Origin of the sequence: Pseudomonas sp. MPB03 (assembly GCF_046605385.1) — a bacterium.
GTDB lineage: Bacteria > Pseudomonadota > Gammaproteobacteria > Pseudomonadales > Pseudomonadaceae > Aquipseudomonas > Aquipseudomonas zanjanensis.
Genome location: NZ_CP176770.1, coordinates 285,152 through 341,495, shown reverse-complemented (window position 1 = coordinate 341,495; position 56,344 = coordinate 285,152). Strand labels below are relative to the sequence as shown.

The 56,344-nt window shown below is 59.7% G+C and carries 53 protein-coding genes and 1 pseudogene (1 of these 54 only partly in view); 28 read left to right on the top strand and 26 right to left on the bottom strand.

Annotated features, from left to right (window positions below; all coding sequences use genetic code 11):
• Positions 1–105: 105 nt before the first annotated feature.
• On the bottom strand, positions 106–651 hold the full coding sequence (locus ACLH0I_RS01445) for a gamma carbonic anhydrase family protein (protein WP_411386107.1): 546 nt from the start codon (positions 649–651) through the stop codon (positions 106–108).
• 72 nt (positions 652–723) lie between these two features.
• Between ACLH0I_RS01445 and prlC the strand changes: the two genes are divergently transcribed.
• The 3 genes from prlC (at position 724) to ACLH0I_RS01430 (ending at position 5,209) form a co-directional block, all read left to right on the top strand.
• Positions 724–2,802, top strand: a complete 2,079-nt coding sequence (gene prlC, locus ACLH0I_RS01440) for an oligopeptidase A (RefSeq protein ID WP_411386106.1) — start codon at positions 724–726, stop codon at positions 2,800–2,802.
• Complete coding sequence (locus ACLH0I_RS01435) at positions 2,799–3,077, top strand: YheV family putative zinc ribbon protein (RefSeq protein WP_411386105.1); 279 nt, start codon at positions 2,799–2,801, stop codon at positions 3,075–3,077. The genes prlC and ACLH0I_RS01435 overlap by 4 nt, the downstream gene beginning before the upstream one ends.
• 116 nt (positions 3,078–3,193) lie before the next feature.
• The gene (locus tag ACLH0I_RS01430) at positions 3,194–5,209 is read left to right on the top strand and encodes a M3 family metallopeptidase (protein WP_411386104.1); all 2,016 of its coding nucleotides are present in this window, start codon (positions 3,194–3,196) and stop codon (positions 5,207–5,209) included.
• On the opposite strand, the gene ACLH0I_RS01425 is transcribed toward ACLH0I_RS01430, so the two are convergent.
• Complete coding sequence (locus ACLH0I_RS01425) at positions 5,185–5,865, bottom strand: tyrosine-protein phosphatase (RefSeq protein ID WP_411386103.1); 681 nt, start codon at positions 5,863–5,865, stop codon at positions 5,185–5,187. The two genes, ACLH0I_RS01430 and ACLH0I_RS01425, sit on opposite strands and share 25 nt — an antisense overlap.
• A gap of 183 nt (positions 5,866–6,048) precedes the next feature.
• Between ACLH0I_RS01425 and ACLH0I_RS01420 the strand changes: the two genes are divergently transcribed.
• The 3 genes from ACLH0I_RS01420 to ACLH0I_RS01410 all read left to right on the top strand — a co-directional run bounded on the left by ACLH0I_RS01420 (position 6,049) and on the right by ACLH0I_RS01410 (position 9,659).
• Complete coding sequence (locus ACLH0I_RS01420) at positions 6,049–7,107, top strand: PA0069 family radical SAM protein (protein WP_411386102.1); 1,059 nt, start codon at positions 6,049–6,051, stop codon at positions 7,105–7,107.
• A gap of 199 nt (positions 7,108–7,306) precedes the next feature.
• On the top strand, positions 7,307–8,038 hold the full coding sequence (locus ACLH0I_RS01415; protein WP_250963885.1) for a carbonic anhydrase: 732 nt from the start codon (positions 7,307–7,309) through the stop codon (positions 8,036–8,038).
• Positions 8,039–8,129: 91 nt separating this feature from the next.
• A complete protein-coding gene (locus tag ACLH0I_RS01410) occupies positions 8,130–9,659 on the top strand; it encodes a SulP family inorganic anion transporter (protein ID WP_411386101.1) in 1,530 nt (509 codons plus the stop codon).
• Between the two features lie 258 nt (positions 9,660–9,917).
• Here the strand turns inward: ACLH0I_RS01410 and ACLH0I_RS01405 are convergent, their stop codons facing one another.
• The gene (locus tag ACLH0I_RS01405; protein ID WP_186708274.1) at positions 9,918–10,568 is read right to left on the bottom strand and encodes a hypothetical protein; all 651 of its coding nucleotides are present in this window, start codon (positions 10,566–10,568) and stop codon (positions 9,918–9,920) included.
• 372 nt (positions 10,569–10,940) lie between these two features.
• Here ACLH0I_RS01405 and coxB point away from each other — a divergent pair, with 372 nt between their 5' ends.
• From coxB to ACLH0I_RS01385, 4 genes are all read left to right on the top strand, one after another.
• Positions 10,941–12,068 (top strand): cytochrome c oxidase subunit II, encoded by a 1,128-nt coding sequence (coxB, locus tag ACLH0I_RS01400; protein WP_411386100.1) that lies wholly within the window; start codon positions 10,941–10,943, stop codon positions 12,066–12,068.
• 82 nt (positions 12,069–12,150) lie between these two features.
• On the top strand, positions 12,151–13,737 hold the full coding sequence (gene ctaD, locus ACLH0I_RS01395) for a cytochrome c oxidase subunit I (protein WP_186708278.1): 1,587 nt from the start codon (positions 12,151–12,153) through the stop codon (positions 13,735–13,737).
• A gap of 121 nt (positions 13,738–13,858) precedes the next feature.
• Positions 13,859–14,410, top strand: a complete 552-nt coding sequence (locus tag ACLH0I_RS01390) for a cytochrome c oxidase assembly protein (RefSeq protein ID WP_186708280.1) — start codon at positions 13,859–13,861, stop codon at positions 14,408–14,410.
• A 24-nt stretch (positions 14,411–14,434) separates the two neighbouring features.
• Positions 14,435–15,322, top strand: coding sequence for a cytochrome c oxidase subunit 3 (locus ACLH0I_RS01385; protein ID WP_186708282.1), 888 nt, complete (start codon positions 14,435–14,437; stop codon positions 15,320–15,322).
• Positions 15,323–15,346: 24 nt separating this feature from the next.
• Here the strand turns inward: ACLH0I_RS01385 and ACLH0I_RS01380 are convergent, their stop codons facing one another.
• Positions 15,347–15,550, bottom strand: coding sequence for a twin transmembrane helix small protein (locus tag ACLH0I_RS01380; RefSeq protein ID WP_186708284.1), 204 nt, complete (start codon positions 15,548–15,550; stop codon positions 15,347–15,349).
• A gap of 70 nt (positions 15,551–15,620) precedes the next feature.
• On the opposite strand from ACLH0I_RS01380, the gene ACLH0I_RS01375 reads away from it, so the two are divergent.
• From ACLH0I_RS01375 to ACLH0I_RS01355, 5 genes are read left to right on the top strand one after another with little or no spacing between them, the layout of a single operon-like run.
• Positions 15,621–16,358 carry an SURF1 family protein gene (locus ACLH0I_RS01375; protein ID WP_250961520.1) on the top strand — a complete coding sequence of 246 codons (738 nt, stop codon included), beginning with the start codon at positions 15,621–15,623 and terminating at the stop codon, positions 16,356–16,358.
• Positions 16,324–16,917 carry a hypothetical protein gene (locus ACLH0I_RS01370; RefSeq protein WP_411386099.1) on the top strand — a complete coding sequence of 198 codons (594 nt, stop codon included), beginning with the start codon at positions 16,324–16,326 and terminating at the stop codon, positions 16,915–16,917. Before ACLH0I_RS01375 ends, ACLH0I_RS01370 begins: the two co-directional genes overlap by 35 nt.
• 10 nt (positions 16,918–16,927) lie before the next feature.
• Complete coding sequence (locus ACLH0I_RS01365; RefSeq protein WP_411386098.1) at positions 16,928–18,007, top strand: COX15/CtaA family protein; 1,080 nt, start codon at positions 16,928–16,930, stop codon at positions 18,005–18,007.
• A complete protein-coding gene (cyoE, locus tag ACLH0I_RS01360) occupies positions 17,995–18,894 on the top strand; it encodes a heme o synthase (protein WP_018600879.1) in 900 nt (299 codons plus the stop codon). The genes ACLH0I_RS01365 and cyoE overlap by 13 nt, the downstream gene beginning before the upstream one ends.
• Entirely contained in the window at positions 18,891–19,526 is a 636-nt protein-coding gene (locus ACLH0I_RS01355; RefSeq protein WP_411386097.1) for an SCO family protein, read from the top strand. The genes cyoE and ACLH0I_RS01355 overlap by 4 nt, the downstream gene beginning before the upstream one ends.
• 879 nt (positions 19,527–20,405) lie before the next feature.
• On the opposite strand, the gene ACLH0I_RS01350 is transcribed toward ACLH0I_RS01355, so the two are convergent.
• From ACLH0I_RS01350 to ACLH0I_RS01325, 6 genes are all read right to left on the bottom strand, one after another.
• Complete coding sequence (locus tag ACLH0I_RS01350) at positions 20,406–22,598, bottom strand: TonB-dependent receptor (RefSeq protein WP_411386096.1); 2,193 nt, start codon at positions 22,596–22,598, stop codon at positions 20,406–20,408.
• Between the two features lie 261 nt (positions 22,599–22,859).
• Positions 22,860–23,975 (bottom strand): hypothetical protein, encoded by a 1,116-nt coding sequence (locus ACLH0I_RS01345; protein ID WP_411386095.1) that lies wholly within the window; start codon positions 23,973–23,975, stop codon positions 22,860–22,862.
• A gap of 349 nt (positions 23,976–24,324) precedes the next feature.
• The gene (locus ACLH0I_RS01340) at positions 24,325–25,137 is read right to left on the bottom strand and encodes an alpha/beta fold hydrolase (RefSeq protein ID WP_411386094.1); all 813 of its coding nucleotides are present in this window, start codon (positions 25,135–25,137) and stop codon (positions 24,325–24,327) included.
• Positions 25,138–25,180: 43 nt separating this feature from the next.
• On the bottom strand, positions 25,181–26,041 hold the full coding sequence (locus tag ACLH0I_RS01335) for an alpha/beta fold hydrolase (RefSeq protein ID WP_411386093.1): 861 nt from the start codon (positions 26,039–26,041) through the stop codon (positions 25,181–25,183).
• A gap of 184 nt (positions 26,042–26,225) precedes the next feature.
• Positions 26,226–27,539, bottom strand: coding sequence for an ATP-binding protein (locus ACLH0I_RS01330; protein ID WP_411386092.1), 1,314 nt, complete (start codon positions 27,537–27,539; stop codon positions 26,226–26,228).
• On the bottom strand, positions 27,536–28,276 hold the full coding sequence (locus ACLH0I_RS01325) for a response regulator (protein WP_018600898.1): 741 nt from the start codon (positions 28,274–28,276) through the stop codon (positions 27,536–27,538). Before ACLH0I_RS01325 ends, ACLH0I_RS01330 begins: the two co-directional genes overlap by 4 nt.
• A gap of 255 nt (positions 28,277–28,531) precedes the next feature.
• On the opposite strand from ACLH0I_RS01325, the gene ACLH0I_RS01320 reads away from it, so the two are divergent.
• Together ACLH0I_RS01320 and ACLH0I_RS01315 are read left to right on the top strand one after the other, a co-directional pair.
• Positions 28,532–28,798 (top strand): DUF2790 domain-containing protein, encoded by a 267-nt coding sequence (locus ACLH0I_RS01320; RefSeq protein ID WP_411386091.1) that lies wholly within the window; start codon positions 28,532–28,534, stop codon positions 28,796–28,798.
• 596 nt (positions 28,799–29,394) lie between these two features.
• Positions 29,395–29,757, top strand: a complete 363-nt coding sequence (locus ACLH0I_RS01315; protein ID WP_250961532.1) for a DUF6124 family protein — start codon at positions 29,395–29,397, stop codon at positions 29,755–29,757.
• A 263-nt stretch (positions 29,758–30,020) separates the two neighbouring features.
• On the opposite strand, the gene ACLH0I_RS01310 is transcribed toward ACLH0I_RS01315, so the two are convergent.
• Both ACLH0I_RS01310 and ACLH0I_RS01305 read right to left on the bottom strand, forming a co-directional pair.
• Positions 30,021–30,383 carry a hypothetical protein gene (locus ACLH0I_RS01310; protein ID WP_250961533.1) on the bottom strand — a complete coding sequence of 121 codons (363 nt, stop codon included), beginning with the start codon at positions 30,381–30,383 and terminating at the stop codon, positions 30,021–30,023.
• A gap of 41 nt (positions 30,384–30,424) precedes the next feature.
• Positions 30,425–31,642 (bottom strand): DUF1444 family protein, encoded by a 1,218-nt coding sequence (locus ACLH0I_RS01305; protein ID WP_250961534.1) that lies wholly within the window; start codon positions 31,640–31,642, stop codon positions 30,425–30,427.
• Between the two features lie 668 nt (positions 31,643–32,310).
• Here ACLH0I_RS01305 and ACLH0I_RS01300 point away from each other — a divergent pair.
• Both ACLH0I_RS01300 and ACLH0I_RS01295 read left to right on the top strand, forming a co-directional pair.
• Entirely contained in the window at positions 32,311–33,006 is a 696-nt protein-coding gene (locus ACLH0I_RS01300; protein ID WP_411386090.1) for a DUF1963 domain-containing protein, read from the top strand.
• Positions 33,007–33,098: 92 nt separating this feature from the next.
• A complete protein-coding gene (locus tag ACLH0I_RS01295; RefSeq protein WP_411386089.1) occupies positions 33,099–33,611 on the top strand; it encodes a hypothetical protein in 513 nt (170 codons plus the stop codon).
• 518 nt (positions 33,612–34,129) lie between these two features.
• Here the strand turns inward: ACLH0I_RS01295 and ACLH0I_RS01290 are convergent.
• From ACLH0I_RS01290 to ACLH0I_RS01275, 4 genes and pseudogenes are all read right to left on the bottom strand, one after another.
• Positions 34,130–34,438: a hypothetical protein gene (locus tag ACLH0I_RS01290; protein WP_411386088.1), complete on the bottom strand. Its 309-nt coding sequence runs from the start codon at positions 34,436–34,438 to the stop codon at positions 34,130–34,132.
• Positions 34,439–34,579: 141 nt separating this feature from the next.
• Positions 34,580–35,026 (bottom strand): tetratricopeptide repeat protein, encoded by a 447-nt coding sequence (locus ACLH0I_RS01285; protein WP_411386087.1) that lies wholly within the window; start codon positions 35,024–35,026, stop codon positions 34,580–34,582.
• 276 nt (positions 35,027–35,302) lie between these two features.
• The gene (locus tag ACLH0I_RS01280; protein WP_411386086.1) at positions 35,303–35,614 is read right to left on the bottom strand and encodes a tetratricopeptide repeat protein; all 312 of its coding nucleotides are present in this window, start codon (positions 35,612–35,614) and stop codon (positions 35,303–35,305) included.
• Between the two features lie 92 nt (positions 35,615–35,706).
• Positions 35,707–35,802, bottom strand: a pseudogene (locus tag ACLH0I_RS01275) (potassium transporter peripheral membrane component); the annotation flags it as partial.
• A 520-nt stretch (positions 35,803–36,322) separates the two neighbouring features.
• Here ACLH0I_RS01275 and ACLH0I_RS01270 point away from each other — a divergent pair.
• From ACLH0I_RS01270 to ACLH0I_RS01260, 3 genes are all read left to right on the top strand, one after another.
• The gene (locus ACLH0I_RS01270; protein WP_411386085.1) at positions 36,323–37,297 is read left to right on the top strand and encodes an aKG-HExxH-type peptide beta-hydroxylase; all 975 of its coding nucleotides are present in this window, start codon (positions 36,323–36,325) and stop codon (positions 37,295–37,297) included.
• A 3-nt stretch (positions 37,298–37,300) separates the two neighbouring features.
• Positions 37,301–38,209 carry a DMT family transporter gene (locus tag ACLH0I_RS01265; RefSeq protein WP_411386084.1) on the top strand — a complete coding sequence of 303 codons (909 nt, stop codon included), beginning with the start codon at positions 37,301–37,303 and terminating at the stop codon, positions 38,207–38,209.
• 287 nt (positions 38,210–38,496) lie between these two features.
• Entirely contained in the window at positions 38,497–39,669 is a 1,173-nt protein-coding gene (locus ACLH0I_RS01260; protein WP_411386083.1) for a hypothetical protein, read from the top strand.
• Positions 39,670–39,689: 20 nt separating this feature from the next.
• Here ACLH0I_RS01260 and ACLH0I_RS01255 read toward each other — a convergent pair whose 3' ends face one another.
• The 5 genes from ACLH0I_RS01255 to def all read right to left on the bottom strand — a co-directional run bounded on the left by ACLH0I_RS01255 (position 39,690) and on the right by def (position 44,419).
• Positions 39,690–40,001, bottom strand: coding sequence for a tetratricopeptide repeat protein (locus ACLH0I_RS01255; RefSeq protein WP_411386082.1), 312 nt, complete (start codon positions 39,999–40,001; stop codon positions 39,690–39,692).
• A 175-nt stretch (positions 40,002–40,176) separates the two neighbouring features.
• Entirely contained in the window at positions 40,177–41,550 is a 1,374-nt protein-coding gene (trkA, locus tag ACLH0I_RS01250) for a Trk system potassium transporter TrkA (protein WP_411386081.1), read from the bottom strand.
• A gap of 24 nt (positions 41,551–41,574) precedes the next feature.
• Positions 41,575–42,885, bottom strand: a complete 1,311-nt coding sequence (gene rsmB / locus ACLH0I_RS01245; protein ID WP_411386080.1) for a 16S rRNA (cytosine(967)-C(5))-methyltransferase RsmB — start codon at positions 42,883–42,885, stop codon at positions 41,575–41,577.
• Complete coding sequence (gene fmt / locus ACLH0I_RS01240) at positions 42,882–43,841, bottom strand: methionyl-tRNA formyltransferase (protein ID WP_411386079.1); 960 nt, start codon at positions 43,839–43,841, stop codon at positions 42,882–42,884. Before fmt ends, rsmB begins: the two co-directional genes overlap by 4 nt.
• A 71-nt stretch (positions 43,842–43,912) precedes the next feature.
• Positions 43,913–44,419 carry a peptide deformylase gene (gene def / locus ACLH0I_RS01235; RefSeq protein ID WP_030138961.1) on the bottom strand — a complete coding sequence of 169 codons (507 nt, stop codon included), beginning with the start codon at positions 44,417–44,419 and terminating at the stop codon, positions 43,913–43,915.
• A 154-nt stretch (positions 44,420–44,573) separates the two neighbouring features.
• On the opposite strand from def, the gene ACLH0I_RS01230 reads away from it, so the two are divergent.
• The 3 genes from ACLH0I_RS01230 to ACLH0I_RS01220 all read left to right on the top strand — a co-directional run bounded on the left by ACLH0I_RS01230 (position 44,574) and on the right by ACLH0I_RS01220 (position 47,393).
• The gene (locus tag ACLH0I_RS01230; RefSeq protein WP_186710651.1) at positions 44,574–45,599 is read left to right on the top strand and encodes a LysM peptidoglycan-binding domain-containing protein; all 1,026 of its coding nucleotides are present in this window, start codon (positions 44,574–44,576) and stop codon (positions 45,597–45,599) included.
• Between the two features lie 80 nt (positions 45,600–45,679).
• On the top strand, positions 45,680–46,774 hold the full coding sequence (gene dprA, locus ACLH0I_RS01225; protein ID WP_411386078.1) for a DNA-processing protein DprA: 1,095 nt from the start codon (positions 45,680–45,682) through the stop codon (positions 46,772–46,774).
• 61 nt (positions 46,775–46,835) lie between these two features.
• Positions 46,836–47,393, top strand: coding sequence for an L-threonylcarbamoyladenylate synthase (locus ACLH0I_RS01220; RefSeq protein WP_014335849.1), 558 nt, complete (start codon positions 46,836–46,838; stop codon positions 47,391–47,393).
• Between the two features lie 289 nt (positions 47,394–47,682).
• Here ACLH0I_RS01220 and ACLH0I_RS01215 read toward each other — a convergent pair whose 3' ends face one another.
• Positions 47,683–48,660, bottom strand: coding sequence for an NADPH:quinone reductase (locus ACLH0I_RS01215; protein WP_411386077.1), 978 nt, complete (start codon positions 48,658–48,660; stop codon positions 47,683–47,685).
• A 164-nt stretch (positions 48,661–48,824) separates the two neighbouring features.
• Here ACLH0I_RS01215 and hemF point away from each other — a divergent pair, with 164 nt between their 5' ends.
• Together hemF and aroE are read left to right on the top strand one after the other, a co-directional pair.
• Positions 48,825–49,739 carry an oxygen-dependent coproporphyrinogen oxidase gene (hemF, locus tag ACLH0I_RS01210; protein ID WP_411386076.1) on the top strand — a complete coding sequence of 305 codons (915 nt, stop codon included), beginning with the start codon at positions 48,825–48,827 and terminating at the stop codon, positions 49,737–49,739.
• A 13-nt stretch (positions 49,740–49,752) separates the two neighbouring features.
• Positions 49,753–50,574, top strand: a complete 822-nt coding sequence (gene aroE, locus ACLH0I_RS01205) for a shikimate dehydrogenase (protein ID WP_411386075.1) — start codon at positions 49,753–49,755, stop codon at positions 50,572–50,574.
• 208 nt (positions 50,575–50,782) lie between these two features.
• Here aroE and ACLH0I_RS01200 read toward each other — a convergent pair whose 3' ends face one another.
• The 3 genes from ACLH0I_RS01200 to betC all read right to left on the bottom strand — a co-directional run bounded on the left by ACLH0I_RS01200 (position 50,783) and on the right by betC (position 54,980).
• Entirely contained in the window at positions 50,783–52,351 is a 1,569-nt protein-coding gene (locus ACLH0I_RS01200; protein WP_411386074.1) for a SulP family inorganic anion transporter, read from the bottom strand.
• 178 nt (positions 52,352–52,529) lie between these two features.
• The gene (gene choX / locus ACLH0I_RS01195) at positions 52,530–53,450 is read right to left on the bottom strand and encodes a choline ABC transporter substrate-binding protein (RefSeq protein WP_014335844.1); all 921 of its coding nucleotides are present in this window, start codon (positions 53,448–53,450) and stop codon (positions 52,530–52,532) included.
• A gap of 15 nt (positions 53,451–53,465) precedes the next feature.
• Entirely contained in the window at positions 53,466–54,980 is a 1,515-nt protein-coding gene (betC, locus tag ACLH0I_RS01190; protein ID WP_411386073.1) for a choline-sulfatase, read from the bottom strand.
• Positions 54,981–55,094: 114 nt separating this feature from the next.
• Here betC and ACLH0I_RS01185 point away from each other — a divergent pair, with 114 nt between their 5' ends.
• Positions 55,095–56,045: a choline sulfate utilization transcriptional regulator gene (locus tag ACLH0I_RS01185; protein ID WP_186728495.1), complete on the top strand. Its 951-nt coding sequence runs from the start codon at positions 55,095–55,097 to the stop codon at positions 56,043–56,045.
• A gap of 73 nt (positions 56,046–56,118) precedes the next feature.
• On the opposite strand, the gene ACLH0I_RS01180 is transcribed toward ACLH0I_RS01185, so the two are convergent.
• Positions 56,119–56,344, bottom strand: partial view of an NAD(P)-dependent oxidoreductase gene (locus ACLH0I_RS01180; protein WP_411386072.1) — the 3' portion only. Its footprint extends 434 nt past the window's final position; 226 of the gene's 660 nt are visible here — the last part of the coding sequence; its start codon lies beyond the right edge, outside the window — the gene reads right to left on this strand; the stop codon is at positions 56,119–56,121.

Below are 56,344 nucleotides of genomic sequence, written 5' to 3'. Positions count from 1 at the left end.
GAAGCGCTCACAAAAAATGGGTCTGCTGCGCCCGAAGCGTCGGACCGGCCCAGCGGGAGCAAGCGCCCTCGCCACAATGGGTCATTCAACACTTCGGGGGGCGCTTCACGGTTGGTCGTAGCCTTCGGCCAGATGCAAGTCCTTGAGCTTCACATAGTTCGCCGCGCTGTAGGTGAAGAACGCGCGCTCCTTGTCCGTCAGCGGCCGGACCTGCTTCACCGGGCTGCCCACGTACAAAAAGCCGCTTTCCAGGCGCTTGCCCGGCGGTACGAGGCTGCCGGCGCCGATGATCACATCGTCTTCGACCACCGCGCCGTCCATGACGATACTGCCCATGCCGATCAGGATCCGGCTGCCCACCGAGCAGCCATGGAGCATGACCTTGTGGGCGATGGTCACGTCGTCGCCGATCAACAACGGGAAGCCATCCGGATTGAAGGGCCCGGCGTGGGTGATGTGCAGCACGCAACCATCCTGGACGCTGGTGCGCGCGCCGATACGGATGCGGTGCATGTCGCCGCGAATGACCGTCAGCGGCCAGACGGAGCTGTCTTCGCCGATTTCGACGTCGCCGATCACCACCGCGGTGCTGTCGACAAAAGCCCCACGGGCAAGCTTCGGGCTGTGGTTCTGGTACGTGCGAAGGGTCACGATAGGCTCTCTCTTATCCGGTGATAGGCGCTGCTAGCTGCGGTGAACGTCGATTGTAATTAAGATGGGCCGATGTTTCTTCCAGCCAAGGTGTCGACCGTGAGCGTGAACAACCCTCTTTTGCAGCCCTATGACCTGCCGCCATTCTCGGCGATCCGTGCCGAGCACGTACAACCGGCCATCGAGCAGATCCTGGCGGACAACCGTGCGGCCATCGCCGAAATCCTCAAGACCCAAGTCCAACAGCCTACCTGGGCCGGCCTGGTGTTGGCGATGGACGAGCTCAATGATCGTCTCGGCGCAGCCTGGAGCCCGGTCAGCCATCTGAACGCCGTGCGCAACAGCCCGGAACTGCGCGAGGCCTACGAGGCCTGCCTGCCGGCGCTGAGTGCCTACTCCACCGAGCTGGGCCAGAACCGCGAGCTGTTCCAGGCCTTCGAAGCCCTGGCGAACAGCCCGGAAGCAGCCAGCTTCGACGTCGCGCAGAAAACCATCCTGGAACATTCCCTGCGGGATTTCCGCCTGTCGGGCATCGACCTGCCGCCCGAGCAACAGAAGCGCTACGCCGAAGTGCAGAGCAAACTGTCCGAGCTGGGCAGCCGCTTCTCCAATCAACTGCTGGACGCAACCCAGGCCTGGACCAAGCACGTCACTGACGAAGCCGCCCTCGCCGGCCTGACCGACTCGGCCAAGGCGCACATGGCCGCCGCTGCCCAGGCCAAGGAACTGGACGGCTGGCTGATCAACCTGGAGTTCCCTAGTTACTACGCAGTGATGACCTACGCCGAAGACCGCGCCCTGCGCGAAGAAGTCTACGCGGCCTACTGCACCCGTGCCTCGGACCAAGGCCCGAATGCCGGCCAGAACGACAACGGCCCGGTGATGGAACAGATCCTCGACCTGCGCCAGGAACTGGCCCAACTGCTGGGTTTCGCCAACTTCGCCGAATTGAGCCTGGCAACCAAGATGGCCGAATCCAGCGACCAGGTCCTTAGTTTCCTGCGTGACCTGGCCAAGCGCAGCAAGCCGTTCGCGGCCCTGGACCTGGAACAGCTCAAAGCCTATGCCGCCGAGCAGGGTTGCCCCGACCTGCAAAGCTGGGACAGCGGTTTCTACGGTGAAAAACTGCGCCAGCAGCGTTACAGCGTGGCCCAGGAAGCCCTGCGCGCCTACTTCCCGATCGACAAGGTACTGAGCGGCCTGTTCGCCATCGTGCAGCGCCTCTATGGCATCGAGATCGCCGAACTGAAAGGCTTCGACAGCTGGCACCCGGACGTGCGCCTGTTCGAAATCAAGGAGAACGGCCAGCACGTCGGCCGCTTCTTCTTCGACCTCTACGCCCGCGCCAACAAGCGTGGCGGTGCCTGGATGGACGGTGCCCGCGACCGTCGTCGCACCTTCGACGGCGTCCTGCAAAGCCCGGTCGCCAACCTGGTGTGCAACTTCACCCCGGCCGACAGCGGCAAGCCGGCGCTGCTGACCCACGATGAAGTCACCACCCTGTTCCACGAGTTCGGCCATGGCCTGCACCACCTGCTGACCCGCGTCGAACACGCCGGCGTGTCCGGCATCAACGGCGTGGCCTGGGATGCCGTGGAACTGCCGAGCCAGTTCATGGAAAACTGGTGCTGGGAGCCCGAAGGCCTGGCGCTGATTTCCGGTCACTACGAAACCGGCGAGCCGCTGCCCCAGGACCTGCTGGAAAAAATGCTCGCGGCGAAAAACTTCCAGTCCGGCCTGATGATGGTCCGTCAGTTGGAGTTCTCGCTGTTCGACTTCGAGCTGCACGCCACCCACGGCGATGGCCGCAGCGTGCTGCAAGTGCTCGAAGGCGTGCGTGACGAGGTCTCCGTCATGCGTCCGCCGGCCTACAACCGCTTCCCCAACAGCTTTGCGCACATTTTCGCCGGCGGCTACGCGGCGGGTTACTACAGCTACAAATGGGCGGAAGTGCTCTCGGCCGATGCCTTCTCCAAATTCGAAGAAGACGGCGTGCTCAACGCCGACACCGGCCGAGCCTTCCGCGAGGCGATCCTGGCCCGTGGCGGTTCCCAGGAACCGATGGTGCTGTTCGTCGACTTCCGTGGCCGCGAGCCGTCGATTGACGCACTCTTGCGCCATAGCGGCCTGACCGAGGACGCGGCAGCATGAGTGAGGGGCCTGTGATTACCAAGCGACGCTTTATCGCCGGGGCGGTCTGCCCGGCCTGCAGCGAGCCGGACAAGTTGATGATGTGGAACGAAGACGGCGTGCCGCACCGCGAATGCGTGGCCTGCGGTTATTCCGACACGCTCAACGAGCAAGGCCTGTCGGTGCCCAAGGAATTGGGCACCCGGGTCAATACGTCGGCGCTCAAGACGCCGGACGCGAAAGTCCAGGCCGTGCAGTTTTTCCCCAACCCGAAGCTGAAGAAAAAAATCGACTGACATCTTTGGCATCACCTTCCGGGCCGCCCGGCCCGGAAGCGATACATATGTACCGCAGCGCCTCATGCATTCCTCACCAGACTGGCCTGACACGTCCAGACTGACAGGAAGCCTCCATGCATCGCCCTTATGATCCTCTCTTGCAGGCCTATGTCCTGCCGCCTTTTTCAAACATCCGCGTCGAACACTTCTCCCCCGCGCTAGACCAGATCATTGCCGAAAGCCGCGCCAAAGTCGTCGAGATCATCAAGACCCAGACACCGTTTCCTACGTGGGATGACCTGGTGTTGGCGATGGATGAAATCCACGCACGCCTGAGAAGCTTCGGCTTTGTACTGGAACTCATGGCTTCGACCAGGACTGACGATGCCTGGGGGCAGGTTTCGGGCGATTGCCAACAACGGCTGCAGGATTTCCAGGGATCGCTGATGCGACATCCCGAACTGTTTCAGCTTTACCAACGCTTGGCGGACAGCCAGATCGCCCTGCATTTCTCCCCCGTGCGCAAAAGAACGCTGGCAAAAATCCTGCGGCGGTTGCGCCAGCATGGAATGGGATCGCCGTCACCGCAGAAGCTCAATGACCTGAAGCTACGAATCCAAGGCGCCCAGACCTTGTTCCTTGAGCACTTGCACGCAGCGAACAACGCGTGGAGCAAAATAATCCACGATGAAGCCCAGTTGAGTGGCCTGCCGCCATCCTTCAAGCGGCGCATGGCCGAGCAAGCCCGTGAAAAGGGCGGCACAGGCTGGCTGCTGACTCTCAACGACGAGTCGTTTCGCATCGTCACCCGATACGCCGACGATCCTGCCTTGCGCAAGCAAATGTACGTTGCCTATAGCACCCGCGCATCGGATCAAGGGCCGCAAGCCGGGCTCTACGACAACGGCGAAGTGCTGCGCCAATTGCTCAGGGATCGGTATGCACTGGCCAAACTGCTGGGCTATTCAAGCTACGCGCAGATGGCTGTCGAGCCCGAGCAAGCGCAGTCGCCAGAAGACGTCATGACGTTCCTGCAAGGGCAGCTCGACCAACAGCAAGCCGTGTTTGCCGAAGATACGAAGCAACTGCAGGCGTTTGCCAAGACGCAACAGGTCAACGAATTAACGCCCTGGAATGTGCAGTACCTGGCAGAAAAGCTTCGTCGGCAAACAGCCGGTATCTCGGAGCAGGACGTCAGCGCCTGGTTCGCACTGGAACCGACGTTTACCCAGCTGCTGCTGATCGCCACGGATCTGTTTGGCGTGGACTTCATCGAGCGCCAGGACGTGACGAACTGGCATCCGCAAGTGCGTCTTTTCGAAGTCCGGGAGGGGGACGAAACCCTCGGCTACTTTTATTTCGATCCCTTCGAATATCCGGATCAGAATGGCTTTCCCAGTACCACTACCCTGCGAAACCGCCGCATCACCGCCGAGGGCCGGCCACGTTATCCCGTCGCGGTGCTGCAGGGCTGGTTGCCGCGCGGTTCCAGCACCACTCCCCTGTTGCTGGATTATCGGCAACTGCGAGTGCTCTTCCACGAGTTAGGGCACTGTCTGCACCATGTGTTGAGCCGGGTTGAATACCGCGACGTCTCGGGCATCACCGCGCTCAGCCGGGACGCGGCCGAATTCGCTGGCGTGTTGTTCGAACAGTGGTGCACCTCCAAGGAATTCCTCATGCGGATATCGAAGCACCACCAGACCGGAGCACCGTTGCCGGACAAAGACGCCGACCAGTTGATGGTTTATCTACAGACCCAGACCAGTTGGGGCATTGCCGGACAGATACGCGATGCGCTATTCGACATGGAACTGCACCACAGCCACGGTGACGGTCGTACGGTCCAGCAAGTATTCGAGCAAGTGCGTGCAAAAGTAGGCCACTTACCGGTGTTCATGAACGAACGCTGGCCCAATGGCCTGGATTACCTGGTCACGGGCTACGATGCCGGAATTTATGCCTACCTTTGGTCCAGGAGCCTGGCCAGGACCGTGTTCGAGCCATTCAAGCGCAACGGCTTATTCGATAGGGAAACCGGCAGGGTGTTGCGTGAAACGATATTCGAGTGGGGCGACTCACGGCCTCTATCGGAGTCCATCGAGGCTTTTTTGCACGCAACCGCTCACCGTGCGGGAGCCAGCGCTTGAGGGTTGAGGTGATGCGCCGGGGTCGTTGAATTGACCCAGCTTTCCAGGGAGCAAAGGGCAAAGACGCTGGTGCTGCAATCGCCGTTCGCCAACGCCACGCGCAGTTTGTCGACATCGGCCTGCATCATGTAGCGCACGCCGTCCTTGAAGTGATGGCTGTCGCCGAAGCCACCTTCGGTCATTTCATTCAACGCGTCCTCTTTGCTCCAGCCCTGCACCACCACCCGGTACATGGCGGCCACCAGCCCGGTGCGGTCCGAGCCGTGCTTGCAGTGCATCAGCACCGGCCCCTTGGTTTCGGCCGCCTGGACGGCGCGCAAGGCCTTGAGTATGTCGCTGTCATCGACATGATTGGTGCGGTAGGGCAACTGCACCTGCTCGATGCCGGGGGTGGACAGCCAGCGCTTGTCCGACTCCGGCAGGAAGGTGATGACCGTGCCGATCCGCAGCTTCGTCAGCAAAGGCACGGCGCCGCCGTCTGGCAGGGAGCTGCGGTAGAGGGTCGGTGACATCTGGTAGAGGTTGTAGTCCTTTTCCACCGGCTGCGCCCATTCAGCGGGCCTCGCCTCAGGGAGATCGGCCGCTTGGACGGGCGCCTCGGCCAGTCCGGCAAGCAAGGCCAGGCACAACAACGAACGGGAACAGAGCTTGAGCATGCACGGACGACCGAGAGCGAAGGAATACAGGAGGCCCAGTGTCGGCTCGCTGCGGTTAAAAGCCCGTGAGGAGAACGTCAAAGCCTTGTGAACGCTGATCCGGTAGTTGGACTGCCGAATGGCACTGGCCCTAATCGAACACAGCGAATACTGTATGCACATACAGCTTTCGGAGTATTCCCCATGCCTGCCTCCCTTCCACCTCGCGGCCGCGGCACCGCGACCAACCCGCACAACCGCTTCGCCCCGAATCGCTCGGTGGTCGAGGATGACGGCTGGTACCAGGAAGTCCCGCCGACCCAGGGCACCGAAGTGCGCATCGAAACGGCGAAGACCATCATTACCCGCAACACCTCGTCCGATATCCCATTCGACCGCTCGATCAACCCGTACCGAGGCTGCGAACACGGTTGCATCTACTGCTATGCGCGGCCCAGCCATGCCTATTGGGACCTGTCGCCGGGGCTGGATTTCGAAACGAAGCTGATCGCCAAGACCAATGCCGCCGATGTGCTGGAGGAGCAATTGTCCCGGCGCGGCTATCAATGCGCGCCGATCGCACTGGGTTCCAACACCGACCCCTATCAGCCGATCGAACGGGAACAACGGATAACCCGGCGGATCCTCGAGGTACTGCTGCGTTATCGGCATCCGGTGACCATCGTCACCAAGGGCTCGCTGATCCTGCGCGACCTGGACCTGCTGACCGAGTTGGCGCAACAACGCCTGGTGCACGTGATGATCAGCCTCACCACCCTGGACGATGAACTCAAGCGCATTCTCGAACCCCGGGCGGCGGCGCCCAAGGCGCGGCTGCGGGCGATCAAGGTCATGCGTGAGGCAGGCATCAACGTGGGCGTGCTCTGCGCACCGATGATCCCGATGATCAACGACAGCGAGATCGAGAGCCTGCTGACCGAAGCCCACGCCGCCGGTGCGCAGAATGCCGCCTACGTGATGCTGCGCCTGCCGCTGGAAGTCGCGCCGCTGTTCGAGGAGTGGCTGCAGGCGCACTACCCGCAACGCGCCGCCCATGTACTGAGCCTGGTGCGCCAGAGCCGTGGTGGCGAACTGTATGACAGCCGCTTCGGTGCGCGGATGCGCGGCGAAGGCCCATTCGCCGACCTGCTGGCCCAGCGCTTCGCCAAGGCGCTCAAGCGCCTGGGACTGGAGCGACGCGACGGATACACTCTCGATTGCGATGCCTTCTGTCCGCCGGGCCGACAGATGTCGTTGATTTGATTAAAGTTGACCCTGGAAAGACCACTGGACATGAGCTGCGCCAGTGTTTCGCCACCCCTGGAATCATTGTCCTAGAGCCTTCGATTTCAGTTTGAGTTAAGTTTCGGCCGCTACCTTGTTCAGCGAGTGACTGACGGGTCGCAGATGTCGACCTGGATGTTTTAGCCACTGGCGTCATACCGTCAAAAGAGGATGAATCATGAGTGACAAGGATAATCAGCCGTTGGCTGCGTCGGCTTCAGCCCAACCCGTGGCGGAAACCGCCGATGCAGCGCTGCAGCATATTGTTGACGGCTTTTTGCATTTCCATCACGAGATCTTTCCGCAACAGGAAGAGCTCTTCAAGAAACTCGCCACCGCCCAGGCGCCCCGTGCGATGTTCATCACCTGTGCCGATTCGCGCATCGTGCCCGAGCTGATCACCCATAGCTCCCCCGGCGACCTGTTCGTGACCCGTAACGTGGGCAACGTCGTTCCGCCTTACGGGCAGATGAATGGCGGCGTCTCCACCGCCATCGAATACGCCGTGCTGGCCCTCGGTGTGCAACACATCATTGTTTGCGGCCATTCCGATTGCGGCGCCATGCGTGCCGTGCTGAACCCGGACACCCTGGAAAAAATGCCCACGGTAAAAGCCTGGCTGCGCCACGCCGAAGTGGCCAAGACCATGGTCCACGACAACTGTCCGTGCGGCGACGAAAAACAGACCATGCCCATCCTCACCGAAGAAAACGTGATCGCGCAGTTGCAGCATCTGCGAACGCATCCCTCGGTCGCATCGCGCATGGCCAGCGGTCAGTTGTTCATCCATGGCTGGGTGTACAACATCGAGACCAGCGAGATCAAAGCCTTTGACGCGGACCAGGGACGTTTCCTGCCGCTCGATGGCAGCCATCCGATACCGGTGGCGACGCCCAAAGCGCGCTTCTAACCACTCCTAATCATCCTTGTGTGGTTCTAGCCTTACCGCTATTTGCGCGGTAGGGCCTCGCCATGCCTGAAGAAACTTCGGGAGAGTCGCCATGCGTGCTGCTCAATTAAAAGCTGTTCTGCCACGGGAGCTATTGGCTTCGGTGGTTGTGTTCCTGGTGGCGCTGCCCTTGTGCATGGGCATTGCCATCGCCTCCGGCCTGCCGCCGGCCAAGGGCCTGATTACCGGGATCATCGGTGGTCTGGTCGTGGGTTTTCTGGCTGGCTCGAAGCTGCAAGTCAGCGGCCCGGCCGCCGGGTTGGCGGTGTTGGTCTTCGAACTGGTGCGCCAGCATGGCGTGGCGATGCTCGGGCCGATCCTGCTGCTGGCCGGCCTGCTGCAACTGTTGGCCGGGCGCTTTCGCCTGGGTTGCTGGTTCCGGGTCACTGCGCCTGCGGTGGTGTACGGGATGCTCGCGGGTATCGGCGTGCTGATCGTGTTGTCCCAGGTCCATGTGATGCTGGACGCGGCGCCCAAGCCCTCCGGGCTGGATAACCTCGCGGCGTTCCCGACGGCAGTGGCCCAGGCCTTGCCGTCCTTCGGCTGGCAGGCCGGCCTGCTCGGTCTGTCGACGATCGCGGTGATGTGGCTGTGGGAAAAGTTTCGCCCCCACAGCCTGCGCTTCGTTCCCGGTGCCTTGCTGGGCGTTGGCCTGGCGACCGTCGCCAGCCTGCTGCTGGCCTTGCAGGTCAAGCGCGTGGAGGTTCCGGAGAACCTGGCCGAAGCCATTGATTGGCTGCGCCCGGCGGACCTGCTGAACCTGGCCGACCCAACGCTGCTGATCGCCGCGTTCGCGGTGGCCTTCATCGCCAGTGCCGAAACCCTGCTGTCGGCGGCCGCCGTGGATCGCATGCACAGCGGTGAACGTGCGGACTTCGACCGGGAACTGTCGGCGCAAGGGATCGGCAACATGCTCTGCGGCCTGCTCGGCGCCTTGCCGATGACTGGTGTGATCGTGCGCAGTTCGGCCAACGTCCAGGCCGGGGCCACCACGCGGATGTCGACGATTTTCCACGGCCTGTGGCTGCTGCTGTTCGTGCTGTTGCTGTCCAGCGTGCTGCAAAGCATTCCGGTGGCGAGCCTGGCCGGCGTGCTGGTCTACACCGGTTTCAAACTGGTGGACCTCAAGGCGTTTCGAAGCCTGGGCCGTTATGGCCGGATGCCGATGTTCACCTACGCCGCCACGGCGCTGGCGATCATCTTCACCGACCTGCTGACCGGTGTGCTGATCGGCTTCGGCCTGACCCTGGTGAAACTGGCCTGGAAAGCGTCGCGCCTAAAAATCAGCCTGATCGACCTGCCTCAGGAAGGCGAGATGGAACTGCGCCTGGTGGGGGCGGCCACCTTCCTCAAGGTGCCGGCGCTGACCCAGGTGCTGGCCACCATCCCAACGGGCGCGACCGTGCACGTGCCGCTCAATAACCTGAGCTACATCGATCACTCGTGCCTGGAGTTGCTGGAAGAATGGGGCCGGGCGAATGCCAGCAAGGGTTCGAAGCTACTGATTGAATCCCGCGGGCTCAAGCGTCGATTGGAAGGGCGGTTGCGGACCACCGTAGGGGTTGGCGCAGCGACCGGTTAACCATGCCCCTGTGGGAGCGAGCTTGCTCGCGATGGCGGAGTGTCAGTCGACTGCGATGTGGCTGACCCTATGCCATCGCGAGCAAGCTCGCTCCCACAGGGGGCCGGTGTAGGACATATGATTCATGAACACCACGGATCCAATGTGGGAGCGAGCTTGCTCGCGATGGCGAAGTGTCAGTCGACTGCGATGTGGCTGATGCAATGCCATCGCGAGCAAGCTCGCTCCCACAGGGGGTTTGTGTTTTTTTCGGGGGGATCAAGCCGCCGGCTGATCCAGCTCCAGGCCCACGCCCAAGCGACGGGACATGCACGGCCAGCGCTTCCAGGCTGCGCCGGTCTCAGGGCTGCTGAGCTTCTCGCGATAGGCTTCTACAGATTCCAAGGCAAACGTCTCGTCGTTGAGCATCTCGTCGAACGTGTGATGCACCACTTCATCGAGCTGGTTGGCAAATGCCTCACCGATCAACTGGTGGGCGATCAGGTTGGCGACCGTCATGTCCAAGGGGATCAATGGCTGGCCGAAATGCTTGATATAAAGGTCATTCACCTCTTCGACAAACCGGTGCGCCAGATAGGCTTCGTCCAGCAGGCTGTCGAGCCCGACATGCCCGGCCATGATGGTCGGCGGCTGGAGGAAATACTGTTCGGCAATCTTCAGTACCGGTTTGATCTGCGACTCGATACCCGCTTCCCTCGCCACGTCGTTGGCTGCGTCCAGCAGGTCGGGCACTTCATCGATGTACGCCGCGACAAACCGCGCGAGGGCGTTATTGGGGTTCGTGTCCGGCAATTGAATGGTGCGGTGCAGATGCGGTAACTGGGCCTCCAGTTGGCGGGTCAATTGGCCGGTCTCGGCTTCGTGTTGTTGGGCTTTTTGGATCTGCTCGCGCAATGCGGCGGTGTTCATGACAACTCCAGGAAACAAAGGCAATGAAATAGGGAAGACATAACTTAGCTGGCGCAAAAACACTCCTAAGACCTATTTTTCATAACTGCCCCTTCCTTGCTGCGTCACAGTTATATCGGTTTGCCATCACTCAGTTCGCATCCTTCTCCATTCGTGGGCTCTAGCGCAAGCCCCGGCTGTTTCAAACGATTTACGCCATCGCGTTGCGAGGTTGCAGGTGCTGTCTATACTCGGTTTGGAATGGAGTTAGCTGATGACACCCGATTGCATGTGCAGCAAGGCGCGGCGAGTCAATTAAGCAGTCTGAATAGCCGATCCCTTGCCGCAGGCTTTACGCCTACGGGATAACAAGAACGATAAGGGGAACCCGCAATGACGCGACATCCACACGTATGGATGGGCCTCCTGTTGTGGTCGATTTTCAGTCAGGCACAAGCGGCCTGGACTGTGAATATGGCGCCTGGAGCGACACAGATCAGCAACGCAGTGTTCGACCTGCACATGACCATCTTCTGGATCTGTGTGGTCATCGGCATCATCGTCTTCGGCGCCATGTTCTGGTCGATGATGATGCACCGCCGCTCAACCGGCCAGAATGCCGCGCACTTTCACGAAAACACCCGCGTCGAAATCCTCTGGACCATCGTGCCCTTCCTGATCCTGGTGCTGATGGCGATTCCTGCCACCGCGACCCTGATCAAGATGTACGACTCCAGTGAGTCGGAGATCGATATCCAGGTCACCGGTTACCAGTGGAAGTGGCACTACAAGTACCTGGGCCAGGACGTCGAGTTCTTCAGCAACCTGGCGACCCCCGCCGAACAGATCCACAACCAGAGCGCCAAGGGCGAGCACTACCTGTTGGAGGTCGACAAGCCGCTGGTGCTGCCGGTCGATGCCAAGGTGCGCTTTTTGGTGACCTCCGCCGACGTGATCCACTCCTGGTGGGTGCCGGCCTTCGCGGTCAAGCGCGACGCCATCCCGGGGTTCGTCAACGAAGCCTGGACCCGCGTCGACAAGCCCGGCATCTATCGCGGCCAATGCGCCGAGCTGTGCGGCAAGGACCACGGCTTCATGCCGATCGTGGTGGAGGTCAAGAGCAAGCCCGACTACGAGAAATGGCTGGGCGAACGCAAGGCCGAAGCCGCGCAGCTCAAGGAGCTGACCAGCAAGGAATGGACGCGCGAAGAGCTCGTCGAGCGTGGCGACAAGGTCTATCACACCACCTGCGTGGCCTGCCACCAGGCCGAAGGCCAAGGCTTGCCGCCGATGTTCCCGGCGCTCAAGGGCTCGAAAATCGCCACCGGGCCGATCAAGGATCACCTGAACATTGTCTTCCACGGCAAGCCCGGCACCTCAATGGCGGCGTTCGGCAAACAACTGTCGGAAGTCGATATCGCTGCGGTCGTGACCTATGAACGCAACGCCTGGGGCAACAACAAGGGCGACATGGTGACGCCTAAAGAAGTGCTGGAACTCAAACAGGCGGAAAGCCAATGAGCCGGCCCGACGCTCGTTCCCATAACCGGTCGGGGCGCGTTGCCCCGCGCCGTCCAGCCCATTGGTTCGAAGGAGAAAGGACATGAGTGCTGTGATCGATGACCACGGTCATGCCGACCACGCCCACGGCCCCGCCAAGGGCCTGATGCGCTGGGTGCTGACCACCAACCACAAGGACATCGGCACGCTGTACCTGTGGTTCGCCTTCTCGATGTTCCTGCTGGGCGGCTCGTTCGCCATGGTGATCCGCGCCGAGCTGTTCCAGCCCGGTTTGCAGATCGTCCAGCCGGAATTCTTCAACCAGATGACCACCATGCATGGCCTGGTGATGGTCTTCGGCGCGGTGATGCCGGCGTTCGTCGGCCTGGCCAACTGGATGGTCCCGCTGATGATCGGCGCGCCGGACATGGCCCTGCCGCGCATGAACAACTTCAGCTTCTGGCTGTTGCCGGCGGCGTTCCTGATGTTGGTCTCGACGCTGTTCACTCCCGGCGGCGGGCCGAACTTCGGCTGGACCTTCTATGCGCCGCTGTCCACCACCTATGCGCCGGAAAGCGTGACGTTCTTCATCTTTGCCATTCACCTGATGGGTATCAGCTCGATCATGGGGGCGATCAACGTGGTCGCCACCATCCTCAACCTGCGCGCGCCCGGCATGACCCTGATGAAAATGCCACTGTTCGTCTGGACCTGGCTGATCACCGCGTTCCTGCTGATCGCGGTGATGCCGGTGCTGGCCGGCTGCGTGACGATGATGCTGATGGACATCCACTTCGGCACCAGCTTCTTCAGTGCCGCCGGTGGCGGTGACCCGGTGCTGTTCCAGCACGTGTTCTGGTTCTTCGGCCACCCCGAGGTGTACATCATGATCCTGCCGGCCTTCGGTGCCGTCAGCTCGATCATCCCGGCGTTCTCCCGCAAGCCGTTGTTCGGCTACACCTCGATGGTCTACGCCACGGCCGCCATCGCGTTCCTGTCGTTCATCGTCTGGGCGCACCACATGTTCGTGGTCGGCATCCCGCTGGTGGGCGAGCTGTTCTTCATGTACGCGACCCTGCTGATCGCCGTGCCCACCGGGGTGAAGGTGTTCAACTGGGCCAGCACCATGTGGCAAGGCTCGCTGACCTTCGAGACGCCGATGCTGTTCGCCGTGGCGTTCGTGATCCTGTTTTCCATCGGCGGTTTCTCCGGGCTCATGCTCGCCATCGCCCCGGCGGACTTCCAGTACCAGGACACTTACTTCGTGGTCGCGCACTTCCACTACGTGCTGGTGCCCGGGGCGATCTTCGGGATCTTCGCCTCGGCCTACTACTGGCTGCCGAAATGGACCGGCCACATGTACGACGAGACCCTCGGCAAGCTGCACTTCTGGCTCTCGTTCATCGGCATGAACCTGGCGTTCTTCCCGATGCATTTCGTGGGCCTGGCGGGCATGCCCCGGCGGATTCCCGACTACAACCTGCAGTTCGCCGACTTCAACATGGTCTCGTCCATCGGCGCGTTCATGTTCGGCACCACGCAGATCTTCTTCCTGTTCATCGTGATCAAGACCATCCGCGGCGGCCCGCCGGCACCGGCCAAGCCGTGGGATGGGGCCGAAGGGCTGGAGTGGAGCGTGCCGTCGCCGGCGCCGTATCACACGTTTACTACGCCGCCGGAAGTGAAATAGATGACACCGGGGCCTTATGTGGGAGCGAGCTTGCTCGCGATAGCGGTGGAACAGGCACACCGCGTCGCCTGCATCGCGAGCAAGCTCGCTCCCACAGGGTTCTCGGTAGGGACTGGAAATCATGGCTGACTCGATCTCGCTGAAAAAACTGGTCACCCGCCTGCTGCTGGTGGTGGTCGCCATGTTCATCTTCGGGTTTGCCCTGGTGCCGATCTACGACGTGATGTGCAAGGCGTTCGGCATCAATGGCAAGACCGGTGGGCAGTACGAAGGCGAGCAGGTCGTCGATGAGTCGCGCCAGGTGCGTGTGCAATTCCTGTCGACCAACGCGGTGGACATGGTCTGGGACTTCTACCCCAAGGGCGATGAGCTGGTGGTCAAGGCCGGGGCGGTCAACGAGATGGTGTTTGTCGCGCACAACCCCACCGACCGGCCGATGAGCGCCCAGGCGGTGCCGAGCATCTCGCCGAGCAACGCGGCGGCGTATTTCCACAAGACCGAATGTTTTTGTTTTACCCAGCAAGTGCTGCAACCCGGCGAACGCATCGAAATGCCCATGCGCTTCATCGTCGACCGGGACATGCCCAAGGAAGTGAAGCATCTGACGCTGTCCTACACGCTGTTCGACATCACCGCTCGTCATCCACCGGTGGCTCTAAACACTGACCGATAGCGTGCCCGATAAGGAGAACAATAAATGGCAACTCATGAGCACTATTACGTTCCGGCCCAGAGCAAATGGCCGATCATCGCCACGGTCGGGATGTTCGTCACGGTGTATGGCCTGGCGACCTGGTTCAACGACCTGAAAGCCGACCGCCCGGATTCCCACGGCCCGCTGATCTTTTTCGTCGGCGGCCTGCTGGTGGCCTACATGCTGTTCGGCTGGTTCGGCGCGGTCATCAAGGAAAGCCGCGCCGGGCTGTACAGCGCCCAGCTCGACCGCTCGTTCCGCTGGGGCATGAGCTGGTTCATCTTTTCCGAAGTGATGTTCTTCGTCGCCTTCTTCGGTGCGCTGTTCTATGTGCGCATGGTCTCGGCGCCGGGGTTGGCCGGTGAAGGCAGCAAGGGTTTATCGGAAATGCTCTGGCCGAACTTCGAATACGTCTGGCCGTTGTTGAACAACCCCGATCCCAAGCTATTCCCACCGCCCAAGGATGTGATCAGCCCTTGGGGCTTGCCGCTGCTCAACACCATCCTGCTGGTCAGCTCCAGCGTCACCGTGACCATCGCCCACCATGCCCTGAAAAAAGGCCATCGTGGCGCGCTGAAAATCTGGCTGGCGATCACCGTGCTGCTGGGTTGCGCCTTCCTGGGCTTCCAGGCCGAGGAATACATCCACGCCTATAAAGAGCTGGGCCTGACGTTGGGCTCGGGAATCTACGGCGCGACGTTCTTCATGCTCACGGGCTTTCACGGCGCCCACGTCACCATCGGCACGATCATCTTGTTCGTGATGCTGATGCGCATCATGCGCGGGCATTTCGACAACGAGCACCAGTTCGGCTTCGAGGCCGCGAGCTGGTACTGGCACTTCGTCGATGTGGTGTGGATCGGCTTGTTCTTCTTCGTCTACATCCTCTGAGGCAGCCGTTACCAGGGCGGCTCTTTACCAAGGAGCATGCGACACCAACTGGCCGCTGAAAAAGCCCCAGGCGATCAAGCCGACGGTGACGGCGGCCAAGGCGACACGAATCGCCAGGGCGATGGCCAGTCGATTGGAACTGCTGTCGTCCTTGACCAGAAAAAACAGGCCGCTGAACAGGCTGGCAATCGTGGCGATCAGCATCAGGGCGATGGCTGCTTTGAGCATTAGGGACACTCCGGGGGGACGCGATGCACGTGAGTATAGCTATCCCGTTCGACAGCTTTCGGGCGACGCCATGAAAGGCTTCCGGCCGGGCATCGTGCCGTCATTGGTGGTGGCCGTGCTGGTGCCAGTGATGGTGTGCCTGGGGTTCTGGCAACTGAGCCGGGGCGAACAGAAGCGTGTGCTCATGGACACTTACGCCGAGCGCCGCGTGGCGGCGCCGATGGACAGCAGCGAGCTGGCGCACACCTCGGACCCGGCCTTTCGACCGGTCACGCTGCAAGGCCAGTTCGACGCCGAGCACAGCATCCTGCTGGATAACCGCCAGCACGGCGGCAAGGTCGGCGTCGAATTGCTGCAACCGTTCCTCGACCACCGCACCGGGCTGTGGCTGCTGGTCAATCGCGGCTGGCTGCCCTGGCCGGACCGGCGCATCCCGCCGGTCTTCAACACCCCGGAACAACCCGTGAGCCTTCAGGCCTGGGTCTACGTCGCACCCGGCGCCACCTTCCAACTTCACGCCGACCCGGCCGGTGCACCCTGGCCGCGACTGGTCACCGCCATCGAGCCGGACAAGCTCTGGGCCGACCTCGACCGCAACGGCTTCGCCTATGAATTACGCCAACAAAGCGGCCCCGGCGCCTACCGGACCGATTGGCCGGTGGTGGCCATGGGGCCGGAAAAACACCTCGGCTATGCCGTGCAGTGGTTCGCCATGGCGGCGGCGCTGTTCGGCCTGTTCCTTTATCTCGGATGGCACAACGCAGGGAGACACCATGGGAAACACCATGAATCCAACCAACACGTCTGACGCGCCCGACGCACGCAGCCGTCGCAAGGGGCGCGTGCAATTGCTGTTGATCGTGCTGGGCGTGATCGGCCCGATGATCCTCGCCACCGGCATGTACAAATTCCAGTTCTGGGTGCCCGACAGTCGCAGCTACCACGGCGAACTGATCGGCACCGGCCAGACCCGCGCCGAGATTGGCGTACAAGCCGATGAGCAACGCTGGCAGATCCTGGTCACCGCGCCGCAGGAGTGCTCGGTGGACTGCCGCCAATTGGTCTATCTGGCGCGGCAGGTGCAGATCGGCCTGGGACGCGACGCCGGCCGCGCCAGCCATGCCCTGGCCATCGCGCAGCCGCTGGACAGCGAGTACGACGCCCAACTGCAACGCGAGTACCCGCAACTGCAACGTTATCCACTGGACCTGCCGGCGTATCAGAAAGGCGCCCAAGGCTCCGGCGGCGCCCAACTGTGGATCATCGATCCCCACAGCAACCTGGTGCTGCGCTACGACGCCAGGGTCAAGGGCAAGGACCTGCTCAACGACCTGCGCCACCTGCTGAAACTGTCGAACATCGGATGAGGGCATCGACATGGCCAAACCTGGATTTCGCCTCGCGCTGTTTGCCACGCTGCTGGCACTGATCGTCGTCCTGCTGGGCGCCTACACCCGGCTCACCCACGCCGGCCTCGGTTGCCCGGACTGGCCCGGTTGCTACGGCTTCATCAGCGTGCCCAAGAGCGAAGCCCAACTGGCCCATGCCGAGCTGCATTTCCCCGACACCCCGGTGGAAGCCCACAAAGGCTGGAACGAGATGGTCCATCGCTACTTTGCCGGGGCCCTGGGGCTGATGATTACCGCCCTGGCCGCTCGAGCCTGGATGAACCGTCGCCGCCCCGGCCAGCCTTTGAAATTGCCGCTGTTCTTGCTGGCCGTGGTCTTCGCCCAGGCAGCGTTCGGCATGTGGACCGTGACCCTCAAGCTCTGGCCGCAGGTGGTCACCGGGCATCTGCTGGGCGGGTTCGCGACGTTGAGCCTGCTGTTCCTGCTGACGCTGAGATTGTCTGGCGTATTACCCGCGCTGACCGTGCCCAAGCGCCTGCAACATTGGGCCACCGCCGGACTGCTGTTGGTGATCGGCCAGATTGCCCTGGGAGGTTGGGTCAGCTCCAACTACGCCGCCGTGGCCTGCATCGACTTCCCCACCTGCCACGGCCAATGGCTGCCGCCGGCGGATTTTGCCAACGGCTTCCACCTGACCCAGCACATCGGCCCCAACTATCTCGGCGGGCAACTGGACAGTGACGCCCGCACCGCCATTCACCTGACCCACCGCATCGGCGCCTTGCTGGTGACCGTGGTGCTGCTGGGCCTGGCCTGGCAATTGAAGAGCGTCGGCATGACCCGGCTCGCCGGGCTGGTGCTGGCAGCATTGGCGGCACAGATCACCCTGGGCATCAGCAACGTGCTGTTCCATCTGCCGTTGCCAGTGGCCGTCGCCCACAACGCCGGGGGCGCCGCGTTGTTGCTGACCCTGGTATTGGTCAACTATCACGCCCGTACCAGCCTGGTCCGGGTCAAGCATCAGGTCCCGCTGCGCTGGCGCTTCAACCCGCATAAACACAGCGTCAGCCCTATAACAATAAAAGGAGAGATGCCATGGCAACCCTGACCGGTGAACGCCACAGCCAAGCGATCTGGCGCGATTACCTGGAGCTGACCAAGCCGAAAGTGGTGGTGTTGATGCTGATCACCTCGCTGGTCGGCATGTTCCTCGCCACCCGTGCCGGCGTGCCATGGACCGTCCTGGTGTTCGGCAACCTCGGCATCGCCCTGTGTGCCGGCGGGGCGGCGGCGGTCAACCATGTGGTGGACCGGCGCATCGACGCGGTGATGGCGCGCACCCACAAGCGGCCATTGGCCGAGGGCCGGGTCTCGCCGGCCGCCGCACTGACCTTCGCCCTGGCCCTGGCGGTGGCCGGCCAAGCCATGCTGCTGGCCTTCACCAACCCGCTGACGGCCTGGCTGACCCTGGCCTCGTTGCTGGGGTATGCGGTGGTCTACACCGGTTTCCTGAAACGGGCGACGCCGCAGAACATCGTCATCGGCGGCCTCGCCGGCGCCGCGCCGCCACTGCTGGGCTGGGTCGCGGCCACCGGGCATGTCAGCGCCGAACCGCTGTTGCTGGTGCTGATCATCTTCGCCTGGACCCCGCCGCACTTCTGGGCCCTGGCGATTCACCGCAAGGAGGAATACGCCAAGGCCGACATCCCGATGCTGCCGGTGACCCACGGCGAGCACTACACCAAGATCCATATCTTGCTGTACACCTTGGTGCTGCTGGCGGTGAGCCTGATGCCGTTCGTGATCCAGATGAGCGGGATGCTGTACCTGATTTGCGCACTGGTGCTGGGTGCCCGGTTCCTGCAATGGGCCGTGGTGTTGTACCGTGGCAGTCGGCCGCACGCGGCGATCAACACCTTCAAGTACTCTATCTGGTACTTGTTCCTGCTGTTCATCGCCCTGCTCGTTGATCACTACTTACTGTTGAGCCTATGACTCGAACCCAGAAAACCGTCTTCATCCTCGCGGCCGTGATCGCAGTGATCCTCGGCCTGACCATCAACAAAGTGCTGTCCAGCAAAGGCCAGGGCGACCCGACCGCGTTGATCGACGCCGGCATCATCCTGCTGCCCCAGAGCCGCAACCTGCCGGACGTGAAAATGACCGACCAGGATGGCCAGCCCGTGGCGATGGACGGGTTGAAAGACAAATGGAGCCTGCTGTTCTTCGGCTACACCTTCTGCCCGGACATCTGCCCCACCACCCTCGCCCAACTGCGCCAGATCAAAAGCGAACTGCCGCCCGAGGCGGTGGCCAAGTTGCAGATCGTACTGGTGAGCGTCGACCCGAACCGCGACACGCCCAAGCAACTCAAGCAGTACCTGGGTTACTTCGACCCGCAATTCAAAGGCCTGACCGCTTCATCAGTGGAAGACCTGCAGAAACTGGCGAATGCGGTGAGCATCCCGTTCATCCCGGCGGACACCAGCAAGCCCAACTACACAGTTGACCACAGCGGCAACCTCGCCGTGATCGGCCCGGACGGTACTCAGCGTGGGTTTATTCGGGCGCCGTTGAATAATCAGAAGTTGGTGGCGCAGTTGCCGGAGATGCTCAAGCGGAAATAAGGCCAAGGCGAGGCCGCCTGCTCTCTGCAGCCTGGGGCATCAGTGGGAATACAGATCCCCTGTGGGAGCGAGCTTGCTCGCGATGACGCCAGCCCAGACACCACCCGTGGCGAGGGAGCTTGCTCCCGCTCGGCTGCGCAGCAGTCGCAAAACCAGACGATGCGGTTTACCTAAAATAATGCAGGGGCCTGCTGCGCAGGCCAGCGGGAGCAAGCTCCCTCGCCACAGGGGTTAGTGTCGAGCCGAATATCCAGCCCAACGCCACGTACTGTGGGAGCGAGCTTGCTCGCGATGACGCCAGCCCAGACACCCCCCGTGGCGAGGAAGCTTGCTCCCGCTCGGCTGCGCAGCAGTCGCAAAGCCGGACGATGCGGTTTGCCTGGAAAAATGCAGGGGCCTGCTGCGCAGGCCAGCGGGAGCAAGCTCCCTCGCCACAGAGGTTAGTGTCGAACCGAACATCCAGCCCAACGCCACGTACTGTGGGAGCGAGCTTGCTCGCGAAAGCGGCGGGTCAGCTTGCATCAATATTGAATGTGACACCCTCTTCGCGAGCAAGCTCGCTCCCACACCGGGCGGTGGCGAACACAACATCCGCAACACCCCGATCCCCTGTGGGAGCGAGCTTGCTCGCGATGACGCCAGCCCAGACACCGCCCGTGGCGAGGGAGCTTGCTCGCGATGACGCCAGCCCAGACACCACCCGTGGCGAGGGAGCTTGCTCCCGCTCGGCTGCGCAGCAGCCGCAAAACCAGACGATGCGGTTTACCTGAAATAATGCAGAAGCCTGCTGCGCAGGCCAGCGGGAGCAAGCTCCCTCGCCACAGAGGGTTGGGTTCCCCTCTTCAGTCTCGATATTCCAAGCCTTCCTCAAATGAATAGTTAGAAATCGATAGTCCCCGAAAACTTCACCAACCGCGGATCCCCCTGCGAAAGGTAGCCGCCGTTCGCCGAGGCCCAGTAGTTCTTATCGGTAATGTTTTCCACGTTGACGCGCAACGTCAGGTCTTTCTCCACGAATTTCATCTTATAACGTGCGCCAGCGTCGAACCGGTTCCAGGTCGGCAAGCTCAGGTTGTTGGCCTGGTCAGCGTACTGCCCGCCCGTGCGCAACATCCTCGCGCTGAGCGCGGCACCTTCGATACCCGGGACATCCCAATCCACGCTGGCATTGAGCTGAAACGTCGGCACGCCGATGGCGTGGTTGCCATCGTTGAGGCCGCCCGCGGTGTTTTTCAGTTCGGACGTCATGCGGGTACCGCCGGCCATTAACCGGAGGCCTTCGATGGGCTCGCCGAATACGCTGATCTCCAGCCCCTTGTTGACCTGCTCACCATCACGCACATAGAGGTTCAGCGCGTTGTCGACGTAACCATCGGACGGTTTCTCGATGCGGAAAACACCCACGTTGGCACCGAAGGTTTGCATGTCCAGCTTGATGCCCGCTTCCAACTGTTTTGTGCGGCCAGGGGGAAAGGCTTGGCCCAGGTTGGTGATGCCTGAACCGGACGCCACTGGCCCTTTTGCAAGGCCTTCGATTCGGTTGGCGTAGAGCGACACGCTCTCCACAGGCTTGTAGACGATGCCGTAGACCGGCGTGGTAACGGCTTCATCGTAGAGCGTACTACGGCTGCCATCGTTTGCTGGATTGGCGGCACCGTTTGAAGTGGTGCCATCGTACTTGTAGTTTTCGACACGCAACTGCTGACGACGAACACCATAAGTGACCAGCAACTTGTCATCGAACAAACCCACCGTGTCGGAAATCGCCAGGCTACGGTTGCGGGTTTTGCCGGTCACCCCGGGATCGCCCATTTCACCGCCGGTGCTGGACACCGCCGTCGGCTTGGGAAGCTTCGGAGTGTCGTAAATATTGCTGTTGCCGATAACGGGACGATAGAACGTGTAGGCGTTTTCCTGCTCGGTCCAGATCGTTGAGCCGCCGATCGCAACCTGGTGGGAGACAGGGCCCGTGTTGAAGCGCCCGTTCAACCCGCCACTGAACGATGTGTTGTCTTCATTGTGAGGAATTTCCGAGCCGCCAATCGTCGCTACGCCGTTATTGCCGACCAGTGTCGGTGTGGCGTAGACCCCTGTTTCTCGGGTGTGCTTTACACCGCCAGCCAGGTAGGCGGTCCAGTTTTCGTTCAAATCCCAATCGCCACGAACCATGCCGAAGGTGTCTTCGGTTTCGGAGTAAGTCCAGTCCTGGCCAAAATTGTGGCTCGCGTGCGGAGCCGTGGGAATGCGGGTGGCGCTGCCGATATTCACCGAGTTACGCAGGCCGTTGATACGCTGTTTCTGGTAGCCGAAATCGGTGGAGAGGCGGAAGTCATCACCTCGATAGTCCAAGCCCGCCACGAACAACTTGGTGCGCTGATCCTGATTGTCGATCGCTGTATCACCTTCCCGCTGGCTCAGGTTCAACCGGGCGCCAAACCGATTGTCCTCGCCGAATCGCTGCCCAATATCCAAATGCTCGCCAATGCGGCCATCGGTGCTGATGTCCTGGGTATAACGACGCGTCGGGACATCCTCCGCGCGTTTAGGCTGCAGGTTGACGCCGCCCCCCAAGCCCGAGCCCGTCGGGCTGACACCGTTGATAAACGCGTTGGGGCCCTTGAACACTTCGACACGCTCGATCGCATCCGTCGACAGAATTTGACGCGGTAAAACGCCGTACAGCCCGTTGTAGGAAATGTCGTCGCTGGCAAGCGGCAGGCCTCGAATCACGAACACCTGGGATTGGTTACCAAATCCATAGGATTGACGCACCGACGGATCATTGAGCAGCACATCACCCACATCTTCCGCTTGTTGATCTTCAATCAACTGCGAGGTGTAGCTCGTCATCACGAACGGGACATCCATGTTGTCCTGATTGCCCAGCACCCCCATCTGGCCTCCGCTCGCCACCTGCCCACCCGCATAGGGCGTTGGTAGCGTGTTGGAGTTGGTTTTGATCGCATCGGCAGTAACGTCGGTCACGCCCAATTCAATGGGCTCTGCCGCCTGGGCAAGGAAACTGACTGAGCAGCACGCGGCGAGCAACGTAAGGCGAGAGGGAAATAGCATGGGGTGATTACCTGCGGGGAAACGGAAGCCAGTACAGCTAATGCTAATGATTCGCAGATAGATTAGCTATAGCCACTTGGTGCGCAGCTCAGCAGATGAGTAAGGACAACGGCACGACCTGGACAGTCGGCCGAGGCTCGCAATTGCGCGTCGCGGATGTGGATCGCCGGTTCGGACGCACGGGCTCTATGAGTGCTGCGCACTCAAGCGGGAGCAAGCTCCCTCACCACGGCGAGTTCGCGAAAAGGCGCGAAAAGGGGATTAAATAAGACTCAACAAATCATTCCATTTAGCCCACTCATAAACTCCAGGCCTACGATAGTCACACTCCTGATGAAAATAACCAAACATCCCACCCGCCAACTGAACCCTTATAAAACTTGGTACATCCAGCGCAAATCTAGTCCTAAACATAGTGGAAGGTGATGGCGCTTGATACCAGCAAAAACGGTAATTTATTACCGTATAGTGAGGCGTGTAAAACTGTTCTGGCAACAGCCCCGACCCCAGTTCGAATTCTTTATAACGGCGTTCCGCGAGGGTTTTCTTGTACCGTTTAAAAGTCATCCAATCTTGCTCACCAGCGATACGATGGATATATTCATAGGTATTAATAATCGCCTGAATTATGATATTGGTACCGCGATCCCAAAATTTATTCGCAACATCAGTAGGATCATTCAGGTAAACCTCACCGCTTGGATCCAAAAGAAACTGAAAATCGTTGAAATACTGACCTTTCTCGAACATCAGATCCCAGGCGCTGAGAAGTTGACAAAGTGTCTCGCCATGAATAGCTAAAGCATCCTTACTGCGCGGGCAAGGTGTTGCCATGTCAGGATTGATATAGTCCGTCAGATGTTTTTTGTAACCGATAATTGTTTTGCTATCAACACAGCCGTTAACACGGTCCATGATAATCTGAATTCTGCCGCGATGAATTCGCAAATCATGCAGTACTGTGCGCAACCCCATGGCCCCCATCTTAACCATGGCATTGTACTCCTTCGAAGTTCCACCGACTTTCGCACCACCGTCCTTCATCAATACACCTGGATGTTCCTTGACGAGATATACGCTATTTGTACCCCCCTTGCCAATTTGCAGACCACGGGTAATCTGGCTTGGAATAAAAGCTGGCAACTGAGCTAGAAGACGAAATGTAGAATTTGAAGAAAGGGCCCAATGCACAGCATCAAACGAAAGAAAGTGTCCTTGACTATCCCCTCCCGTCTGCAACGACATCTTGTCCCGCCAGACAGTCAGCACCAGCCTGGAAGTTTGCTGATCGGTAAACATTATTTCGGTCAGTTCTTCAATGGTTAAAAAATGCAACACCATAAGTTTGATATTTTCAGGCAGAGAAGACCAGCTCATCGTCATGCTCCTTGCGTGAATGCCTTAGCGATGGGGTGCTTAAGGTATATCTCACAAAACTCGATTACGCGAACCCGCATTAAGTGATGAACCCGGGGCAATTTCGCGGCTGCATAGGGCGAAGCGTTGTAGGGCAAAACGAATAAATCGATCGTTCCAACGCTCCTGCGTGGGAATGTCGCCAGGGGCGCTCCGCGTTCCGCTTCTGGAAGCTGACGCAGAGCGTCACGAAATTCATTACCACGCAGAGCGTGGGAACGATCAAACGAAAAAACCCGGCCTCCAACGCCGGGTTTTTGGTTTTTCTCGAAGACCAACGGATGAGGGTCAGTCATCCCGCTTTACGAGATCATCCTTTGGAACTGGCCTGCGCCGCTTCAACGATCAGCTCTGCAACCTTCCCCGGATTGGACGTCATCACCACATGGGAAGCCCCTTGAACGGTGACGGTCTTTTTCGAGCCAGCGCGTTCGGCCATGAACTTCAGGGCCGCCTCGGGGATGTTCTTGTCCGCCGAGCCGTAGATGAACCAGGACGGCAGTTTTTTCCAGGCCGGGTCGCCAGACGCTTCCTTCAAGGCCGCCTCGCTGATGGGGCGTTGTGTCGCAGCCATCAGCGCGGAATCAGCCGCTGGAACGTCGGCGGCAAATTGTTGGCCGAATTTGTCCTGCTGGATGTAGAGATCCTTATTGCCATCGTCCAACTGCACCGGAGCCGCCAAGGTCGGGCCAAGGGTGCCGCCAGGGTAGCGACCGGACAGTTCGATGGCGGTTTCGCCTTTGTCCGGCGCGAAGGCTGCGACGTAGACAAGCCCCTTGACCTTGGGGTTGTTGTGCACGGCGTTAGTGATCACGGCGCCGCCGTAGGAATGACCCACCAGGATCACCGGGCCGGCGGTTTGCTCGACGATATCGGCGACATAATCAGCGTCCTGCTTCACGCCCCGCAGCGGGTTGGCCGCGGCAACGACCGGATAACCCTGGGTCAGCAACTGGGCGGCAACGCCATTCCAGCTGGACGATTCGGCGAAGGCGCCATGCACCAGCACGATGGTGGGCTTGGTGGTGTCGGGTTGCGCGGCGGTTGCGTTTTGAACGGATGTGAGTGCCAGCGCAGCGGTGATGGTGACGGCCAACAGCGATTTAATAGTGAGCATGATCATTCCTTTTTTCATCGATTAGTGGGGTGACGCTGCAGCGATGGGTTCACTTGGCCAGGAAATCCAACAGATCCTGGTTGAGGCGGTCCTTGTGGGTGTCGGTCAGGCCGTGGGGCGCACCCCGATAGACGATCAACTCGGCGTCCTGCACAAGCTCGGCGGCGGCATGGGCGGAGGCGTCAATCGGGACGATCTGGTCGTCGTCGCCATGTACGATCAGTGTCGGCACGTCGAACTTGGCCAGGTCGGCGCGGAAGTCCGTTGCCGAGAACGCCGCGATGCAGTCATAGGTATTCTTGTGGCCCGCTTGCATGCCCTGCACCCAGAACGAATCGATCAGCCCCTGGGAGACGTTCGCCCCGTCGCGATTGAAGCCGAAGAACGGGCCAGACGCGATGTCGCGATACAGCTGCGAGCGGTTGTCCAGCGAGGCCTTGCGCAGGCCGTCGAACACCTCGATCGGCAGGCCGCCTGGGTAGTCTTCGGTCTGGAGCATCATCGGCGGAACGGCGCTGATCAGTGCGGCCTTCTTCACCCGATCGGTGCCGTGGCGGCCGATGTAGCGGGTGATTTCCCCACCACCGGTTGAGAAACCCACCAGGGTGACGTCGTTAAGGTCCAGGGTGTTGATCACAGCGGCCAGGTCATCGGCATAGTGATCCATGTCGTTGCCTTCCCACGGCTGGCTGGAACGGCCATGGCCGCGGCGGTCGTGGGCGATGACCCGATAGCCTTGGTCCGCCAGGAACAACATCTGCGATTCCCAGCTATCGGAATTCAGCGGCCAGCCATGGCTGAAGGTGACGACTGGCCCATCTTTCGGACCCCAGTCCTTGTAATAGAGCTGTACGCCATCCGGGGTGGTGATGTAGCTGGCTGCTTGAGCGAGGGAGGACTGGGTATTCATGGCAAGATCTCCTTAGGTCATGGCTCGCCACCGGGGATCCGATGGCGACTTGATGGGGAGCATTCTTGCAGCGGCATGTATACCGGAAATGTTCGACACCCGGCCGTTATGCGTTGTTTTGAGTCTGTAGATGGGCTGGATACAGTGGCTTACAAATGCATGCCACTGATCCAGCAAGAGCGGCCTACTGATCGCCGCCGAAGTCGAGGGTCACGCAAAGCCCGCCGCCGTCGCGGTTGCGCAGGCTCAGCGTTCCACCAATCGCGACGGTCAACTGCTGGGCGATGGCAAGGCCCAGGCCGGTGCCGCCGGAGCTGCGGTTGCGTGAGCTTTCCACCCGATAGAACGGCTTGACCACCTCAGCCAGGATTTCCTCGGGAATGCCCGGCCCTCGGTCAAGCACACTGATGGATACGCCGGTGCTCGCATGGCCGCCAATTTCCACCTCGGCGGTGCCGGCATACTTCAGCGCGTTATCCACCAGATTCACCAAAATACGCCGCAGGGCATGGGGCCTTGTCTCGATGATCGCGCCGTTCTGGCCGCGCAGGCTGACCTCGCGACCGGTGTCCTGGTAGTCGCACACCAGGCTGTCGAGAAAAGAATCCAGACTGATGCGGCAACTGGTTTCCGTCGCACCGTGGACACTGCGGGCATAAGCGACGCCCTCGCGCACCAGATGCTCGATTTCGTTCAGGTCGTTGCCCAGTTTGTCTTTTTCGACCGAGTCGTCCATGAATTCGGCGCGCAGCTTCATGCGCGTGATGGGCGTCTGCAAGTCATGGGAAATCGCCGCGAGCAATTGCATGCGCTCTTTCAGGTAAGCAGCAATGCGCGCCTGCATGCTGTTAAAGGCGCGGGCGGCGTAGGCCACTTCCCGTGGACCGGTTTCATCCAACGGCACGGGATGGGCGTTCGGGTCGAGGTTCTCGACCGCCTCGGCCAGGCGACTGAGCGGGCGTATGGCGATGCGCACGGCCAGCCAGGTGCAGCCGATCATCAACAGCAACTGACCGAACAGGACAAAGGGCAGCCAGGGCGACAACGGCCTGACCGAGGGACGCACATCGATGGTCACCGGGCTGCCGTCAGCCAGTCGCACCTGGGCTTGGAAATGCTGGCGCGGCCCCGGGATCTCGACAATGGTCAGGTCATAGTTGCGGCCCAGCGAGACTTGCAGGGATTGCGCCGCCGTCGCCGCGAGATCGTTGGAAGTGAGCGGAATGCCAGGATCATGCTCGCGCAGCAAATAGTCATAGTTGCGACGCTGCAGGCGTTTGGTCCATGCCAGGCGCTCGTCGGCAGGCAGGCGGTCGAGGATGGCGATGGACGTCGCCGTGTCGTGTTCGAAGTTGCCCAACATCGCCGTCTTGGTGCTTTCGTAGCGTTCGTAGTATTGGGCCGCGAACGTAAGAGCCTGGGCGAGTATCAGACCGACCAGGAACACCAGCCACAGGCGCGAGGCCAGCGTGCGAGGCCATTGAAACGGGAGTTTCATGCCTGCTCCTCAAGCATTTCCACCGCAAAGGTAAAGACGTAGCCTTCATTGCGCACCGTCTTCAAGTAGAGCGGCTCGCGGGCGTCATCCAGCAAGCGCTGACGCACGCGGCTGACCAGCAGATCAATGGAACGGTCGAAGATGTCCGCGTCACGGCCCTGGGTCAGGTTGAGCAACTGGTCGCGACTCAGCACCCGCTGAGGATGATCGAGAAACACCCGCAGCAGCCGGTACTCGGCGCCGCTCAGCGAGACCAGCGTGTCGTCTTCATCGAGCAGATGGCGAGCGGTGGTGTCGAGGCGCCAGCGGCCGAACTTCAGCATCCGGCCGCTTTCGCTGACGACAAAGTTCGGCGGCAGCATGCGCGTGCGCCGCAGCACCGCGTTGATGCGCGCAAGCAGCTCCCGGGCCGCGAAGGGTTTGGCCAGGTAATCATCGGCACCCATTTCCAGGCCAATGATGCGGTCGGTCTCGTCGCTGCGCGCCGTCAGCATCAGCACCGGTGTCGCCTTATGCTTGCCGGCGCGCAATTCGCGGCACAACAGCAGCCCGTCATCCCCCGGCATCATGATGTCGAGCACGATCAAGTCCACCTGATTGGCTTCGAGAAAGGCCCGCATCTGACGCCCATCGGCAACCACGGTGGTGCGCAAACCATTCTTCACCAAGTAGTTGCCGACCAGCTCCCTGATTTCCCGATCATCATCCACGATCAATACGTGATCGACATGTTCCATGCCCTGCTCTCCGAAATGCGCGCATCGATTTGCGCAGTGTGACGATGCCGTGTTGCCGGTTGGCGACGCACCGTGCGTTCAGCTTATCCAGCCTTGAATCAAGCCAGCGCCAAGCAAAAACAGTGGCGATTGTATCGATCTGTATCGCAATTCACCTCAGATACGTACGTATCCAATCACGGCGTTTTTCGACACAGCCGAGATACCTCACGGGCCTTTAATGAGCGCCATCCAACTCATTGAAGGGAAACAACCATGAACCTGAAAACCATCGCAACGGCTTGCCTGATCACCGCCCTGAGCGCCGGCGCATTACCCGCCTTGGCCCAAGACAAAGCCGCCAGCGAAAGCTATTCCTACGGCACGCACCTGGACATCGACAAAGTGATCTCGCTGACTGAAGACAGTGGCCAGACTTGCGGGTTGGTGAATGCGCAAATCATCTACCTTGATTCGATGGGTGAGGAGAAAGCCCTGACGTATCTCAAGCACGCGGCCAGCTGTAACAACGAAGGGAGCTGAGGCGTGGCTCAGCGGTGAGTTCGATTTCCCAGGCCGCCGCAAATCCCTTTGTGGGAGCGGGCTTGCTCGCGAATACGGTGGATCAGCTTGCATCAATGCTGAATGTGCCAACGCCTTCGCGAGCAAGCCCGCTCCCACACTTTTTTCGGTGGTGTTCATAAATACTGTGTGCCACACAAAACCCTGTGGGAGCGAGCTTGCTCGCGATGAAATCACCCCAATTCCAGCACAGAACACCCCACCCAAATCGCCAAAAAACCTCTCTCCTACAGCCCTCACCTACATTCTCTATCAAGCTACGCATCCTTGCGCCTTTGCCTACAACTACGCCAGAATCCGCCCGCTTGTGCGCCTTGTCCCGGGGTTCTATTGTCTTCCTGCCACTGCCCATCAGTGGTCGGGTTTAGTAGCCCGGATGACATCCGGTTGCATGAGTCTCATCAGTTAGGCTTCCGCCTGCACTCGATGGTGGCTGTGCGCATGGCGCCCTCGGGCGCGCCGGTTTTAGGTATGTCACCGGTCTACTAACCTGCGCACAGCCGCCACCCTATCGTTTAGTAGCGAAATGGTTGCGGCCTAACTGAGAAGACATACCTATGTTCAAAATAACTCCGAATCCGCCAGAAGCAGATTCCACCTCTACATCCGCAAAATCCAAAGCCAAGCAGCAAGACGAAACCACTAAACGGGTGCTCGATCACTACTTGCTACCGAAACCGGATAAATCCAAAGACGACCCCAAACCGGGGCAGCTGTATGCCGTCGTGAAAGGCCTCGATAACGAATGTCTGCTTGCCAACCTCACTGAGACGTTGGCTTCGGCTGATGCGATGGTGAGTGATCTGGCGTTTGATCTGGAGGGATCGAGGCGGCACGTGGCGCAGGGGATACAGCAGTTGATTGAGTTGAGTTCGTTGTTGGCGAATCGGGTGTTGGATAACGTGGAGCCGCGGCAGTAGGATTTTTCCCAAATGAAAAAACCCGACGTTTTGCGTCGGGTTTCTTCCATCCGTGGAAACAGATGATATTTTCTGAATATCCTAGAATCGTTTCCCCATGGCCCCCAAGGGTTCTTTCTAGCGATAAGCCGCAAACGGGCTAAAAGCGGACGGACGGTGTGTTATGTATATGAATCCCCTTTTTGCTCCTGCAATCGCATAGCGGCTTAGACAGAAAAGACACAGCAAACTGATCGCATGCATTCGCTGGATAATTGGGAGTGTCATCGCCAAAACTTCCACCAAGGACGAACTCGTTCCTCATCCATCGTTGTGCTTGTCTGCGTGTAAACAGCAGTTGCGATCGCGTGAGTCTGCGCCGCCATCTCATCTAACCAATCTTGAGGCCCGATCCAATGATCGTGAACTGCCTCCAGAAACTCTCGATCCAAAGGCAGCTCGGAGGCATCGCCAACGACCGTACTGAAAGCCTCGCATTTTGGACACCATGCCGTGGTCTCAGTAAACCGTGTCACATCAGAAGAAGGAAATACCGCATAGCAACCAAAGCAAGCGCAATCGTTGCTAATGAGGATTTCTGCCTGATTGCGGTTCGCATGATCATGCGCGCTGTAAGTATCGGGCATTCATACCTCCATCGCAGTGCGCCATATTAGTTGAGCAGCGATCATAAGGCAGTCAGGCGATTAAGCTGCTCTGGCGAAGGAAATCCTAGTGTCCGATAGCGAGGTGGATAGCCAGCGTCTGTAGTCAGCAGATCGCCAAGCTCGGATTCAAGTTCGCCCCAGGGAACGGTTTTGACTGTCGGTTCCCCACCCTGAACGGGTTCAACCAACGCGACGCGATCCGTCTTGGGCAATAGGGTCAGCACACCTTTTGTCCAAGCGCTCATCGATACGGTTTTGCCGTTCTGGTCAGCCAGCTCGTAGAGATGGTACGAGGCAACAAACACATCGACGCCCGTTTCCAGATTGACCTTATCGAGCAACTCTTTCTGATTACTGTAACTACCCTGGAGCAGCAGATGTTCCAGCTTGGCCAGACGGTTATTGACCCCTTCATCATCAGGGTGAAATGGGACGATATCGCGCCCGTCATAGGTATAAATGTCGGTGGAGACTGCCCTGCCCCTCTCAAGCGCTATGAAGCTAAGCTCGACCATCTGACGGATGCCTTGCTCATCCTTGTCGCCCGTGACCATCAAGACGTCACGACTGGGGATCATGAACACCGGTCGACCTTTAACTGATGCGCGATGTAGAACATCTGGCAACAAGACTCTGCTGCTGTCGTATCCGTCCGCCCACTGCGCGGCGTAGAGCCCAGGGATAATCTCATCAAAGGCCTCGTGCGTAGCATCGCGCAAGTTCTCAATGGAGATCGCCACTGCCTCATCCATTGTGACACCCCACTGCGCTTCAGGGCCCCTCGTAAGGGTGGCGGTGGACTCGGGCGAGTCGACGGCAAGCATAATCACACAGTCGCGACCCAAGGACCGATAAACGACATCGTGCGGCTTATCGCCACCATTTCTGGCGTGCTCCAGTCGAACTTCTTCAAGCATGGCAAGATTTCGAATCACCGGACGTAAGTGTGCTTTCACGTTTTCAAAGACCGTCCCGGTTCTCTGGCCAGACGCCAACAGAGTCGATACGTACCCATTCAAAATTGCGACCTTCTGGGTCTTGTCTCCATTTTGATAGTCGCGAAAGGCGTTATGAAGATTGAAGTACGAACCATTGTTATGACGGATGCGAAACTCGCTAGTCTGAAAGTCCATGGCCTCGCTGTAGCCAGCCTTGCGGGCTGACTCGATAAATTTTTTGGCAAATCCTTCCTGAGTCAGAGGACGACTGAGGATTTTGTCGAGCAGGGATTGGAGCATGCACAGGATCCTTCGTGTCAGCAGGCATTTGTAAACAGGGTGGGTTGGAAAAAAGGAATTTATTCCAGATAGTAAGTCGATAGTAAGTCGGCCGGCACGTTTTCTCTGGCCTAGCCCGAAGCGGGCACGAGCACTAAGCTCCTCATTAAGCGGACGTCACATTAGAAAAGGAGTGATAGCTGTGCTGTATCCATTACGCACGCCAGAAGAAAAGAAGCCACCACATTGGGATTTGCGTGCGCAGCCTTCGCACTCTGGCACATGAAATAAGGGGACGGATTTATTTTCCGTAGATTTGCCCTTCAATAACACTCGCAATGGATGCTTGCTCCTGCTTCTCCACCTGCTGTGGGCCAAGCCAGGACCTGACCACCGCACCTCCAAGCCACATATCCCCGCGCCTTTGCCTACAACCGCACCAGAATCCGCCGGCTTTGCAGCCTTGCCCTCAAACTCTATTGTTTCCTTATCACTGGCCGAGCCGGTGTCGATGACACTCGGGTACGCTAGGAGCCCTCGGGAAAGTCATAGGCCGGGGAGTGGGAACGCTCACCCTCGTGAAGGACGCTAACGTGGCCTAGCTCGGGCAAAGAAGGGCTGCTATCCACTCTCGTACACTGCCCATCTGCGACCTTAATACCTGTAGCAAAAAGGAGGTTTACATCGCCATGGAAATCCAGGAAATCAAGCAACGCCTGGCCCGCCCCGCCGTGAAGCTCATTGCCGGCGGCTTTCGTCCTGCTGGCACCGATGAAGAAAGCTGGCTGGGCAATGTCTTCCTGTTCCGACCGGATGAAGAGGTGCCCACTAATCAGGCGGGGCAACAGTTGCTCCCCTATGCGCAGTTTTACCTGCCCGCCCTGCCCGTCAATAGCCCTCTGCTAGCAGGGGTTCGTGTGCTGACGGTGTTCATTTCAAACCCGTTCCCCGAGCACCTTGAGCCGATGGGGAATAATTGGGTTATCCGCGAGTATGGGCCGGATGATGTGTTGGTGCGCAAGTCTCTGTCGGTGGCAGATACATTCCTCAAACCCTTCCCACTGACAGCGCAAGCGGTGCCGGAGGACTTTCCGCTGTGGGATGGCGGTGGTGTCCCGGAAGACCTTGAGCAAGCAATCCTCACGCTGGAACGCGCGGGCAAGATCCAGAGCTATTACGACTTGGTTACCCACACCTACGAACACAAGATCGGCGGTTACCCCTCGTTCTGCCAGTCGGGTGTTGATCCGGGTGAAGGCTTCGAGTTTGTGTTCCAGATCTCATCGGACTCGAAGATCAATCTGAACGTGGTCGACAGTGGGAGCCTGATGTTCTGGAAGCACAGCGAAACTGGGGAGTGGGCGCTTTATTACGACTTTTACTAGGAATAAGTAGGAGGATACGATTGTGAGACAGTCCGACGGGTGAGCCCAAATCGCCGTCTGTCCCCCCGGTTCCCCCTAATCAGGATCAACCTATGCAAAATATTATGAAAATTTTGGCTTGCTTACCGATGCTTTGGGCCACATTGGCCGGTGCTACTTCAGCATGTACAGGTGATGGCTGCATTGACGAAGCATCGGCTTCCTTTATTGCACCCTATGATTTTTTCGAGGCCAAGTGCTCTTCGGTGAATCCTGGTATGCGGGAGCGATACTCTGCGGTGGCGGCCCACTTCCTACAGGATGCGGATGCAGATTTCCTCAAAAAGTTACGGGCTTCGGCAGCCTACGCTCGCGTGTTCGCCAAGATAGAATCGAAGGCAAATTCCTTAAGCTCAGACGAACTTGGCAACGCTTGTGAGGAGTTTTCGAAAAATAACTATGGCCAACCAATAGGACTGAATAAGGAGACGAATTTATTTTCAGTCCCTTACGCAGCATCATTTTTTAACACTGTCTTCACCGGACGCTCGCACTCAGTAGGCTTAAAAGGATGGAGTGTTCTTGCTCCCCAGAATGCGCATCTAGAAAAACCATATCCTGACTAATACCCTGAGGACTAGAAACACCTAGGACGAATTCCCGTCCCGTAGATACAGCGAGCCTCTGCGCAAAAGGAATCAAGCGGTTGATCTGCTCAATGCCATAGTTCTCAATGGGAAGGTTCAACCCAATAAACCAATCGGGCAAGTCATTCTCAGATACGCTCTCATCGCGTTCGTGTTTCTGATTCACAAGGAACGCACCCAGCTCAGACCATTCGCAAACGAGACCATTGAACGCAGCCACAAGCTCTGCCTCGATAGCGTCGTTGTCGCTGCCATCTACATATAGATAAAGCATCTGTCCTGAGCACCCGAGGGCTTCAATGCACCTATGATAGCGCTAGCACGCCAATTTTGAGCAAATGTCCATCATCGGCTTATAGCTGGGGTCGGGTAGATGATTTCGCCGGACGCTTACAGCCCTCTTCCCTTTTCAATCCGATTACTACATGTCACGAAGGGCTGCAATCGACCCGAGGAGGCTGGTGGGATGATCAAGGCCAGCCGCAAAAGCAGGCGTTTCAATTAGCGATCAGGTTGGTATCTACAAATCGGTAAGTGAACTCTATTGGGTCGGCAGCCAATCCCTTCTGCTGCATGTGTTTGGAATAGGAATCCCACGCGGCGTCGATTTGGCTGGGAAGCTCATCTGCAAGATCCATCTGTTCGGCGACTATTTCAAACCACGTCCCTTGGGTGGCATAGGTCTCGCGTAGCTTGGGCTCTAGTTGAGCCAAAGCGCTCAATTGCTCTGGCTCAATCCTGCCGATGGATTCTAAAACATAGAAATCCAATAGTTTTAGGAAAGGTTTACCTTCGTAGCGACTCATGACTGCATCCTTGCGTAAGGTGTGATCGATGTCTGTAGCTTCGCCTGAGAGGCTTACGCCTTCAGCGTCATTGGCAAATATGAGGCGTGGATTAGCACCCATAACACGGCTAACAACCGGGAAATTCGCTTCATCGCTTTTTCACCTTGCGTCAAGATCAGCACGTGTCCTGAGAAAAGCCAAGTAGCGGGCGTCTTCCGCGGCGAAAATCTGTGGGCCAGCTCCCATGTATGCGCGCATCAACTCATCTGCAGCACGATCATCTTGACCATCATCGAGCAAAACCTGTCCAAGACGCAGGTGCAAAAAAGGATTTCCAATCCCGCCAGGGCAAGTCATTGCGTACTGCAAAGCTTCGCGAGCGGAGGTCGTAAATCCGGATAGGAAGCAAGCGTCAGCGATGGCCGCCAGGATCCAGGTTGCAGCCTCCCAATCATTTTTTGGGGAAGGGATTAATGCCCACGCCTTGTTATATTGGGCTACTGCTTCCTCAAAGCGGCCTGACTCAGCCAGCAGATCTCCGTCACTACTGAATTTCAGTATTTGCGAGTGTAGATCCGGACTCAATTCTCTATTTTCGCTCGTCATTGTCCCCTCCATAGATTTGGTAAAAATCGGTGGGCATCCTATTAAGAAGCAAATCTCTGTTAGTTTCCGGTACATCAGACAGACCGCATTGGCTGTTTGGGGCTGCTGCGCAGCCCAGCGGGGATGAATCCCCTCGCCACAGGGTTTTGTGTGTTGGCTGGTTGGTGGGCTGGTGTTGAGAATGGGGTGGGCTTTTTTGTGAGTGCTGCGCACTGGAGCGCCAGCCCGGTCAAGCGGGAGCAAGCTCCCTCGCCACAAAAGCAGTTTTGTGTGAAGTCAGGGATGGCGATCCAGTTTCTTAAGGAACACGGTCATTTCTTTTTCGGCTTGTTTGTCGCCGTGTGCGCGGGCGGCTTCCAGGCCTTGTTCCCAGGCTTGGCGGGCTGCGGCGGTGTCGCCTTGGCCTTGGTGGGCCTTGCCCAGTAGTTTCCAGGCTGCGGAATATTTGGGGTCGAATTCGACGCAGCGCTGGAGGTGTTCGGCGGCGCGGGGGAAATCGCCTAGGTCGAGGTAGCCTTTGCCGAGGCCGAAGCGGAGAAGGGCGTTGTCCATGCCCTTGGTGAGCATTTTTTCCAGGGAGTCGAGCATGGCGGCGTCCCTATCGGTGTGTCAGGGGTTGATCAGTGGCTGTTGGATAGCTTGCTCGCGATGGGGCCATGACTGCCACCGCACAGCCTGGATCAGAAAAAGCTCAACCCCACATGGAACAGCTTCTCGACATCGCGAATATGCTTCTTATCCACCAGGAACAGGATCACAGGGTCGCCGGTCCGGATCGACCGCGATACCGCCGACGATGTCCAAGCCCCATAAGGTCGTGACGACCATGCCTGTGTTCCGCGCAGCTGAAGCGGCGGGCGAAATGCTCTGGCTCATGCCCAGCCTCCGATAAATCTGGCGCCAAAAACTATGACACGGCTCAGTCGGGTTGCCTTTTTGCTCTTCGACGACCAAGCGACAATTCATATTCCTGAAATTGGATCCAATATAGCGAATGGGTATATACCGCGAAAAAATAATAGTGTCATTTATCAAAATGGTTATGTTAGTTTCGCTCTGCCTTGCAATGAAATGCGAATGGCATAATCTTTCAAAAAAATGGAGCTTTTATGAAACTCGATATGTCCAAACTGATCGTATCTCAATCCGCACTGAGCCTGACTGCAATGGTTGCGCTGTCGAGCGTAAACAAATCTATCGGCGAATAATATTTCGACGGTGATTTATTAGAAGGACTGCCATATTCCTATGGCGGTCCTTCTTTTTATGGAGAGCCCGTTTTCAAGGAGGAAACAATTGAGCATCTTAATCACAAACGAAGAGTATCGCCAAGACGCTTACGCATTGCTCAATCAATACAAAGAGTCGATGACCTACTTGGCAAGCGTGTTCGATGACAACTATCAAAAATCCGACGCCGTGACCAAGCTGTCCTGGAAGTCTTTCGCGTTCTACAATAAGTGCATCAAAAGCCTGCAAGCCAATGATGCGGATTCTGGCTTACATTTTTTTCAAGAAGCCAAGCAAAGCGAAAGGCAAGGAGCAGAAGGATTCAGGGTTTCCGCGTTCTCTGAAAACAACCGAACAGAAGAAATTGATTTGGTTGCCGATGAAATACGAGAAGAGGCGTCTGGCAAAATCAGCATTGGGTTCATCAGCGCTGATGTTGCTGAGGTTGAGAAAGCCAAGTTAATCGCCGGAATAGAACTTCTCAAAGCCCAATCGATAGATCTCTACAATGAAGCTGAGACCCTAATAGATGAAATAGTCTTGACGGGGCCAGGTGATGAATACCATGTCAGATCGGCCAGTAGTTACAATTTATTAGGGCTGGTTTTGATATGGGCCGATGAAGTCCATAGCCCCATCTATTACGCACAACAGGTAGTCCATGAGGCGGCTCATTTAAGGCTGTTTTTAAAAAGCACAGATGACCGCTTTGTCTTGAATCCAGAAAGTGAATTATACACAGCGCCATTCAGGCCTGATGCACGTCCCATGCTCGGTATATTTCACGCACTTTTTGTACTGGCCAGAATTGCACTCGCGATGGCAGGCTTGGGAAAAATAGCGCCTGGGAAACTAGCAGAGGAAGCACTTGAGAAAGGGCGGGTGGCTGAGAAGCGATTTTTCGCGACCGCAGCCCAGATCAAGCGGGACGGGGTGTTGACGCCCATGGGGCAACAGATTTTCGATGAGTGCTTGGAAGAAATGACCGAAATATCACCTTTTCGCAATGTGTATGATGACCTGCTGAAAAGTGGATTCTGACCCATGAGCAGTCTTAAAAAAATCGCCCCACAAGATTACGCATTTTTATTGCTAGTGGCGCTGATCTGGGGTGGCAACTTCGCCTTGATCAAGGTAGGGCTTGAACAAATCAAACCCTTCGTGATGACATTTATCAGGTTTTCGCTTTGCGTCTTCCCGTTTGTATTTTTCATGCCAAGGCCTAAGATTCCAGCTTATGTACTCGCCGCCTATGGAATATTGTTTGGCGGCGGAATATGGGGCTGCGCCAACATTGCCATCTATACAGGCACCTCCCCCGGCACGGTATCCCTCATCATTCAGCTCAGCGCGTTCATTACCTTTATCATTGGCCTGATTGCCTTTAAGGAAAGAGCTTCCAACATCAGCATTATCGCCCTCGCGATATCACTCGCTGGACTGTTCTTGATGCTAATTAATAACAATCAGGGTTCAGGCCCATTGGGCGTTGCTATCTGCTTGCTCGCAGCTTTTTGCTTTAGCATGTGTACTTTTATTATTCAAAAATACAAGCCTAAAGACCTGCTGCCCTTTATGGTTTGGAGCTTCTTATTCAGCCTTCCAGTTCTATTTGTTCTGGCCTTGTACTTTGAAGGTGCCGACTCATTCTATAGCCTGAAGGATGCGATAAATTATAAAGTCATCGTGTCGCTGATCTCACAGTCTTACGTGACGACTCTGCTGGGGTACTGGATATGGAACTACAATATAAGGAAGTATTCTGGTTCCACCGTGGCCCCCATTGGCTTGCTGGTTCCGTTTTTCGCCATCATCATTTCCTACCTGTTTTTTAGCTACCCGATAAACGGAACAGTCATTCTATCGATAGGCTTGGTTTTTTGCGGCGTGATCTTGTTCAACCTACGACATAGCATTGAGCTGTTGTTTAACAAGACCGCCATACAACGATGACACCACCTTGCTCAGGTTTAAAATTTTCCGCAACAACATATGCACCATTTCAATGCCGCCTCGGCCAAGCCGCCCAGAAAAAGTGCGTTCCGCTTGTCATTTTTGAACGCATTTTTTGCTCGTTGATGTAGTTGAAAGTTTAACTTTTAAAGCGTCTTTAAAACGGGGTTTTAGCGTGCACAAAAACGCTATGACCAGCATTTATCGCGGCCCAGGCGGGCGTTCACAGCGCTCAAGGATGCCGTTCACTTCCGTCATGCCGAAACGCTTACGATAGGGAAATCTTCATGAAGAGCTTTTCAAAAGAACTGGCTATTTTTTTAGTCTGCTCAACGGCTTACCGCCTATGTTCCGGGGCATTGGTGGTCTCCCTGACGTGGACCATCCTCAACCAGAACCAAGGTGGTTATTTGCCTTTGGCATTGGCGATTTTTTGCTCGTTCATTCCGGCCTTCATCACGCCGGTGATCATCAAGCGGCTGTCGGTACGAATGAACGGGCGAAAAATGAGCAGCTGGTTTACGTTTTGTCTGGCCGGCCTCAGCCTGGTGGTAGGGGCAAGCCGAGACATCACCCTTGCGCTGCTAGTCGCCAACCTTTTTGTCTGGCTGGTTTTCATGCTGCTCGAAGCCAGCTTGGATATGTGGTTCACCCAGGTTCAGCGCGGTATGGATCAAGCCTCTGTCAGGCGCATCAGTGGTGCAACCACTGCAACCGGTCAAGCGGCCCTGATGATTGGGCCGTTGTTGGCAGCCGGCTTGATGCCGATCCTGCCAGGTATGGGGTTCTTCATTTTTCTGGGCGCTGGATTCCTGCTGGTATCAGCGATTTGCTACATCCGCCATGGTCGCTCGGTGGTGGCACAAGAGACTAGCGAGACAGTTGCGCCCGCCAAGCTTCCACTCACCCTGTTTGTGCCAATGGTACTGATCTGGCCAATCCTCGGTGCCTTCAACTTCATGCTCCCAGTGTATGTGTCGAGCCATGGCTGGGCGCTATTTGAGCTGGGTGTGCTGGATGCAGTGTTTGGCCTGGGGATGGCGTTGGTGGGCGTGCTGATCATTCTGAGTAATACCGGTCGCAATCTATCGATATTTCTCTCCGGGCTGATCGGGCTGGCCGTCATTTCCGCAGCGGTATGGTTTATGGTGCCAGATACCCTGGTGCTCAAGGCTCTGAGCCTGCTGATCCTTGGCATGGCCTTTGGCGGTGCGCGGGTGCATATCCGAGCCGCTATTGCCTACCGCTACAGCGAGGCTGCCGTGGGTGCATGTGTTAGCCGGGCGAATGCCCTCGCAACGCCGGTCTTGCTGTTAATCCTCAGCCTGCAACTGGCATTGATTGAGAGCGCGTGGCTGATACCGTTTCTGATGATTGCCTTGTCCATTGTTCTCTTGCTACAGACATCGGCGACTCGCTTTGCCCAAGGGCACACGGGTCCGATAACAGCAGGTGCCTGATCGTCTTGTTTTGTCTGTGTTCAGGGGTGGCGATCCAGCTTCTTGAGGAACACGGTCATTTCTTTTTCGGCTTGTTTGTCGCCGTGGGCGCGGGCGGCTTCCAGGCCTTGTTCCCAGGCTTGGCGGGCTGCGGCGGCGTCGCCTTGGCCTTGGTGGGCCTTGCCCAGTAGTTTCCAGGCGGCTGAATACTTGGGGTCGAATTCGACGCAGCGTTGGAGGTGTTCGGCGGCGCGGAGGAATTCGCCTAGGTCGAGGTAGCCTTTGCCGAGGCCGAAGCGCAGGAGGGGGTTGTCCATGCCCTTGGCGAGCATTTTTTCCAGGGAGTCGAGCATGGGGGCGCTTCCTTGGTGGTGTCAGTGATTGATCTGTTGGCCGTTGGACCGCTTTCGCGAGCAAGCCCGCTCCCACAGTAGATTTTTGTTGCTCACCATTGTCGTGAACAACAGCAAACCCTGTGGGAGCGGGCTTGCTCGCGAAAGCGGAGGAACAGGCATCGCAGATTCTGAATCAGAAGAAACTCAACCCCACATGAAACAGCTTCTCGACATCGCGAATGTGCTTCTTATCCACCAGGAACAGGATCACATGGTCGCCAGTCTGGATGACGGTGTCGTCGTGGGCGATGAGCACTTCTTCGTCGCGGATGATCGCGCCGATGGTGGTGCCGGGCGGTAGGCCGATGTCGCGGATGGCTTTGCCGATCACTTTGCTGGATTTGGCGTCGCCGTGGGCGATGGCTTCGATGGCTTCGGCCGCGCCGCGGCGCAGGGAGTGGACGCTGACGATGTCGCCGCGGCGTACGTGGGCCAGCAGGGTGCCGATGGTGGCCAGTTGCGGGCTGATGGCGATGTCGATGTCGCCGCCCTGGATCAGGTCGACGTAGGCCGGGTTGTTGATGATGGTCATGACCTTTTTCGCGCCCAGGCGCTTGGCCAGCAGCGAGGACATGATGTTGGCTTCGTCGTCGTTGGTCAGCGCCAGGAAGATGTCGGCGTCGGCGATGTTTTCTTCCAGCAGCAGGTCGCGGTCGGAGGCGCTGCCTTGCAGCACCACGGTGCTGTCGAGGGTGTCGGAGAGGTAGCGGCAGCGTGCCGGGTTCATCTCGATGATCTTGACCTGGTAGCGGCTTTCGATGGCTTCGGCCAGGCGTTCGCCGATCTGGCCGCCGCCGGCGATGACGATGCGTTTGTAGTTCTCGTCGAGGCGGCGCATTTCGCTCATGACCGCGCGAATGTTCGCCTTGGCGGCGATGAGGAACACTTCGTCGTCGGCTTCGATCACCGTGTCGCCCTGGGGCAGGATCGGCCGGTCACGGCGGAAGATCGCGGCGACGCGGGTCTCGACATTGGGCATGTGCTCGCGCAATTGGCGCAGTTGCTGGCCCACCAGCGGGCCGCCGTAGTAGGCCTTGACCGCCACCAGTTGCGCCTTGCCTTCGGCAAAGTCGATCACCTGCAAGGCGCCAGGGTGTTCGATCAGGCGCTTGATGTAGTTGGTGACCACCTGTTCGGGGCTGATCAGCACGTCCACGGGGATCGCTTCGTTGTCGAAGAGGTCGGCGCGGGTCAGGTAGGCGGCTTCGCGCACCCGGGCGATTTTGGTCGGGGTGTGGAACAGCGTGTGGGCGACCTGGCAGGCGACCATGTTGGTTTCGTCGCTGTTGGTCACGGCCACGAGCATGTCGGCGTCGTCGGCGCCGGCCTGGCGCAGCACGGTGGGCAAGGAGCCGCGCCCTTGCACGGTGCGGATGTCGAGACGGTCGCCGAGGTCGCGCAGGCGTTCGCCGTCGGTGTCGACCACGGTGATGTCGTTGGCCTCGCTGGCCAGGTGTTCCGCCAGCGAACCGCCGACCTGCCCTGCACCCAGGATGATGATTTTCATCCATTCACTCCTATCGAATCGGTTTTAACCGCGTGCGGCGGCGATTTTGATCAGCTTGGCGTAATAGAACCCATCGTGGCCGCCTTCCTGGGCCAGCAACTGCCGGCCGTGAGGCTGCTTGAGGCCGGCCTGGGTGGCGATGTCCAGCTCCCGGGCGCCTGGCGTGCGGGCGAGGAAGGCTTCGATCACGTCGGTGTTTTCGGTCGGCAAGGTCGAGCAGGTGGCGTAGAGCAGCATGCCGCCGACTTCGAGGGTCTGCCACAGGGCATCGAGCAGTTCGCCTTGCAACACGGCCAATGCGGCGATGTCGTCCGGCTGGCGGGTGAGCTTGATGTCCGGATGGCGGCGGATCACGCCGGTGGCCGAGCACGGCGCGTCGAGGAGGATGCGCTGGAACGGCTTGCCGTCCCACCACGCCGCCGTGTCGCGACCGTCGGCGGCGAACAGTTCGGCGTCCAGGCCCAGGCGTTCGAGGTTTTCCTTCACCCGCACCAGGCGCTTGGCTTCCAGGTCCACCGCCACGACGCCGGCCAGTTTCGGCTCGGCTTCGAGGATGTGACAGGTCTTGCCCCCTGGCGCGCAGCAGGCGTCCAGCACCCGTTGGCCGGGCGCCAGCTCCAGCAGGTCGGCGGCCAGTTGGGCGGCTTCGTCCTGGACGCTGATCCAACCTTCGGCGAAGCCCGGCAGTGCGCGCACATCGCCCGGGGTTTCCAGGATGATGCCGTCGCAGCTGTATTGGCACGGGATGGCCGGGATGCCCGCCTCGCCCAGCAACGCCAGGTAGGCATCGCGGGTGTGGTGGCGACGGTTGACCCGCAGGATCATCGGCGGATGGGCGTTGTTGGCGGCGCAGATGGCTTCCCACTGCTCGGGCCAGAAGGCCTTGAGGGATTTCTGCAACCAGCGCGGGTGGGCGGTGCGCACCACCGGGTCGTGTTCCAGTTCCGCCAGCAGGGTTTCGCTTTCCCGTTGGGCGCGGCGCAACACGGCGTTGATCAGGGCCTTGGCCCAAGGTTTTTTCAGCTTGTCGGCGCAGCCCACGGTCTCGCCGATGGCGGCGTGGGCGGGGACGCGGGTGTAGAGCAGTTGATAGAGGCCTACCAGCAGCAGCGCCTCGACGTCGGCATCGGCGGCCTTGAACGGCTTCTGCAACAGCTTGGCCGCGAGGGCCGAGAGGCGCGGCTGCCAACGGGCGGTGCCGAACGCCAGGTCCTGGGTGAAACCGCGATCGCGATCTTCGACCTTGTCCAGTTGGGTCGGCAGGGAACTGTTCAGCGAGGCTTTGCCGCTGAGGACGGCGGCAAGTGCCTTGGCGGCGGCCAGACGCGGGTTCATGAGGCGTCCGCCGCTTGGCCGAGGACGGTGCCGACGGCGAATTTCTCACGGCGGCTGTTGAACAGGTCGCTGAAGTTCAGCGCCTTGCCGCCGGGCAATTGCAGACGGGTCAGGCACAGGGCCTGCTCGCCACAGGCAACGACGAGGCCGTCCTTGCTGGCGCTGAGGATTTCTCCGGGTGCGCCCTTCCCTTCGGCCAAGTTGGCGGCCAAGACTTTCAGGGCTTCGCCGTTCAAGGTGCTGTGGCAGATCGGCCAAGGGTTGAAGGCCCGCACCAGGCGCTCCAGCTCGACGGCCGGGCGGCTCCAGTCGATGCGGGCTTCGTCCTTGTTCAGTTTGTGCGCATAGGTGGCGAGGCTGTCGTCCTGCACTTCGCCTTCCAGCGTGCCGGCGGCCAGGCCGGCAATGGCTTGGACCACCGCTGGCGAGCCGATCAGCGCGAGGCGATCGTGCAGGCTGCCGCCGGTGTCTTCGGCGCTGATGGGGGTGCTGACCTTGAGCAGCATCGGCCCGGTGTCCAGACCGGCTTCCATGCGCATCACGGTCACGCCGCTCTCGGCATCGCCGGCTTCCACCGCACGTTGGATCGGCGCCGCGCCGCGCCAGCGCGGCAGCAGCGAGGCGTGGCTGTTGATGCAACCCAGGCGCGGGATGTCCAGCACCACTTGCGGCAGGATCAGGCCGTAGGCGACCACCACCATCAAGTCGGGCTTCAGCGCCGCCAGTTCGGCTTGGGCTTGCGTGTCGCGCAGGGTCGGCGGCTGCAACACCGGCAAACCATTTTCCAGTGCGAGTTGTTTGACCGGGCTGGGCATCAATTTTTGCCCGCGACCGGCGGGACGGTCCGGCTGGGTATAGACCGCGACGATTTCATAGGGGCTGGCCAGCAGGGCCTTGAGGTGTTCGGCGGCAAACTCGGGAGTGCCGGCAAAGACGATGCGCAGTGGCTCAGTCATGGAAAACTCTCAATTACAAAGCAGTCGCAAAAAGAAAAAGGCTTGCCGCGGCAAGCCTTTGAAGAGGGGCATCAAGCGTTCTGGCGATGGATCTTTTCCAGTTTTTTCTTGATCCGGTCACGCTTGAGATTAGACAGGTAATCAACGAACAACTTGCCGTTGAGGTGGTCGCATTCGTGCTGGATGCACACCGCCAGCAGGCCTTCGGCGATCAGCTCGTAAGGCTGGCCGTCACGGTCCAGGGCCTTGATCTTGACCTTCTGCGGACGATCGACGTTTTCGTAGAAGCCCGGCACCGACAGGCAGCCTTCCTGGTATTGGTCCATCTCGTCGGTCAGGGTTTCGAACTCGGGGTTGATGAACACCCGGGGCTCGCTGCGGTCTTCGGAGAGGTCCATGACGACGATACGCTTGTGCACGTTGACCTGGGTCGCGGCGAGGCCGATGCCGGGCGCCTCATACATTGTTTCAAACATGTCATCGACCAGCTGACGCACTTCGTCGTCCACTACGGCCACCGGTTTGGCGATAGTGCGCAGGCGCGGGTCCGGAAATTCGAGAATGTTCAAAATGGCCATAAGCTTGATAAATGCACGTGTGAGGTAAAGTCGGGTGGCTGGCCTGGCGTGTGTCGGGATGCAGGCTACCGTTGTAAAACGTTGCTCTTGAACAGAGCGAGCCACGGGGGCTCTGGCGTTTTACGCGAACGCACATAATAAAGGGATTCACCGCATGAGGAAATCACTACTCGCCCTGCTGCTCCTGGCCTCGGCCGGTATCGCGCACGGGCAAGTGCAACTTCGGGAAGGTTTTCCCCAGCAATACACGGTGGTGACGGGGGACACGCTGTGGGACATTTCCGGTAAATACCTGCGCGAGCCGTGGAAATGGCCGGAGCTGTGGCAGGCCAATCCGCAGATCGAAAACCCCAACCTGATCTATCCGGGCGATACCCTGTCGCTGGTCTACGTCAACGGCCAGCCGCGCCTGACCCTCAATCGCGGCGCCTCGCGGGGCACCATCAAGCTGTCGCCGCGCATTCGCAGTTCGCCGGTGGCCGACGCCATCCCGAGCATTCCGCTGCAAGCCATCAACAGCTTTTTGCTGAGCAACCGCATCGTCGACACGGCGGAAGATTTCAACAAGGCGCCCTACGTCGTCGCCGGCAATGCCGAGCGGGTGCTCAGCGGCATGGGGGACCGGGTCTTCGCTCGTGGTGCATTCGATGAGAGCCAGACGGCGTACGGCATCTTCCGCCAGGGCAAGGTCTACACCGACCCCGAGACCAAGGAATTCCTGGGCATCAACGCCGACGACATCGGCAGCGGCGAAGTGGTCGCCAGCGAGGGCGATGTCACCACCCTGGCCCTGCAACGCACCACCCAGGAAGTTCGCCTGGGTGATCGGCTGTTCAGCGGCGAAGAGCGCTCGATCAACTCGACCTTCATGCCCAGCGCGCCGAAATCGGACATCCAAGGCCTGATCCTCGATGTCCCCCGGGGCGTGACGCAGATCGGCGCGCTGGACGTGGTCACCCTGAACAAGGGCCGGCGCGACGGGCTGGTGGAAGGCAACGTGCTGGCGGTGATGAAGACCGGTGAAACCGTGCGCGACCGCATCACCGGCGAGCCGGTGAAAATCCCCGATGAACGGGCCGGCCTGCTGATGGTGTTCCGCACCTACGACAAACTCAGTTACGGCTTGGTGCTGTACGCCTCGCGATCCTTGGCGATCCTCGACAAGGTGCGCAATCCATAACGGGTCTCACAAGTTACCAACAGAGTTATCCACAGCTTGTTCCCGTTTCAACGGGACGATAACGATCAAGGATTGATCACATGCCATTGCCTGAATCTGCTTCGGTTCCGCCTGCGGAACTGGAGGCCCGCCTGCGCTTGCATCGCTTGCCGGCGCTGGGCCCTAAACGTTTCATGACCTTGATGGAGGCCTTTGGCTCGGCGTCCAAAGCCATCAGCGCACCGGCCAGCGCCTGGCGGGCGCTGGGGTTGCCGGCCACGTGCGCCGAGGCCCGACGCGCCCCGGACATACGTGACGGCGCCGCCCACGCATTGGCCTGGCTAGACGGCCCGGCCCAGCATTTACTGATGTGGGACCAGCCTGATTACCCGGCGCTGCTGGCGCAAATCAGCGACGCACCGCCGCTGCTGTTCGTCGCTGGCGCCCCCTCGATCCTGGAAAAACCGCAGCTGGCGATGGTCGGCAGTCGTCGGGCATCGCGGCCGGGCATGGACACGGCGGCGGCGTTTTCCAGAAGCCTGGCCGGCGCTGGTTTTGTCATCACCAGTGGCTTGGCGTTGGGCATCGATGCGGCGGCCCATCAGGCGGCGCTGGACGTTGGCGGATGCACCGTCGGCGTGCTCGGCACTGGCCTGGAAAATTTTTATCCACAGCGCAATCGTCGGCTGGCGGACGCGATGATTGCCCAGGGCAGCGCGGTGGTTTCGGAATTCCCGCTGGACGCAGCGCCTAACGCCAGCAACTTTCCGCGCCGCAACCGAATCATCAGCGGTTTGTCCCTGGGGGTGCTGGTGGTAGAGGCGAGTGTCGCCAGTGGTTCGCTGATCACCGCCCGCCTGGCGGCGGAACAGGGTCGCGAGGTGTATGCCATTCCTGGCTCGATCCATCACCCTGGGGCCCGGGGCTGTCATCAACTGATCCGCGACGGTGCGGCGCTGGTGGAAACCGTCGAGCACATTCTTGAAGCGTTGCGCGGTTGGCAACGACTGCCGCTGGCCGCCGAGCCTGTGGCCGTGACCCATCCGCTGCTGCGCCTGCTGCATGCCGCGCCGCAGAGCAGCGAGGCGCTGGCCGACGCCAGTGGCTGGGGTTTGCCCAAGGTGCTGGCGGCGTTGACCGAGCTGGAAATGGAGGGGCGCGCCGCTCGTGACAACGGACGCTGGTTCGCACGCTAGGTTTTATGGGGAAGATCGGTAAACTGCCCACAGCCTTAATTGCGTTGCGGGAGAATCTTTCATGGTCAACAGTTGGCGTGTGCAACAAGCCGCGCGAGAAATTCGCGCCGGGGCGGTGATTGCCTATCCAACCGAAGCGGTCTGGGGCCTGGGTTGCGACCCATGGAACGAGGAGGCCGTGGAACGCCTGCTGGCGATCAAGTCGCGGCTGCCCGACAAAGGCCTGATCCTGGTGGCGGACAACATCCACCAGTTCGACTTTCTGTTCGAAGACTTCCCCGAAACCTGGATGGACCGCATGGCCAGCACCTGGCCAGGGCCCAATACCTGGCTGGTGCCGCACCAGAACCTGCTGCCCGAGTGGATCACCGGGGTGCACGACACCGTCGCGCTGCGGGTCAGCGATCATCCTACCGTGCGTGATTTGTGTTCGCTGGTCGGGCCGCTGGTGTCCACCTCGGCCAACCCGCAGGGGCGCCCGGCAGCGCGCACGCGAATTCGCGTCGAGCAGTATTTCCGCGGGCAGATCGACCTGGTGCTGGGCGGCAACCTGGGCGGGCGCAAGAACCCCAGCGTGATTCGCGACCTGGCGACCGGCAAGGTCGTGCGGCCGGACTGAGCCCGAACACAAACGTTGCATCTTGCATAAACCACTGTGGGAGCGAGCTTGCTCGCGATAGCGCCAGGACAGCCAGCATCAATGTTGACTGATACACCGCTATCGCGAGCAAGCTCGCTCCCACAGGGTTTTGTGTTGCACACAGTACTTATGAACACCACCGAACAAGTGTGGGAGCGAGCTTGCTCGCGATGGCGTCAGGTCAGCTGGCATTGATGTTGGCTGACCCACCGCTATCGCGAGCAAGCTCGCTCCCACAGGTACTGCATGTACCCTTGGGTACCCAATCTCAAGGCAGCAGAATGGTCGACCCCGTCGTGCGCCGCGCCGACAACTCGGTATGGGCCTTGGCCGCTTCCGCCAGTGGATAACGCTGGTTGATATCCACCGTGAGCTTGCCGCTGGCAATCATCCCGAACAATTCATCAGCCATGCGCTGCAGGTTTTCGGCGTTGTTGGCGTAGGTCGCCAGGGTTGGGCGGGTGACGTACAGCGAGCCCTTGGCCGAGAGAATCCCCAGGTTCACGCCGTCCACCGCGCCGGAGGCGTTGCCGAAGCTCACCACCAGGCCACGGGGCGCTGTGCAATCCAACGACGTCAGCCACGTGTCCTTGCCAACGCCGTCGTACACCACCGGGACTTTCTTGCCGTCAGTCAATTCCAACACGCGCTGCGGGACGTTTTCCTTGCTGTAGTCGATGACTTCCCAGGCGCCGTGGGATTTGGCGATGGCGGCCTTTTCCGCCGAGCTGACAGTGCCGATCAGCTTCACGCCTAGAGCCTTGGCCCATTGGCAGGCCAGGGAACCGACGCCACCGGCGGCCGCGTGGAACAAAATGGTTTCGCCGCCCTTGAGTTCATATGTCTGGCGCAACAGGTATTGCACGGTCAGGCCCTTGAGCATCACCCCGGCGGCCTGTTCGAAACTGATGGCTTCGGGCAGGTGCACCAGGTTGGCTTCGGGCAACACATGCACATCGCTGTAGGCCCCCAGCGGGCCGCTGCCATACGCCACCCGGTCGCCGACCTTGAACCGCGTAACATCGGCGCCGACCGCCTCGACCACGCCCGCGCCCTCGGCGCCCAAGCCAGAAGGCAGCGCTGGCGGCGGATACAGACCACTGCGGTAATAGGTGTCGATGAAATTCAGGCCGATCGCCTTGTTGCTGACGCGCACCTGCTGCGGGCCCGGCTCGGCCGGCGGGTAGTCGACGTACTCGAGCACTTCGGGACCGCCGTGGGAACTGAACTGGATACGTTTGGCCATCTTCACTTTCTCCTTGTCGCAGGACTTTTTACCAAGCCTGCTATCGGACTCCTAAGCTTGACCGTCGTCAACTGTGGCGTGGGCAAGTGCGGTGGTATCCTGTGCGCCCATTTGCCACCGGCCCGCTATACGCCGCGTAGCGTAGCCCTGATCAAGGTGATGTCATGTCCACTCGCACCGAGGCCGTGAAAGCCTACCTGCTCGACCTGCAAGACCGTATCTGCGCCGCCCTGGAAACCGAGGACGGCGGCAGGCGCTTCGTCGAAGACGCCTGGACCCGGCCTGCCGGCGGTGGCGGTCGCACTCGGGTGATCGAAAACGGCACGGTGATCGAAAAGGGCGGCGTCAACTTTTCCCACGTCTTCGGCAGCGGTCTCCCACCGTCGGCCAGCGCCCATCGGCCCGAATTGGCCGGTCGCGGCTTCGAAGCCCTGGGCGTGTCGCTGGTGATCCACCCCCACAACCCCCACGTGCCGACTTCCCACGCCAACGTGCGCTTTTTCATCGCCGAAAAGGAAGGCGAAGAGCCGGTCTGGTGGTTTGGCGGTGGCTTCGACCTGACGCCTTATTACGGCGTGGAAGAGGATTGCGTGCATTGGCACCGCATTGCCCAGCAAGCCTGCGAACCGTTCGGCCCGGACGTCTATTCGCGCTACAAGGCCTGGTGCGACAGCTATTTCCACATCAAGCATCGCAACGAGCCCCGGGGCATCGGCGGCCTGTTTTTCGACGACCTGAACGAGTGGGACTTCGACACCAGCTTCGCTTTCATGCGCGCCATCGGCGACGCCTACATCGATGCCTACCTGCCGATCGTGCGTCGTCGCAAGCACGATGCGTTCACCGCCCAGCAACGGGAGTTCCAGGAATACCGCCGCGGGCGCTACGTGGAATTCAACCTGGTCTATGACCGTGGCACCCTGTTCGGGCTGCAATCGGGCGGGCGTACCGAATCGATCCTGATGTCCCTGCCGCCGCAAGTGCGCTGGGGCTACGACTGGAAAGCCGAGCCGGGCAGCGAAGAAGCGCGGCTGACCGAGTATTTCCTGCAGGATCGCGATTGGCTGGCTACGGCCTGAACGGGGATTATCCATGGACCGCTACGTTGTAATGGGTAACCCGATCGGCCACAGCAAGTCGCCGTTGATCCATCGCCTGTTTGCCGAGCAGACCGGGCAACGCCTGGACTACAGCACGCTGCTGGCACCGCTGGAGGATTTTTCCGGGTGCGCCCAGGCATTTTTCCGCGAGGGGCGTGGGGCGAATGTCACGGTGCCGTTCAAGGAAGACGCTTTCCGCCTGGCCGACGATCTGACCGAGCGAGCCCAACGGGCCGGGGCGGTCAATACGTTGAGCAAGCTGGCCGACGGGCGCCTGTTGGGTGACAACACCGACGGCGCCGGCTTGGTCCGCGACCTGACCGTCAACGCCGGCTTCAGCCTCAAGGGCACGCGCATTCTCTTGCTCGGCGCCGGCGGCGCGGTGCGCGGCGCCCTGGAACCGCTGCTGGCCGAAGCCCCGGCCTCGGTGATCATCGCCAATCGCACGGTGGAAAAAGCCGAATTGCTCGCCGAGTTGTTCGCCGACCTGGGCCCGGTTTCGGCCAGTGGCTTCGACTGGCTGCAAGAGCCGGTGGACCTGATCATCAACGCCACCTCCGCGAGCCTGTCAGGGGATGTGCCACCGATTGCCGCCAGCTTGATCGAGCCCGGCAAGACGGTTTGCTACGACATGATGTACAGCAAGGAACCGACTTCGTTCTGCCGTTGGGCCCGTGAGCACGGGGCGGCGGTGGCGATGGATGGCCTGGGCATGCTCGCCGAGCAGGCGGGCGAAGCCTTCTACCTGTGGCGCGGGGTACGCCCGGACACCGCACCGGTGCTGGCCGAGCTGCGCCGCCAGTTGGCGCTATGAACGGTGAACTGAACTGTGAACTGTGAACTGTGAACTGTGAACTGTGGCGAGGGAGCTTGCTCCCGCTCGGGTGCGAAGCGCCCGCCTGACTGACCGCACGACACTTAAGGTTGGCAAGCCCTCTAGGACTGCTTCGCAGCCCAGCGGGAGCAAGCTCCCTCGCCACAGGGGATGCCTGCCTTGAGCACAGGTATGTCTGCCTTGAGCCCTAGTCTTCGAAATGAATCGGGCACGCCTGCGCCCCTTCCAACTTCAACAACTCCTCCACCACCTGCGGCCGGGCCATGCGCAAGGTCAGGCTACGCCCCTGGCCGCGCAGGCGCCGGGCTTCCTGATGGAGCATTTCCACCCCGGAATAATCGATGAAGTTGATCTGCTGGGCATCGATGACCACCCGCTGCGCCTGCAACCGTTGCAGGCGCACTTGCAGGTAATGGCTGGCGCCGAAAAAGATCGAGCCGCCGACCCGCAGGATCTCCGCCTCCCCTTCGCGAAAATGCTGTACCCGCGGCTGCGAGGTGCGCTTGAGGTAAAAGAACAGCGAAGCGAGCACGCCGGCATAAATGGCGGTTTGCAGTTCCAGCAGCAACGTGGCCAGGCAGGTCAGGCTCATCACCACGAATTCGGCGCGACTCACGCGGTACAACGCGCGGATACCCCGGTGATCCACCAGCCCCCAGGCGATCAGCAAAATGCTGCCGGCCATGGCGGGAATCGGGATGTGCGCGATCAGTTTCGCCCCGGCGACCGCAAACAGCGCCACCCACAAGGCCGAGAACACCCCGGCCAGGGGCGAGCAGGCCCCGGCTTCATAGCTGAGGCCGGAACGGGTGAAGGAACCGGCTGACAATGATCCGGAGAAAAATCCTCCGACAATGTTGGAAAGCCCCTGCGCCCTCACCTCCTGATTCGCATCGAGCAACTGCCCGGACCGTACCGACAATGAACGAGCGATAGACAGGCTGGTGACCAACCCGAGCATGCCCACCGCGACGGCACCGGGCAGCAGGCGCAGGATCAGCTCCAGGTCCAGCGGCAGCAAAGTGAGCGGCGGCAGGCGCCCGGCGAAAGCACTGACCAGCGCCACATGCCCGAACATCGCCGGCCACAACCAGACTACCAGGCTGCTGATGACTAAAGTTATCAACAGGCTCGGCCAGCGCGGCAGCAAGCGCTTGAGCACGACCCCCAGAATCAAAGTGCCCAATCCCAGCAGCAGCGATGGCTTATCCACAGCCCCGATGTGGTCGACCAGCATCAGCAGGCCCCTCAACGCCGTGGCTTCGTTCGGCAGGTCGAGGCCCAGCAGGTTCGGCAACTGCCCCAGGGCGATGACCACCGCCGCGCCCAGGGTGAAACCCAGCACCACCGAGTGGGAGACGAAATTCACCAGCGCCCCGAAACGCAGCAAACCCAGCAACCACTGGAAGATACCCGCCAGCACCGTCAGCAGCAGGATCAAGGTGATGTAGTCCTGGGATGCGGGCACGGCCAGCGGACTGACGGTGGCGTACAGGACAATGGAGATTGCCGCCGTAGGACCACAGATCAGGTGCCACGACGAACCCCACAGGCAGGCGATCAGCACCGGTACGATCGCCGCGTACAAGCCGTACTCGGGGGGCAGGCCGGCAATCAGGGCGTAGGCGATGGATTGCGGCAACGCGAGAATCGCGCCGCTGAGGCCGACTATCAGGTCACGGCCGACACTGGCCCGGGTCTGCCGGGGCAGCCAGCTCAAGAAGGGAAAAAGTGAATGGCGCGTGGGGATTGCCATGGGGCCTCAAGGAATGGGGTTTGGCGCAAGGGTATCAGGTGAACCCATGTGGCGAGGGAGCTTGCTCCCGCTCGGTCGCGCAGCGGCCGCAAAAAAAAACGGGGCCGCTTCGCCCGAAGCGTCGGACCGGCCCAGCGGGAGCAAGCTCCCTCGCCACAAAAGCCGCTCGCCATTATGCCTAGAGCTTGGCCTTCACCGCCGCCAACGCGTCTTTGCCATCCAGGGTCTTCACACCGTCCAGCCATTTATCCAGCACCGCCGGGTTGGCCTTGATCCAGGCCTTGGCCGCATCGGCGTTGCTGACCTTGTTGTTGACCACCTCGGCCATGATGCTGTTTTCCATTTCCTGGGTGAAGCTCAGGTTGGTCAGCAGCTTGCCCACGTTCGGGCAGGCCTGTGCATAACCTTTGCGCGTCAGTGTATAGACGCTGCCGGTGTCGCCGAAGTATTTCTCGCCGCCCTTGAGGTAGTGCATTTTCAATTGCACGTTCATTGGGTGCGGGGTCCAGCCGAGGAAGGTCACGAACTTCTGTTTTTTCACCGCCCGGGAGACTTCCGCCAACATCGCCTGCTCGCTGGACTCCACCAGTTTCCACTCACCCATGCCGAAGTCGTTGGTCTTGATGATTTCTTTCAGGGAGAGGTTGGCCGGGGCGCCGGAACCGATGCCGTAGATTTTCTTGTCGAACTTGTCGGCGAATTTGTTCAGGTCGGCAAAGTTATGCACACCCGCGTCCCAGACGTAATCCGGGACCGCCAGGGTGAACTCGGTGCCGTCCAGGTTCTTGGCCAGTTGCGTGACGTCGCCATTGGCCACGAACTTGTCATAGAAACCCTGCTGCGCCGGCATCCAGTTACCCAGGAATACATCCACCTGGCCATCCTTGAGGCCACCGAAGGTAATCGGCACGGCGAGGGTGTCGACTTTGGCCTTGTAGCCCATCCCGTCCAGCAGGAAACCGGTGATGGCGTTGGTGGCGGCAATGTCGCTCCAGCCCGGATCGGCCATCTTCACCGTTTCGCAGCTTTGCTCGGCCCAGGCCGAAACGCTGCTCAATGCCAACAGCCCAGCGGTCAGTACTGTGGATAACTTTTGCATGGCTTGCCCCTTACGTTATTGGTTTTGGCAGGGTTGTGGATAACGGGCCTTGCGCTCCAGATCGTCGAGGTCGATGTGGTTACGCATGTACTGCTGGCTGGCGTCCACCAGCGGCTGGTGATCCCAGCTCTTGAGTTTGCCCAGGGTCAGCGCCTGGGCGACGAAACGGCGGCGGCGCTGGCTGGCGAGCACCTGTTTATGAATAGTCGGAATATCCCACTTGGCGCGGGCTTCGGCGAGAAAATCGCTGAACAGGGACAGATTCTCGGCGGATTGGCTGAGATCTTCCAATTCCTTGGGATCGTTGCGAACATCGAACAGCAGGCACGGGTCATCTTCGCTGTAGATGAATTTCCACGGGCCACGACGGATCATCATCAACGGGCTGATGGTGCCTTCGGCCATGTACTCACCGAAGACTTCATCATGACCACCCTGCCCTTGCAGGTGCGGCACCAGCGAACGGCCATCCAGCGGCAAGCCCGGTTCCAGCGTGCCCCCGGCCAGTTCCACCAGGGTCGGCAGCAAGTCGGCGGTGGACACGGCCGCGCCCACCCGGCCGCTGGCGAACTGCCCTGGTGCGCTGATCAGCAACGGTACGCGAGCGGCCATTTCGAACCAGTGCATTTTGTACCAGAGGCCCTTTTCGCCGAGCATGTCCCCGTGATCGCCGGAGAACACGATAATCGTATCGTCCAGCAGACCGGTGTCCTCCAGGGTTTGCAGCAGCTTGCCGACGTTGCTGTCAATGTAGCTGCACGCACCGAAATAGGCGCGACGGGCATCGCGAATCTTATCCACAGGCAGCGGCTTGTCCCACAAGTCATAGACCTTCAACAGCCGCTGGGAATGTGGATCGAGGTCCGTTTGCGCCGGGGTTTGGGGCAATGGGATGTCGTTGTCGTCATACAAATCCCAAAAGGCCTTGGGAATTGTGTACGGGTCGTGTGGGTGAGTCATCGACACGGTGAGGCAGAACGGCTGGTCACCGTCCTCGCGGATGTGGTCGAACAGGTACTGCTGGGCCTTGAACACCACTTCTTCATCGAAATCCAATTGGTTGGTGCGCACGCAAGGCCCGGCCTGCAACACCGACGACATGTTGTGGTACCAACTGGGCCGCACGTCCGGCTCGTCCCAGTTCACCGCCCAACCGTAGTCGGCCGGGTAGATGTCGCTGGTCAGCCGCTCTTCGTAGCCATGCAGTTGATCGGGGCCACAAAAGTGCATCTTGCCGGACAACGCTGTGCGGTAGCCGAGGCGGCGCAGGTAATGGGCGTAGGTCGGCACGTCCGCAGGAAAATCCGCCGCGTTGTCGTACGCGCCGATCTTGCTCGGCAACTGGCCGCTCACCAGGGTAAACCGCGACGGCGCGCACAGCGGGCTGTTGCAATAGGCGGCGTCGAACACCACGCCCTCGGCGGCCAGGCGCGACAGGTTCGGCAGCTTGATCGGTGAAGGGCCGTAGATCGGCAACATTGGCGCGGCCATTTGATCGGCCATGATGAAAAGAATGTTCTTGCGCTTCATGTATTCGCGGCATTCCATAGTAGGCAGTTATGCGACATTGCTGCGATTGAGCATGTAGCCCCCGGGTTTTGGGGTAAAGCCCATGCAGGATAATGACTAGGATAAGCACAGCTTATGTATGACGCCTTGGGTAACCTATCCCTGGAACTGTTCCGAGCCTTTGAAGCCGCGGCCCGCCAACAGAGCTTTACCGCGGCGGCGATTGAGCTGGGCACCACGCAACCGGCCATCAGCCAGCAGATCAAGCGTCTGGAGGAGCAGCTGGGTACGCGGTTGTTCGATCGCATCTATCGTGGCATCGAACTGACCGAGGCCGGGACGATCCTGTTCGAGCAGGTGCAGGCCGGTTTGCAGAGCATCGATGCCGGGCTCAGCGCCATCACCGCCCAACACCAGCATGAGGTGCTGCAAGTCGCCACGGACTTCGCCTTCGCCGCCTATTGGCTGATGCCGCGCCTGCATCGCTTTCACGCCGCCAACCCGCAGGTCGACGTGAGCCTGGTGACCAGTGAACGCAACCACAACATGCTCCGCACCGATATCGACGTTGCCGTGCTATTCGGCGACGGTCGCTTCAAACAAGGTGAAAGTCGCTGGCTATTCAGCGAAGAAGTTTTCCCGGTGTGCAGCCCGCTGCTGCTCAAGGAACGTCCCCTGCCCTTGCCCGCCCAGGCCTTGGCGGAATTTCCGTTGCTGCATTTGCGCGCGAGCAACAGCAACAGCTGGTTTGACTGGAGTGGTGTATTCCGCGAATTGGGCATCACCTCGCCACCGGCGCCCGGGCAGTTGCGCTTCGACAACTACACGTTGCTTATCCAGGCAGCGATTGGCGGCCAAGGCGTCGCGATTGGCTGGCGGCACCTTGTGGATAACTTATTGGCCCAGGGCCTGTTGTGTCGTCCGATCGCGGAAACGGTGCTGTCGCGGCTGGGGTATTACGTGGTCTTGCCCCAGCGTAAACGGCGCGGTGTGTTGATCCGGCAATTCGTCGATTGGCTGATGGAAGAACAGGCCAACAGCGCCGAATCGCTCACGGGATTGCCGTTGCCGTCGATTGCTGTTTGAGTACGTGGCCGTCGTTTTAGGGCTGCTTCGCAGCCCAGCGGGAGCAAGCTCCCTCGCCACGGGATGTCCATCGCTAATTGGCGGGCACGAAGCTGACGTGCTCGCCCACGTGCAGGTTCAGGCGCAGCTCGTCGGCGATGCCGACCGCCACGCGGTTGAGCCGCTCCAAGGTTTCGGCCAGACCGGGTTCCAGGCTGGTACTGACCTGGCTGAAATGTTCGATGCCCAGGCCAGGCGCGGCGTAGGGCGCGTTGATCAAGGTCCACTGCAAGGCACTGCTCTTCAGGGCGTCGAGCATC

Coding starts and splice junctions, on each gene's coding strand:
- prlC (WP_411386106.1), top strand. CDS start 724: ATGTTTCTTCCAGCCAAGGTGTCGACCGTGAGCGTGAACAACCCTCTT.
- ACLH0I_RS01435 (WP_411386105.1), top strand. CDS start 2,799: ATGAGTGAGGGGCCTGTGATTACCAAGCGACGCTTTATCGCCGGGGCG.
- ACLH0I_RS01430 (WP_411386104.1), top strand. CDS start 3,194: ATGCATCGCCCTTATGATCCTCTCTTGCAGGCCTATGTCCTGCCGCCT.
- ACLH0I_RS01425 (WP_411386103.1), bottom strand. CDS start 5,865: ATGCTCAAGCTCTGTTCCCGTTCGTTGTTGTGCCTGGCCTTGCTTGCC.
- ACLH0I_RS01420 (WP_411386102.1), top strand. CDS start 6,049: ATGCCTGCCTCCCTTCCACCTCGCGGCCGCGGCACCGCGACCAACCCG.
- ACLH0I_RS01415 (WP_250963885.1), top strand. CDS start 7,307: ATGAGTGACAAGGATAATCAGCCGTTGGCTGCGTCGGCTTCAGCCCAA.
- ACLH0I_RS01410 (WP_411386101.1), top strand. CDS start 8,130: ATGCGTGCTGCTCAATTAAAAGCTGTTCTGCCACGGGAGCTATTGGCT.
- ACLH0I_RS01405 (WP_186708274.1), bottom strand. CDS start 10,568: ATGAACACCGCCGCATTGCGCGAGCAGATCCAAAAAGCCCAACAACAC.
- coxB (WP_411386100.1), top strand. CDS start 10,941: ATGACGCGACATCCACACGTATGGATGGGCCTCCTGTTGTGGTCGATT.
- ctaD (WP_186708278.1), top strand. CDS start 12,151: ATGAGTGCTGTGATCGATGACCACGGTCATGCCGACCACGCCCACGGC.
- ACLH0I_RS01390 (WP_186708280.1), top strand. CDS start 13,859: ATGGCTGACTCGATCTCGCTGAAAAAACTGGTCACCCGCCTGCTGCTG.
- ACLH0I_RS01385 (WP_186708282.1), top strand. CDS start 14,435: ATGGCAACTCATGAGCACTATTACGTTCCGGCCCAGAGCAAATGGCCG.
- ACLH0I_RS01380 (WP_186708284.1), bottom strand. CDS start 15,550: ATGCTCAAAGCAGCCATCGCCCTGATGCTGATCGCCACGATTGCCAGC.
- ACLH0I_RS01375 (WP_250961520.1), top strand. CDS start 15,621: ATGAAAGGCTTCCGGCCGGGCATCGTGCCGTCATTGGTGGTGGCCGTG.
- ACLH0I_RS01370 (WP_411386099.1), top strand. CDS start 16,324: ATGGGAAACACCATGAATCCAACCAACACGTCTGACGCGCCCGACGCA.
- ACLH0I_RS01365 (WP_411386098.1), top strand. CDS start 16,928: ATGGCCAAACCTGGATTTCGCCTCGCGCTGTTTGCCACGCTGCTGGCA.
- cyoE (WP_018600879.1), top strand. CDS start 17,995: ATGGCAACCCTGACCGGTGAACGCCACAGCCAAGCGATCTGGCGCGAT.
- ACLH0I_RS01355 (WP_411386097.1), top strand. CDS start 18,891: ATGACTCGAACCCAGAAAACCGTCTTCATCCTCGCGGCCGTGATCGCA.
- ACLH0I_RS01350 (WP_411386096.1), bottom strand. CDS start 22,598: ATGCTATTTCCCTCTCGCCTTACGTTGCTCGCCGCGTGCTGCTCAGTC.
- ACLH0I_RS01345 (WP_411386095.1), bottom strand. CDS start 23,975: ATGAGCTGGTCTTCTCTGCCTGAAAATATCAAACTTATGGTGTTGCAT.
- ACLH0I_RS01340 (WP_411386094.1), bottom strand. CDS start 25,137: ATGATCATGCTCACTATTAAATCGCTGTTGGCCGTCACCATCACCGCT.
- ACLH0I_RS01335 (WP_411386093.1), bottom strand. CDS start 26,041: ATGAATACCCAGTCCTCCCTCGCTCAAGCAGCCAGCTACATCACCACC.
- ACLH0I_RS01330 (WP_411386092.1), bottom strand. CDS start 27,539: ATGAAACTCCCGTTTCAATGGCCTCGCACGCTGGCCTCGCGCCTGTGG.
- ACLH0I_RS01325 (WP_018600898.1), bottom strand. CDS start 28,276: ATGGAACATGTCGATCACGTATTGATCGTGGATGATGATCGGGAAATC.
- ACLH0I_RS01320 (WP_411386091.1), top strand. CDS start 28,532: ATGAACCTGAAAACCATCGCAACGGCTTGCCTGATCACCGCCCTGAGC.
- ACLH0I_RS01315 (WP_250961532.1), top strand. CDS start 29,395: ATGTTCAAAATAACTCCGAATCCGCCAGAAGCAGATTCCACCTCTACA.
- ACLH0I_RS01310 (WP_250961533.1), bottom strand. CDS start 30,383: ATGCCCGATACTTACAGCGCGCATGATCATGCGAACCGCAATCAGGCA.
- ACLH0I_RS01305 (WP_250961534.1), bottom strand. CDS start 31,642: ATGCTCCAATCCCTGCTCGACAAAATCCTCAGTCGTCCTCTGACTCAG.
- ACLH0I_RS01300 (WP_411386090.1), top strand. CDS start 32,311: ATGGAAATCCAGGAAATCAAGCAACGCCTGGCCCGCCCCGCCGTGAAG.
- ACLH0I_RS01295 (WP_411386089.1), top strand. CDS start 33,099: ATGCAAAATATTATGAAAATTTTGGCTTGCTTACCGATGCTTTGGGCC.
- ACLH0I_RS01290 (WP_411386088.1), bottom strand. CDS start 34,438: ATGAGTCGCTACGAAGGTAAACCTTTCCTAAAACTATTGGATTTCTAT.
- ACLH0I_RS01285 (WP_411386087.1), bottom strand. CDS start 35,026: ATGACGAGCGAAAATAGAGAATTGAGTCCGGATCTACACTCGCAAATA.
- ACLH0I_RS01280 (WP_411386086.1), bottom strand. CDS start 35,614: ATGCTCGACTCCCTGGAAAAAATGCTCACCAAGGGCATGGACAACGCC.
- ACLH0I_RS01265 (WP_411386084.1), top strand. CDS start 37,301: ATGAGCAGTCTTAAAAAAATCGCCCCACAAGATTACGCATTTTTATTG.
- ACLH0I_RS01260 (WP_411386083.1), top strand. CDS start 38,497: ATGAAGAGCTTTTCAAAAGAACTGGCTATTTTTTTAGTCTGCTCAACG.
- ACLH0I_RS01255 (WP_411386082.1), bottom strand. CDS start 40,001: ATGCTCGACTCCCTGGAAAAAATGCTCGCCAAGGGCATGGACAACCCC.
- trkA (WP_411386081.1), bottom strand. CDS start 41,550: ATGAAAATCATCATCCTGGGTGCAGGGCAGGTCGGCGGTTCGCTGGCG.
- rsmB (WP_411386080.1), bottom strand. CDS start 42,885: ATGAACCCGCGTCTGGCCGCCGCCAAGGCACTTGCCGCCGTCCTCAGC.
- fmt (WP_411386079.1), bottom strand. CDS start 43,841: ATGACTGAGCCACTGCGCATCGTCTTTGCCGGCACTCCCGAGTTTGCC.
- def (WP_030138961.1), bottom strand. CDS start 44,419: ATGGCCATTTTGAACATTCTCGAATTTCCGGACCCGCGCCTGCGCACT.
- ACLH0I_RS01230 (WP_186710651.1), top strand. CDS start 44,574: ATGAGGAAATCACTACTCGCCCTGCTGCTCCTGGCCTCGGCCGGTATC.
- dprA (WP_411386078.1), top strand. CDS start 45,680: ATGCCATTGCCTGAATCTGCTTCGGTTCCGCCTGCGGAACTGGAGGCC.
- ACLH0I_RS01220 (WP_014335849.1), top strand. CDS start 46,836: ATGGTCAACAGTTGGCGTGTGCAACAAGCCGCGCGAGAAATTCGCGCC.
- ACLH0I_RS01215 (WP_411386077.1), bottom strand. CDS start 48,660: ATGGCCAAACGTATCCAGTTCAGTTCCCACGGCGGTCCCGAAGTGCTC.
- hemF (WP_411386076.1), top strand. CDS start 48,825: ATGTCCACTCGCACCGAGGCCGTGAAAGCCTACCTGCTCGACCTGCAA.
- aroE (WP_411386075.1), top strand. CDS start 49,753: ATGGACCGCTACGTTGTAATGGGTAACCCGATCGGCCACAGCAAGTCG.
- ACLH0I_RS01200 (WP_411386074.1), bottom strand. CDS start 52,351: ATGGCAATCCCCACGCGCCATTCACTTTTTCCCTTCTTGAGCTGGCTG.
- choX (WP_014335844.1), bottom strand. CDS start 53,450: ATGCAAAAGTTATCCACAGTACTGACCGCTGGGCTGTTGGCATTGAGC.
- betC (WP_411386073.1), bottom strand. CDS start 54,980: ATGAAGCGCAAGAACATTCTTTTCATCATGGCCGATCAAATGGCCGCG.
- ACLH0I_RS01185 (WP_186728495.1), top strand. CDS start 55,095: ATGTATGACGCCTTGGGTAACCTATCCCTGGAACTGTTCCGAGCCTTT.